At 60.3% G+C, this 57671-nt stretch carries 50 protein-coding genes and 1 tRNA gene (2 of these 51 running past the window's edge); 21 read left to right on the top strand and 30 right to left on the bottom strand.

Annotated elements, in window-relative coordinates; all coding sequences use genetic code 11:
- The 3 genes from HYG82_RS38585 to HYG82_RS38575 all read left to right on the top strand — a co-directional run.
- Positions 1–458: the 3' portion of a redoxin domain-containing protein gene (locus tag HYG82_RS38585; protein ID WP_179263129.1), read on the top strand. 22 nt of this gene lie to the left of the window's left edge; 458 of the gene's 480 nt are visible here — the last part of the coding sequence; its start codon lies off the left edge, out of view; it ends in the stop codon at positions 456–458.
- Positions 459–525: 67 nt separating this feature from the next.
- Positions 526–1341: an HD domain-containing protein gene (locus HYG82_RS38580; RefSeq protein WP_179263127.1), complete on the top strand. Its 816-nt coding sequence runs from the start codon at positions 526–528 to the stop codon at positions 1339–1341.
- A gap of 328 nt (positions 1342–1669) precedes the next feature.
- Positions 1670–4531 (top strand): FIST N-terminal domain-containing protein, encoded by a 2862-nt coding sequence (locus HYG82_RS38575; protein ID WP_235217745.1) that lies wholly within the window; start codon positions 1670–1672, stop codon positions 4529–4531.
- Positions 4532–4575: 44 nt separating this feature from the next.
- On the opposite strand, the gene HYG82_RS38570 is transcribed toward HYG82_RS38575, so the two are convergent.
- Positions 4576–4800, bottom strand: a complete 225-nt coding sequence (locus HYG82_RS38570) for a MarR family transcriptional regulator (protein ID WP_179263123.1) — start codon at positions 4798–4800, stop codon at positions 4576–4578.
- Positions 4801–5058: 258 nt separating this feature from the next.
- On the opposite strand from HYG82_RS38570, the gene HYG82_RS38565 reads away from it, so the two are divergent.
- Positions 5059–5253 (top strand): XapX domain-containing protein, encoded by a 195-nt coding sequence (locus HYG82_RS38565; protein ID WP_179263121.1) that lies wholly within the window; start codon positions 5059–5061, stop codon positions 5251–5253.
- A gap of 293 nt (positions 5254–5546) precedes the next feature.
- On the opposite strand, the gene HYG82_RS38560 is transcribed toward HYG82_RS38565, so the two are convergent.
- The 5 genes from HYG82_RS38560 to HYG82_RS38540 all read right to left on the bottom strand — a co-directional run bounded on the left by HYG82_RS38560 (position 5547) and on the right by HYG82_RS38540 (position 11752).
- Positions 5547–7385, bottom strand: a complete 1839-nt coding sequence (locus tag HYG82_RS38560; protein ID WP_179263119.1) for an FAD-binding protein — start codon at positions 7383–7385, stop codon at positions 5547–5549.
- A gap of 2 nt (positions 7386–7387) precedes the next feature.
- Positions 7388–8257, bottom strand: a complete 870-nt coding sequence (locus HYG82_RS38555) for a succinate dehydrogenase/fumarate reductase iron-sulfur subunit (RefSeq protein ID WP_179263117.1) — start codon at positions 8255–8257, stop codon at positions 7388–7390.
- 1 nt (position 8258) lies between these two features.
- Positions 8259–8624: a succinate dehydrogenase/fumarate reductase transmembrane subunit gene (locus HYG82_RS38550; protein WP_179263115.1), complete on the bottom strand. Its 366-nt coding sequence runs from the start codon at positions 8622–8624 to the stop codon at positions 8259–8261.
- On the bottom strand, positions 8624–9055 hold the full coding sequence (gene sdhC / locus HYG82_RS38545) for a succinate dehydrogenase, cytochrome b556 subunit (RefSeq protein ID WP_179263113.1): 432 nt from the start codon (positions 9053–9055) through the stop codon (positions 8624–8626). Before sdhC ends, HYG82_RS38550 begins: the two co-directional genes overlap by 1 nt.
- Before the next feature lie 1581 nt (positions 9056–10636).
- On the bottom strand, positions 10637–11752 hold the full coding sequence (locus tag HYG82_RS38540) for a succinylglutamate desuccinylase/aspartoacylase family protein (protein ID WP_235217744.1): 1116 nt from the start codon (positions 11750–11752) through the stop codon (positions 10637–10639).
- Positions 11753–11914: 162 nt separating this feature from the next.
- Here HYG82_RS38540 and HYG82_RS38535 point away from each other — a divergent pair, with 162 nt between their 5' ends.
- From HYG82_RS38535 to katG, 4 genes are all read left to right on the top strand, one after another.
- Positions 11915–12667, top strand: coding sequence for a GNAT family N-acetyltransferase (locus HYG82_RS38535; RefSeq protein ID WP_179263111.1), 753 nt, complete (start codon positions 11915–11917; stop codon positions 12665–12667).
- Positions 12668–13186: 519 nt separating this feature from the next.
- The gene (locus HYG82_RS38530; RefSeq protein WP_179263109.1) at positions 13187–14656 is read left to right on the top strand and encodes a flippase; all 1470 of its coding nucleotides are present in this window, start codon (positions 13187–13189) and stop codon (positions 14654–14656) included.
- Between the two features lie 91 nt (positions 14657–14747).
- Positions 14748–16091 carry a RimK family alpha-L-glutamate ligase gene (locus tag HYG82_RS38525; RefSeq protein WP_179263107.1) on the top strand — a complete coding sequence of 448 codons (1344 nt, stop codon included), beginning with the start codon at positions 14748–14750 and terminating at the stop codon, positions 16089–16091.
- Between the two features lie 346 nt (positions 16092–16437).
- Positions 16438–18573: a catalase/peroxidase HPI gene (gene katG, locus HYG82_RS38520; RefSeq protein WP_179263105.1), complete on the top strand. Its 2136-nt coding sequence runs from the start codon at positions 16438–16440 to the stop codon at positions 18571–18573.
- Positions 18574–18838: 265 nt separating this feature from the next.
- Here katG and HYG82_RS38515 read toward each other — a convergent pair whose 3' ends face one another.
- The 5 genes from HYG82_RS38515 to HYG82_RS38495 form a co-directional block, all read right to left on the bottom strand.
- On the bottom strand, positions 18839–20125 hold the full coding sequence (locus HYG82_RS38515) for a hypothetical protein (protein ID WP_179263103.1): 1287 nt from the start codon (positions 20123–20125) through the stop codon (positions 18839–18841).
- A gap of 355 nt (positions 20126–20480) precedes the next feature.
- Positions 20481–21071, bottom strand: a complete 591-nt coding sequence (locus tag HYG82_RS38510) for a DNA-3-methyladenine glycosylase family protein (RefSeq protein ID WP_179263101.1) — start codon at positions 21069–21071, stop codon at positions 20481–20483.
- A gap of 80 nt (positions 21072–21151) precedes the next feature.
- Positions 21152–23032: an L-aspartate oxidase gene (locus tag HYG82_RS38505; protein WP_179263099.1), complete on the bottom strand. Its 1881-nt coding sequence runs from the start codon at positions 23030–23032 to the stop codon at positions 21152–21154.
- A gap of 214 nt (positions 23033–23246) precedes the next feature.
- Positions 23247–25820: a heavy metal translocating P-type ATPase gene (locus HYG82_RS38500; RefSeq protein WP_179263097.1), complete on the bottom strand. Its 2574-nt coding sequence runs from the start codon at positions 25818–25820 to the stop codon at positions 23247–23249.
- Between the two features lie 71 nt (positions 25821–25891).
- Positions 25892–26638 carry a helix-turn-helix domain-containing protein gene (locus tag HYG82_RS38495; protein ID WP_179263095.1) on the bottom strand — a complete coding sequence of 249 codons (747 nt, stop codon included), beginning with the start codon at positions 26636–26638 and terminating at the stop codon, positions 25892–25894.
- 59 nt (positions 26639–26697) lie between these two features.
- Between HYG82_RS38495 and HYG82_RS38490 the strand changes: the two genes are divergently transcribed.
- The 3 genes from HYG82_RS38490 to HYG82_RS38480 all read left to right on the top strand — a co-directional run bounded on the left by HYG82_RS38490 (position 26698) and on the right by HYG82_RS38480 (position 28185).
- On the top strand, positions 26698–27261 hold the full coding sequence (locus HYG82_RS38490; protein ID WP_179263093.1) for a hypothetical protein: 564 nt from the start codon (positions 26698–26700) through the stop codon (positions 27259–27261).
- Between the two features lie 93 nt (positions 27262–27354).
- Entirely contained in the window at positions 27355–27855 is a 501-nt protein-coding gene (locus HYG82_RS38485; RefSeq protein WP_235217743.1) for a hypothetical protein, read from the top strand.
- Positions 27856–27876: 21 nt separating this feature from the next.
- Entirely contained in the window at positions 27877–28185 is a 309-nt protein-coding gene (locus HYG82_RS38480; protein ID WP_235217742.1) for a CPBP family glutamic-type intramembrane protease, read from the top strand.
- A gap of 324 nt (positions 28186–28509) precedes the next feature.
- Here the strand turns inward: HYG82_RS38480 and HYG82_RS38475 are convergent, their stop codons facing one another.
- On the bottom strand, positions 28510–29655 hold the full coding sequence (locus HYG82_RS38475) for an acyl-CoA dehydrogenase family protein (protein WP_179263091.1): 1146 nt from the start codon (positions 29653–29655) through the stop codon (positions 28510–28512).
- A 115-nt stretch (positions 29656–29770) separates the two neighbouring features.
- Here HYG82_RS38475 and HYG82_RS38470 point away from each other — a divergent pair, with 115 nt between their 5' ends.
- Together HYG82_RS38470 and HYG82_RS38465 are read left to right on the top strand one after the other, a co-directional pair.
- Complete coding sequence (locus tag HYG82_RS38470) at positions 29771–31744, top strand: 3-hydroxyacyl-CoA dehydrogenase/enoyl-CoA hydratase family protein (RefSeq protein ID WP_179263089.1); 1974 nt, start codon at positions 29771–29773, stop codon at positions 31742–31744.
- A gap of 309 nt (positions 31745–32053) precedes the next feature.
- Positions 32054–32626: a HalX domain-containing protein gene (locus HYG82_RS38465; protein WP_179263087.1), complete on the top strand. Its 573-nt coding sequence runs from the start codon at positions 32054–32056 to the stop codon at positions 32624–32626.
- Here HYG82_RS38465 and HYG82_RS38460 read toward each other — a convergent pair.
- From HYG82_RS38460 to HYG82_RS38435, 6 genes are all read right to left on the bottom strand, one after another.
- Positions 32611–34593, bottom strand: coding sequence for a hybrid sensor histidine kinase/response regulator (locus HYG82_RS38460; protein WP_179263085.1), 1983 nt, complete (start codon positions 34591–34593; stop codon positions 32611–32613). The two genes, HYG82_RS38465 and HYG82_RS38460, sit on opposite strands and share 16 nt — an antisense overlap.
- Positions 34594–34817: 224 nt before the next feature.
- Positions 34818–35969, bottom strand: a complete 1152-nt coding sequence (locus HYG82_RS38455) for an acyl-CoA dehydrogenase family protein (protein ID WP_179263084.1) — start codon at positions 35967–35969, stop codon at positions 34818–34820.
- A gap of 96 nt (positions 35970–36065) precedes the next feature.
- A complete protein-coding gene (locus HYG82_RS38450) occupies positions 36066–36458 on the bottom strand; it encodes a hypothetical protein (protein WP_425495365.1) in 393 nt (130 codons plus the stop codon).
- Between the two features lie 194 nt (positions 36459–36652).
- Positions 36653–37030 (bottom strand): cupin domain-containing protein, encoded by a 378-nt coding sequence (locus tag HYG82_RS38445; protein ID WP_179263082.1) that lies wholly within the window; start codon positions 37028–37030, stop codon positions 36653–36655.
- A 111-nt stretch (positions 37031–37141) separates the two neighbouring features.
- Positions 37142–37567: a nickel-responsive transcriptional regulator NikR gene (nikR, locus tag HYG82_RS38440; RefSeq protein ID WP_179263080.1), complete on the bottom strand. Its 426-nt coding sequence runs from the start codon at positions 37565–37567 to the stop codon at positions 37142–37144.
- Between the two features lie 37 nt (positions 37568–37604).
- Complete coding sequence (locus tag HYG82_RS38435) at positions 37605–38375, bottom strand: creatininase family protein (protein ID WP_179263078.1); 771 nt, start codon at positions 38373–38375, stop codon at positions 37605–37607.
- A 746-nt stretch (positions 38376–39121) separates the two neighbouring features.
- Between HYG82_RS38435 and HYG82_RS38430 the strand changes: the two genes are divergently transcribed.
- Positions 39122–39910, top strand: coding sequence for a mechanosensitive ion channel family protein (locus tag HYG82_RS38430; RefSeq protein ID WP_179264621.1), 789 nt, complete (start codon positions 39122–39124; stop codon positions 39908–39910).
- 18 nt (positions 39911–39928) lie between these two features.
- On the opposite strand, the gene HYG82_RS38425 is transcribed toward HYG82_RS38430, so the two are convergent.
- A complete protein-coding gene (locus tag HYG82_RS38425) occupies positions 39929–40450 on the bottom strand; it encodes a hypothetical protein (protein WP_179263076.1) in 522 nt (173 codons plus the stop codon).
- A gap of 136 nt (positions 40451–40586) precedes the next feature.
- Here HYG82_RS38425 and HYG82_RS38420 point away from each other — a divergent pair, with 136 nt between their 5' ends.
- On the top strand, positions 40587–41030 hold the full coding sequence (locus HYG82_RS38420) for a hypothetical protein (protein WP_179263074.1): 444 nt from the start codon (positions 40587–40589) through the stop codon (positions 41028–41030).
- 181 nt (positions 41031–41211) lie between these two features.
- The gene (locus tag HYG82_RS38415) at positions 41212–41661 is read left to right on the top strand and encodes a hypothetical protein (RefSeq protein ID WP_179264619.1); all 450 of its coding nucleotides are present in this window, start codon (positions 41212–41214) and stop codon (positions 41659–41661) included.
- Here HYG82_RS38415 and HYG82_RS38410 read toward each other — a convergent pair.
- Positions 41646–42314, bottom strand: coding sequence for an O-methyltransferase (locus tag HYG82_RS38410; RefSeq protein WP_179263072.1), 669 nt, complete (start codon positions 42312–42314; stop codon positions 41646–41648). The two genes, HYG82_RS38415 and HYG82_RS38410, sit on opposite strands and share 16 nt — an antisense overlap.
- 207 nt (positions 42315–42521) lie before the next feature.
- Here HYG82_RS38410 and HYG82_RS38405 point away from each other — a divergent pair, with 207 nt between their 5' ends.
- Both HYG82_RS38405 and HYG82_RS38400 read left to right on the top strand, forming a co-directional pair.
- Positions 42522–42977, top strand: a complete 456-nt coding sequence (locus HYG82_RS38405) for a dCTP deaminase/dUTPase family protein (protein ID WP_179263070.1) — start codon at positions 42522–42524, stop codon at positions 42975–42977.
- A gap of 42 nt (positions 42978–43019) precedes the next feature.
- A complete protein-coding gene (locus tag HYG82_RS38400; protein WP_179263068.1) occupies positions 43020–43880 on the top strand; it encodes a hypothetical protein in 861 nt (286 codons plus the stop codon).
- A 62-nt stretch (positions 43881–43942) separates the two neighbouring features.
- Here the strand turns inward: HYG82_RS38400 and HYG82_RS38395 are convergent, their stop codons facing one another.
- Positions 43943–44743 carry an enoyl-CoA hydratase-related protein gene (locus HYG82_RS38395; protein WP_179263066.1) on the bottom strand — a complete coding sequence of 267 codons (801 nt, stop codon included), beginning with the start codon at positions 44741–44743 and terminating at the stop codon, positions 43943–43945.
- On the bottom strand, positions 44743–46311 hold the full coding sequence (locus HYG82_RS38390; RefSeq protein WP_179263064.1) for a long-chain-fatty-acid--CoA ligase: 1569 nt from the start codon (positions 46309–46311) through the stop codon (positions 44743–44745). Before HYG82_RS38390 ends, HYG82_RS38395 begins: the two co-directional genes overlap by 1 nt.
- 185 nt (positions 46312–46496) lie before the next feature.
- On the opposite strand from HYG82_RS38390, the gene HYG82_RS38385 reads away from it, so the two are divergent.
- Positions 46497–47114, top strand: a complete 618-nt coding sequence (locus HYG82_RS38385) for a universal stress protein (protein ID WP_179263062.1) — start codon at positions 46497–46499, stop codon at positions 47112–47114.
- Between the two features lie 74 nt (positions 47115–47188).
- On the opposite strand, the gene HYG82_RS38380 is transcribed toward HYG82_RS38385, so the two are convergent.
- Together HYG82_RS38380 and HYG82_RS38375 are read right to left on the bottom strand one after the other, a co-directional pair.
- Entirely contained in the window at positions 47189–48751 is a 1563-nt protein-coding gene (locus HYG82_RS38380) for an HTTM domain-containing protein (protein WP_179263060.1), read from the bottom strand.
- 753 nt (positions 48752–49504) lie between these two features.
- The gene (locus HYG82_RS38375) at positions 49505–50674 is read right to left on the bottom strand and encodes an ATP-binding protein (RefSeq protein ID WP_179263058.1); all 1170 of its coding nucleotides are present in this window, start codon (positions 50672–50674) and stop codon (positions 49505–49507) included.
- A gap of 355 nt (positions 50675–51029) precedes the next feature.
- Here HYG82_RS38375 and HYG82_RS38370 point away from each other — a divergent pair, with 355 nt between their 5' ends.
- Both HYG82_RS38370 and HYG82_RS38365 read left to right on the top strand, forming a co-directional pair.
- Positions 51030–52652, top strand: a complete 1623-nt coding sequence (locus HYG82_RS38370) for an alpha/beta hydrolase family protein (protein WP_179263056.1) — start codon at positions 51030–51032, stop codon at positions 52650–52652.
- 387 nt (positions 52653–53039) lie between these two features.
- A complete protein-coding gene (locus tag HYG82_RS38365) occupies positions 53040–53432 on the top strand; it encodes a hypothetical protein (protein WP_179263054.1) in 393 nt (130 codons plus the stop codon).
- A gap of 467 nt (positions 53433–53899) precedes the next feature.
- Here HYG82_RS38365 and HYG82_RS44700 read toward each other — a convergent pair whose 3' ends face one another.
- The 6 genes from HYG82_RS44700 to HYG82_RS38340 all read right to left on the bottom strand — a co-directional run.
- The gene (locus HYG82_RS44700) at positions 53900–54244 is read right to left on the bottom strand and encodes a MaoC/PaaZ C-terminal domain-containing protein (RefSeq protein WP_179263052.1); all 345 of its coding nucleotides are present in this window, start codon (positions 54242–54244) and stop codon (positions 53900–53902) included.
- A gap of 600 nt (positions 54245–54844) precedes the next feature.
- Positions 54845–54918, bottom strand: a tRNA-Thr gene (locus HYG82_RS38360).
- An 11-nt stretch (positions 54919–54929) separates the two neighbouring features.
- A complete protein-coding gene (locus tag HYG82_RS38355) occupies positions 54930–55445 on the bottom strand; it encodes a GNAT family N-acetyltransferase (RefSeq protein ID WP_179263050.1) in 516 nt (171 codons plus the stop codon).
- Complete coding sequence (locus tag HYG82_RS38350) at positions 55414–56637, bottom strand: phosphoglycerate kinase (protein WP_179263048.1); 1224 nt, start codon at positions 56635–56637, stop codon at positions 55414–55416. Before HYG82_RS38350 ends, HYG82_RS38355 begins: the two co-directional genes overlap by 32 nt.
- 102 nt (positions 56638–56739) lie before the next feature.
- The gene (locus HYG82_RS38345) at positions 56740–57348 is read right to left on the bottom strand and encodes a CBS domain-containing protein (RefSeq protein WP_179263046.1); all 609 of its coding nucleotides are present in this window, start codon (positions 57346–57348) and stop codon (positions 56740–56742) included.
- Between the two features lie 84 nt (positions 57349–57432).
- Positions 57433–57671, bottom strand: the end of a protein-coding gene (locus tag HYG82_RS38340; protein WP_179263044.1) for a GTP cyclohydrolase III. 532 nt of this gene lie beyond the right edge of the window; only the last 239 of its 771 coding nucleotides appear in the window; the start codon falls outside the window, past its right edge — the gene reads right to left on this strand; its stop codon occupies positions 57433–57435.

Here is a 57671-nt window from a genome sequence, read left to right as displayed (position 1 = left end):
CACCCGACTTCACTGCACCGCTTGCAAACGGCGACATCGAGGAATTCTCGCTTTCGGATCGACTGGGCGAAGAGTCACCGGTCGTTCTCGCCTTTTTCCCCGGCGCGTTCACCAGCGTCTGTACGACGGAGATGTGCGAGTTCCAGGATCGCCTCGCATCGTTCAACGACCTCGAGGCAACCGTCTACGGCGTCAGCCGTGACTCGCCGTTTACGCTCAACGAATTCCGCGAACAGAACGGCCTGGAATTCGGGCTGATTAGCGACTACAACAAGGAGATTACCGACGACTACGGCATTCCGATGGACTTCGCCGATCTCGGCGTCTACGGCGTCGCCAAGCGCTCGGTGTTCGTCGTCGACGACGACGGCGAAGTCGCGTATTCGTGGGTTAGCGACGATCCCGGCGTCGAGCCCGACTACGACGAAATCGAAGCCGCTGTCGAGGACCTGTCCTAACGGGCGACCGAGCGCCGACCGACACATCTGGCGCAGCGCTTTTTTAGTCCGCACCCGATGTCTTCCTATGGGCGATTCTGCCGCCGAGGAGGACCCCCGCCGTGTCTACTCCCCCGACGACGATCACAACTTTCCCGATGAGAAACTAAACTCGATACTCGAGTTTGTCGACGCCGACGAGGAGATCGCAGCCTACCTCGAGGCTCAGAACGTCAACGCGGTCGACCGGATGCGGTACAACGATCACGGGACGAAACACATAGAGATCGTTCGCAACCGTGCACTGTGCCTGTACAATTTACTCAAGGACGGCAACGTCGATTTCAACGGTGCTCGCCAACAGGGGCTGACTGAAGCCGACGAGTCGGTTATCATCGCACTCGCAGCTACCTTACACGACGTCGGCCACATCGTCCACCGTGACAGCCACGCCTACTACTCGATTCCGCTGGCTGCAGACATCCTCGACCGCGTCCTCCCCGAGTACTACGGCGTCGGCGAAGCCGTCCGAATGAAAGGAGAGGTTCTTCATGCAATTCTCTGTCACCACCGATCCGAGACGCCCCTGACAACCGAAGCGGGCGTGATCCGCGTCGCCGATGCCCTCGACATGGAGCACGGTCGCTCCCGGATCCCCTACGAACACGGTGGTCGGGGCATCAACACCCTCTCGAGCCAAGCTATTAGCCGCGTCTCGCTCCAACGAGGCGACACGACACCTGTTATGGTCGAAATCGAGATGACCAACGCTGCGGGCGTCTATCAGGTCGACAACCTGTTGAAAGCCAAACTCAGGGACTCCGGTCTCGAAGATCAGATACGGATCGTCGCGGTCAACACGAACGAGAACCGTGAGCAACTCGTCGAGCGGATCGAGCTCTAGCCTGCCAATCGGTTCCCGGCTGATGGACGTGAGACACCCGTTTTGGTGATTCTCTGGCCCGAATATCGCGATCGGTGTGAACCGAGTATCAGCGTCCAATGACTGCTCGCCGGCCGAGGTCGAGGACGTTCTAAACCGAACTCTCCGACGATCATTGGTATACGGTCACAGGAATATAGTTATAATACAATCCAGTAAAAATTTTGTTCAAACCACTAGTTTATTATATGGCATTCTCCCACCTAGTATTATGGGCGTTAGTCCGCGAGACGGACGGATGAACTATACGATACGGTTCGGTTCTGTCCTCTTTGGAGCAACAGTTATAATGGCTGTAGCCGGCTATATGGGCGGCATCGCTGGATTGATCGGAGGCATGATACTTGTCAGTGGGACGGGTGTCGTTCTCGGCAACCGCATCGATCGGACGCTCGATCGAACCGCGTCGAACGTCGAAGCGGCAATCGGTGACACCGATCCGGCGCTGACAGATGGCGGCATTCAGAACGTGGACATCGTGGTCAAACGGCGAGTCGACGAGAATCGAAAGCTTCGCGAACGAATCGACGAACTGGAGACGGAACTTCAAAAGGCAAACGAGAAAAACGACCGTATCGAGGACCAGACCGAACGGTTTCAGGAATCGATGCAACTCGTTGCTGCTGGGCAACTCGCGCATCGGCTCGAAACGGACGAGGAATCGTCACTGGAGATCGCGGAGGATTTCAACGAGATGATGGACGAACTCGAGGGGACGATACGACACCTCAAGGACTTTATTTCGCTCGTCGTCTCCTCGAGCGACGAAGTGTTATCAGGAACCGAAGAGGTAAGCGAAGCGAGCAACCAGATCGGAGAGGTGATTCAGGAGATTTCCCACGGAGCAACCGCACAGTCCGAACAACTGCAGTCGGTTACAAACGAGATGGAAACCCTCTCCTCGAGTATCGAAGAGATCGCCAGTCTGTCCGACGGAGTCGCGACGCTCTCCGAACGAACTGCTGCCGCCGGTCGGGAGGGACAGCGGGCCGCTCAGACGGCCATCGATGGGTTAAACGAGATGGAAGACGGGTCGACAGAAGCGGTCGAAGCGATCGAATCACTCCGCGTCGAGATGGAAGCGATCGACGAACTGGTCGAGTTCATCAGCGAAGTCGCTCGCGAAACGAACATGCTGGCGCTGAACGCCAACATCGAGGCGACCCGCAGTACGGATGGCTCCCGGAACGGGGACGGATTCGCGGCGGTTGCAAAAGAGGTCAAGGAACTCGCAGAGAAGAGCAAAGAGGCCGCCGACAACATCGAAAAGCGTATCGAGGACATCCACGAGCAGACCGAGGTCGCGACGAACACCGTTCGAGAAACGGAAGAGAGAATCGCAGAACATACCGACTCGATCGAAAATGCGCTGGACGCGCTCTCCGAAATCGCGGAGTACGCGTCTGAGACCAATCACGGTGTCCAGGAGATTCACACGGCAGCAGATCAGCAGGCAGAATCGACACAGCAAGTGGTCGCGCTCGTCGACGAAACGGCTTCGATAAGCGATCAAACGTCCGATTTGGCCGAAGAAGTCACAGCCTCGGCTGAAGAACAGACCGCGGCGCTTACGGACGTTTCGAGTAGTGCCAGACAGCTTTCCGAAAACGCAAACTGGCTACACGATACGCTCGATATGTACAAAGTACGGCAGGACCCACCGGGGATGGAAGAGCAGACGCCAGCCACACCACGCGATTCCACCGCAGACGCTGGCGCCGATTTGACGACGTGGTCCACCGCGGAGACGGCCAACTGGTCCGAGACGTCGTGGGACTCTTCGATGTCGGCCGGATCAGAGGAGACAGCGTCGGCCGGATCAGAGGAGACAGCGTCGGACGAGACGACGAATACCGAGCCGTCAGCTGAGATTTCGTCGGAAACGACGAACGAATCCGAAATATTTTCGTTCGGTGAATCGGACGACGCCGAATCACTTCCGACGCAGTTCCAGACGGGAATGGCGATCGATGACGATAGTTTCGATGCCGGCTACCGGGCGGCGAGGAAGGCATTCGATGGATTCGGGACCGAGCGGGTAGACTTCTGTCAGGTCTTTTGCTCACCCGAATACGATTACGGAGACGTATTAGCGGGAGTCCGTGACGTCATCGGGAGCGACGCGAAACTGATCGGGGCTTCCTCTGCAGGTGAGTTCACCGAGCAGGCAGTTTTAGATGGGAGCGTCGCAGTTTCGCTCGTCGCCAGTGACACGATCAAATTCTTCACGGGCCTCGGGACGGACCTCTCCGAGGGGGCTGCAGATGCAGTAAACGAAGCGGTGAGCGATCTTCCATCCTCGGTTGAGGGGTATCCACACCTCTCGGCGATCAACCTCCACGACGGACTGGCCGGTGTCAGCGACCAGATCGCACTCGTCACGCAGCGAAACCTCGGTCACGACGTCAGTTTCGTTGGCGGATCGGCGGGTGACGACCTCGCGATGAACGCGACGCACGTTTTCCACGACGAAACGGTCACGACCGATTCAGTCGTTATCGCTCTCATGGCCTCGAAAGAGCCCGTGACCATCACCGTCGACCACGGCCACTCGCCGATTTCGGAGCCGATGACGGTGACGAAATCCGAGGGGGGAAGAGTCATCGAAATCGACGGAAAGCCTGCGTTCGAGGCCTGGCGCGAAGCGGTCGAATCGTATCTCGCCGAGACCGACCGATCGGTCGACTTCGATGCCGTCGAAGAGGAGAGTCAGGAATTACTCGGGCTACTAACGGAGTTCGAATTCGGCATCGAAGAAGGGCACGGTGCCATCAACGACGGATACAAGATCCGCTGGCCCGGACTGACGCTGTCGAAAGCGGGGCCGCTCGATTTCCCCGTTGGCGTCCCGGAGGGGGTCGTACTGCGCGTGATGCACAGTCCGCCGGACGATCAGATCGTTTCCGCACGCGATACGGCGAAAGCCGCGGTTCAAAACGCATCCGGGGAGATCGCGGGCGGATTCGTCTACGACTGCGCGTGTCGATCGATCATCCTCGGAGAGGAGTTCGACGACGCGGTCAGTGCGATCGGTTCGGAACTGGACGTTCCCTTCAGCGGATTCGAGACGTACGGGGAACTCTGTATGGAGCGCGGCCAGATGAGCGGCTACCACAACACTACCTCCGTTATCATGTTGCTTCCGACCTAACGCGTGGCTTCCGGCGTCCAATTCGGTTCGAGTCCGCTCGTCGGTCAGACGAGTTCGTATCGGTCATCGGTCTGTACGAGATACCCTCGCTCTCGAAGCGTGCCGATAATAGAAAGCGCAGTCCCTTTCGTGACGGCGAGATCGGTACAGAGATCGTCGGCGGACGCACCGTCGTTGGCAGCGAGATACAGGTACACGAGTTTCCCTCGCGCCGAATCGAGATCGGTTGGGAGCGATACGTCGAGACCCGTCGTCGCTGTCGAGGTCATACTCGAGAGCATATATTTCGACGATATTAAATACTGTCTACAACAATTGTCGAATTGGCAGGAGTGAGTGATCGTCGATATGCATACCGTTGATCGACGAAAATACGTGGATGGCAGAATTCGAACGAACGAGCGAAATATATCGAGTATAGGCAATCGTCGTATTCGTCACGTGTGGTATCAGGTAACAGAGCCGCTGTAACCCGCAATGTCAGACGTGCCGCTTTTGTAGCCTCGTTCGCGAATATGAGAAAACCAATGTCTACACACATCACTATTCTCGCACTCGTGACCGGATTGGTCACCGGTGCGCTGTTCCGGTTTCTCGCTATTCCGATCCCGGCACCGCCGGAACTTCCCGGAGTTATCGGCATCGTCGGTATCTACGTCGGCTACAGATTGATCGAGTATCTCGGTATCGGCGTGGATCTGCTCGAGATACTCGGCGCCTGACGCGTTATTCGATCGATTCCCTGCCGTCACGATACGGATCGGGCCAACTCGATCGCCGATGAACGTCTCACGGGTGACCATCCGGCCGGAAAGGAAATTTGCCGGATGGGTCGCCGCCGGGAGCGAAACGGCAGTCGGTACGGACACTCGGCTAACGTACGGATCGATTCTCGGCCAAATCGAATCGTGAGTGGGACCATCCACAGACCGTCCAGCAGGCGCGAGAGGTGTACCGGTTTGGATCACAAAACAGAGTACGACCGATTATCCGGACGAAAACCGCGGCCGAGGAGTCAGTAGCTGCGTTCTTTCGGCTCGTAGGTCTTGTTCTCGCCGTCGAGGATGACCGGACGGTAGAAAATCGAGGGTTCGCCGTCGTCCCACGAGATGAGCGTGTGCTTGAGCCAGTTCTCGTCGTCGCGAGTCTGGTTTTCCTGACGCCAGTGGGCACCGCGGAACTCGTTGCGTACGAGTGCACCGAGCGCGATCGTCTCGGCGACGTCGATCAGGTTTCGCGTCTCGATGGTCTGCTGGAGATCAGTGTTGAACGTTCGCGACGGATCGTCGACGTAGACGTTCTGATACTCCTGGCGACACTCACGGATGATCTTCAGCGCCTTCCTGATGCCGTCGCCGGTTCGGAAGACGTTCACGTAGTCGGTCATCGCCCGCTGGAGTTTCGCGCGAATCTCGGCGTGCTGGACGCCGTCTTCCTTTTCTATGAGGGAATCAACGTGCTCGCGAGCCGCTTCGACGGACCGCTCGAGGATGCCGTCGGCTTCAGCCGTGACCCCTCCGTCCGCGGCGACGCTCCCGGTCGTGTCGAGTCCCGCTTTGCCGGGAGCGACCGGCAGTTCGGTGTCGGTTTCGTCCTCGACGTCGTCGCCGTACCCGGTTTTGATTTCAGGTTCGCCGAGATCGTCGCCGGCCGCGTGACGGCCGGCGCGTTTGCCGAAAACGATCAGTTCCGGCAGCGCGTTCCCGCCCAGGCGGTTCCCGCCGTGAACGGAGACGCACGCGCACTCGCCTGCGGCGTAAAGTCCGTCGACGCAGGTCTGGCCGTGCTCGTCGACTTCGATTCCGCCCATCGCGTAGTGTTGGCCGGGTTTGACCGGCATCGGTTCGATGAGGCCGTCGACGCCTTCGAAGTCCTCCGCGAGGTGGAGAATGTTTTCGAGGCGGTCCATGATGCGTTCCTCGCCGAGGTGGCGCATGTCGAGATGGACGTACTCGTCGTTGACGCCGCGGCCCTCGTTGACTTCGGTGAGTTCGGCGCGGGCAACGACGTCTCGAGAGGCGAGTTCGCCGTCGTTGTTCGCGTAGCCGTGCTCGAACATGAACCGCTCGCCCTCGTTGTTGTAGAGGATCCCGCCTTCCCCGCGGACACCCTCGGAGATGAGAACGCCAGTCGATGGAAGCGAGGTCGGGTGGAACTGAATGAATTCCATGTCCTCGAGGGGAGCGCCCGCCCGATACGCCATCGCGTGGCCATCGCCGGTACAGGAGACGGCGTTGGTGGTGTGATCGAAAGCCTGACCGGGACCGCCGGTCGCGAGGATGACCCCGTCGTGGGCCTTGAATCCCTCAATTTTACCGGATTGAACGTCGTACCCGACGACACCGTGGCACTCGCGGTCGTTCGGATCGGGCTCGTCGGTCGTCACGAGGTCCATGACGTACCACTCGTCGTACACCTGGATGCCGCGTTTGACGACTTGCTCGTACATGACGTGGAGCAGGTGATGGCCCGTTTCGGCACCGGCGTAGGTGGTCCGCGGGAACGAGAGCCCGCCGAACGGCCGCTGGGAAACCCGGCCGTCGTCCTCGCGGGAGAACGGCATACCCCAGTGTTCGAGGTTGATGGTCTCTTCGGGCGAGTTTTGGGTGAGGGTCTCGACGGCCGGCGCGTCGGCGAGGTAGTCAGACCCTTTCATCGTGTCGTAGGCGTGGAGTTCCCAGTCGTCACCCTCTCGAAGCGCGGCGTTGATACCGCCCTCCGCTGCGCCAGTGTGACTGCGTACCGGGTGGAGTTTCGAGACCATTGCCACGTCCGCTCCTGCTTCGTGTGCGGCGATCGCAGCCCGGAGGCCGGCGCCGCCGGCACCGACTACGATAACGTCGTGTTCGTACATGGTTACCAGAACTTCAGGTTTTTCTTGACTGCCTCCCGCTTGAGCTCCTGAATGTGCTCGGTCAGCGGGATATCTTTCGGACACACCTCGGTACAGGAGAACTGGGTCTGGCACCGCCAGACGCCGTGTTCCTGCTCGAGAATGCGGAGTCGGTGCTCTTTGATCTCCTCGTCTTCGCGTTCGTCCATCGCGAACCGGTAGGCCTTGTTGATCGCCGCTGGGCCCAGATACTCGTTGTCGCCGGCCGCGATATTACACGAGGACATACACGCGCCACACCAGATACAGCGCGTCGACATCTTCACCTTCTCTCGGTTCTCCCGAGACTGGCGTTGTTCCTCGAGTTCGCCATCGGGAAGGTCCTCCTGCTGGAAGTACGGTTCGACCGTGTGCATCTGGTCGTAGAAGTGATCCATGTCGACGACAAGGTCCTTGACTACTTCCTGATGGGGGAGCGGTTCGATTCGAACCGGTTGCTCGAGGTCCGCTATCTGGGTCTTACAGCCCAGTCGTTGCTTCCCGTTGACGAAGAAGGCGTCGGAGCCACAGACGGCCTGCCGACAGGAGTGACGGAACGTCAGCGACGAATCGTACTCGTCGCGGGCGTACATGACCGCGTCGAGGACCGTCATCCCTTTCTCGAAGGGGACGTGGAAGTCGTCGAAACGAGGTTCTTGCTTCGCTTCGACTTCGGGATCGTATCGAAATACCTTGATGTGAACCGTTTCCCCCTCGAGTTCCGACGCGTCGGTCGACGTCTGGTCGACCATGCCGCCACCTTTTTGCTTCTCGGCGGCCGGCGATTCCGCGCCTTGCATCTCCGGATCTTTCGGTGCTTCCTGACTTTCGGGTTCGGCTTGTTGCGTACTCATATTAGATCATCCCTGCCATCGTGAGAGCGACGTAGGTTCCCTGCCCGACTAGTGCGAGGGCGGCGACGACCAGCACTCCCAGTACGGCTTTCTTCTGGGTCCCTTCGAGTCCCTGATTGACCAGCGCGTTGTAGACGCCGTTGACGCCGTGGAACGTCGCGGTGATCAGGAACAGCACCATCGTGAGGAAATAACCGACGTTCTCCATTCGGGCTTGCGTACCCATGAATGTTACCTCGTACGCGTGGTTGACGAAGTGCAACAGGAAAAAGTGAAAGGCCAGAACGACGACCAGAAACGCCGCCGTGATCCGCTGGAGGAACCAGCCGGTGCCGCCGGGTGTGAACGAAGAGTACCGTTCCGCCATCAGACGCTCACCCCGGTAAGGAACGTCGGCACGCTCGCGACGGTGATCGCACCCGTAAGCACCAGCGAAGCGTAGAAACTCTTGTCCTGTGCGTCGAGTCCGACGCCGAGATCGATCATCAGCAGTCGGAGACCGTTCAGGATGTGAAAGACGGCCACTGCGAGCAGGCCGACCTCGAGGAGACGAACGAGAAAGAGACCCTCGAGTCCCTGTAGCGTCGCCGTGTATATGTTGACCGCTTCGCCGTCGACCATCGTCGTCTCGCCCTGTGCGCCGCCAATGGACGTACTCAACACGGCAATATGGGTAAACAGGTAGCCGATCAGCATCCACCCGGTGAACTTGTGGAAGATCCACGCCCACATGCCGGCCGAGAACTCCTTCCACCGGCCGAAGTCCTCGATGAGACCGCGATTGTAAGACTGACTCATGCGCTCATGTGGACCGTTTGACCGTGGGGCTATAGAAGTTACTTCTTGGATTTCGACGGTTCCAGAGAAACCGGCAAGCCAGGTTCGAAGAAGTTGCTTCTCAGACATTCGTTCGCCGAGTGTCAATCTGACGGACCATCAGAAGTAGAGGGCGTGAGTTCTGTAACCGGCAGACCGATTCACTGCTACGACACGATGAAGTGGGTGAGTCGCGCATCGACGCCGTGATGCTCACTGGTCCAGAAGCCATCGAGTCGATGGTCGCGAACTCCACTGGAACCGGACCCGCTGTTCTCGCTGCTTTCGCTCGAGTTCGAGTTGGACCCACTGCGCCATGAGATGGTGGAACGTCCGCTCGGCGTCGCTGAACTCCCTGTCACGTGAGTCCGTCGGTACGAAGAACGTCCGGTCAGGCGCGTTCTCGAGTTCGATCCGCGTCCCGAGAGACGTCTTCAGCCGAACTCATCGTACCCGAGTGCCTCTCCGAACCCGGATCGTTCGGGATCCGTGACGTCAATTATCGGTAGCCAGGTGCAAAACCCTGCCCTTCGGGCCAGAGATGAGACTGATAATATTAAATTATTTATTACTATTATTATTAAATAGGCATGCATGAGGAAGCTGACGGTTGACTCGGCGTTTGCCGCAACAAAACGGAAGCCAACCGCGGCGATTGTCGTACAACAATCAGGTAGGTTGTGGCGAGGTTATCCGAGAAATTCGCAGTGTACACCGTCCACCAGCGATCCATACATCCCTCCGAGCCGAGTTTCGACGGTCCATTCGACTGTACGACACAGAAATGTACTCTTCATTCCAAATTTTGAGAGGAGTGCTTACCGATAGGAAAATGAACAGTTCCATCAAATCGGTGGGACCACTTCCTCAGGGCTGGGTTGGCGACACACATTCCACATACCAGCAGACCCACAATCTAGTGCTCCGAGCATCTTGTGACTGACGGCCGTGATGTTATTTTCACGTTCTGATCGCAGGACTCGAGCGGTGAATGCAACCGAGTTTTCATATGGTAACCGCGACCACACGAACATGTCCGGTAGGGTACTCACATTCACAGAAGACAATTCGGTTCGCTCTCATTCCCTTTCCCGGACACCCTCCCGACCAATTGTTACGGGTACTTACTACACGTACAGAAAATAATCAATCGGAGCGACGACTAGACATCGTCTCAAATCGTTTCTTCCCTCGGTAGACATCGTCTCAAATCGTTTCTTCCCTCGGTTCTCTTCGAGCGGGCGAGAACGACGGGATGATCGACACGTACGGTCGTGCCCGGACAGCGACGCTTGCAGATATTACATCGAGTCGGTGGTTCCCTCCAAAGCCCGTATCACACGGGCATTCACCCCGTATCAACGCGACACGCATGGCTTTCAGTTCCGGGAGAGACTGGACTCCGGACACTCGCGATAGGAGACAGGAACGACGACACACTGATCGTGGCGCCGGCGGTGGACGGCCCCACCCCCGCCAGCGACCTTACCGCGCCCGTGTTCCTAGTCACCCTGGATGCGCTTCGAATCGATGCTTGCGAGCCCGAGGACGGCAGCCCGACGATCACTCTCGGTCTGGTCCGTTCGCCTTCCGTCGGAGGTCGGACCGCGACGTCTCCGTCGTTCGCTCGCGCTCGAGAGCGGTGAGCGTGTCCGACGAGAGGCCGACGAGGTGACAGAGCGGGTTGCCCGGATAGACGACGGGGTTCTCGAGGACGCCGACGATGAGTCCGGTAAAGGGGGCTTCGACGGTGACGATGTCCTCTTCCTCTTTGAACGGATTCGTAATGGTGCAGATGACTTCACCCGCTTCGACGAGCGCACCGCGGCCGCGTTTCATGTCGACGATGCCGCCCGCGTCCGCACGAAGCCAGGTTTTCTCGTCGTCGGTATCGATGACGGTCCGCCAACCGGGCCAGTGGACCGACGAGTCTCGATGGAGGCCGAACTCGGCGAGGACGCTTGCGACGCCGGTGAGCGCGCGGTCGATCAGCCGCCGCTGGAATCGGTGTGCCTCGCCCATCTCGACCGTAATCGTCGGGATTTCGTTTTCGGTTGCCTCGTGACGAAGCGTCCCCGCCGGTCCCTCCCCAGAGATGATGACGTTAGAACTGAACGCCCTGGCGAGTCTGGCGACGTCGTCGCGCTCCATATTCGCACGGACGTGTAGCATGTTCGTTCGCCCGCGCGTAGACGTATGGAAATCGACGCCCAGATCGCACGGCTCGATGAAGTTCGTGTAGATCTGATTGGCCATCCGCCTCGCACTCGTCGATCCCTCCCGTCCGGGGAACGACCGGTTCAGGTCCCGGTCGTAGATCGGCAAGTACCGTTCCTGTGCGAGGAAACCAGGGACGTTCATCACGGGCAGACAGACTAACGTCCCGTGGAGTACGGAATGATCCCAATCGTGAGCGACCTCACGAACGACCTCGATCCCGTTAAGTTCGTCGCCGTGGGCCGCAGCCGAGAGGAAGACCGTCGGACCGGGCCGTTCTCCGTTGATCACTGTAACGGGGATCCTGACCGGGTCGCCGAGATACGTCTCGCTAATACCGTAGCGAATGTTCGCCGATTCGCCGGGGTCAACTCTACCGCCGTTGTACGTGAACGCGTCGTTCATTTGATCTGTGCCGCGTCGCTGATCGGGAGGTTCAGTCGGTGTAGTGTCGCCGCTCATATGACGTTCTCCGGCGGCACTATGGTTAATCTTCCCCCTTCATGCTCTCCCGGACGGTTCCATGTCATATTTACTGGAGAAAACCGGATTCTCTCGAACAATGCCAGGCAGAATCTGTGACTGTGGGCATACGTTTTGTATTAGGCCGGAGTATGGGCACCCATGGAAATTCGCGAGGCAACCGACGACGACGCCGAGGCGATTCGATCGACCGCACACGAGTCGCTCAACTCCACGTACACCGCATTTCTCGACGAAGAGACCATCGACGACGCGGTCCAACAATGGTACGGCGAGTCGTTTACCGACGACATAACCGACGACCGCGTCCTCTTTCTCGTCGTCGAACGAGACGGAGAAGTCATCGGATTTTCCCAGAGCGAACTCGTCGGTCAGCAAGCAAGCACTGGACATCTCCTCTGGCTACATATTCATCCCGACCACCGTGACGGCGGGACCGGCGTCCGACTGCTCGTTCGGACACGCGAAGCGTTACTCGAGGAAGGTGCATCGGAAATCCAGTGTTTCGTTCTCGCGGACAACGAGGGCGGGAATCAGTTCTACCGGGACCACGGCTTCGAGCAAGCCGGCCAGCGCGACGTCGATATCGGCGACGAGACGTTTACCGAGAACGTCTACGTCGAAAGCGATCACGAGGCCGACGGCAGCTGGGGGGCGATCGACGAGGTGACGGTAGATGACGAAACGATTTACGTGAGCTACGGCGAGGCCGCTCGCGGATCGAAGTCACCGTTTTACACGGCCTACAGGACGAAAGACCAGCGCGAACGCTACGCCTGGTTCTGTGGAAACTGCGATTCGATCGATAATGCGATGGACGCGATGGGACGGATCGAGTGTAACAACTGCGGGAATCGCCGGAAAGCGACCCGCTGGGACGCCTCGTACCTCTAGACGCATCCGGTAATTCCGACGATCGACGCCGGGAGGTCGAATGCGGATTCGGTCATCCGGCCGCGTTTCGAAGGGCCCGTCGACCCGGGGATTCGTTTGCCCCGCGTTCCCTGCTTCGCTCTCTCATTTGTACGGTGACCGTTCGAACGTTTGGTCTCCGTTTCTGCTCTCGATTCAGTCGTTTGGACTCCCTTACAGCATTTCCGTCTACGGTTCGGTCGTTTGCACCATCTTACAGCTGACGTTTCGAGCGGTTCGAGACGCCAAACGAACGCCTCGCGTGGCGGTCCGAGCACGACTCGCCCGTCGCTGTGTACTGGCGGCTGTACCCATTTGTAGAGCCGGCTGAGACCGACCAGCGCATCCAATACGATGGCTTGCAACCGACAGTACCGCACAACGGACCGTCGTTTGTCCCCGCATTACAATTGGACGCACCCTCGATGGGAGGAGTACGTTGATTGCGTTCGGCTTCGGCCTCGGTCGATTACGAGTATCTCACCGCAACAGTCCACTGGAATGAACAGGGAGGATCACATCGTTCACGGCTTCAAGGCAACGCTCGTAGCGCGCGCGATCTATATGATTTCGAGCGCGCTTCTCATGTTCGTACTGGCGCGATACCTGCTCGATCCGGACGGGTACGGCGCGCTATACTGGGCGATCGGGGTGTTGACTATACTCCAGCTATTTGCAGATCTCGGCCTGTCCCGATCTGTCGCCCGATATCTCTCCGAGTACCGAGAGACGGATCCGGGACAGGTACCGTACCTTCTCAAGACGACGATTACCGCCAAGCTCGTCTTGATCACGTTCGTCGCGTACGTCCTGTTGCTCTTTCACGAGTGGATCGCGAACGCGCTCGGCGAGCCCGGAGCGGCCCCCTTTCTCGCGGCAGGCGTGCTCTATCTCGTGGTCTTCTCCTTTAGCACGTTCTCGCAGGTGGCGTTCCAGGGATTCAATCACCTCGGCTACAGCGCCCTCGTCCAGGCGATCAGCGGCGCGGGTCGGCTGCTCTTTTCGGTCGCGTTCGTCCTCGCCGGCCTCGGCGCACTCGGCGCGTTCTTCGGATACATCGTCGGCTACGCTATCGCCGCCGTCGTCGGGATTGGAATCCTCTACTACGGGTTCTACAGGCGATACGATGCGGCTGACGAATACGAGGACGGTCTCTCGCGCCGACTGCTCGAGTACAGCGTGCCGCTGACGGCAACCCAGAGCGCGAACGTCATCGACAAACAGATCGACATCGTGTTGGTGGGTCTATTCCTCAACCCCGCTGCAGTCGCGTTCTACACGCTAGCAAAGCAGATCACGGACTTCGTACTCGCACCCGCGGCGTCGCTCGGGTTTACGATTTCGCCGAACTTCGGCGAACAGAAGGCTGCCGATCAGCTCGCAGAAGCCAGACGAATCTACGAGACCTCGCTAACGAACGTCCTGTTGCTATACATTCCGGCTGCAGTCGGCCTCGCGATCGTCGCAGGCCCGTTCCTGACGATGGTCTTCGGAAACGACTATGCGGCTGCGGTGCCCGTCTTACAGGTCCTCGCCGGCTTCGTCGTCCTGCAGGCGATTACGAACCTCACGAGCGATAGCCTGGATTACCTCGGGCGTGCTCGAGCGCGCGCCGTGGCGAAAGGCGCGACGGCACTGGCCAATCTCGGACTGAACATTCTGTTGATTCCGACGATCGGTGTCGTCGGGGCTGCGATCGCGACGGTGGCGACTCATTCCGTGTACGTGGCAGTGAATCTCTACGTCGTCCACACCGAGCTCTCCCTGAACGTCACGCGCCTCGCTCGAACGACCGGCCTGATCTGTGGAATTACGGGCGTGATGGCCGTCACCGTGTTGCTCGTAACGCCTATGGTTTCGAACCTGCTCATGTTGTTCGGGGCGATCACCGTCGGTGCGGTCACCTGGGGCGTGCTGGCGGTGATGAGCGGCCTGGTCGATCCGCGACAGATTCGGACGGTCATCGGCTGAGCCGTCGTACCCGTAACCGAGGCCCGTCGACGGCCTGGATCGGGCTGAATGAACTATCAATACTTATCCGACGGCTCGGTGTCTACTCTGTATGAGCGCTGGCGATCCCGTGACTGTCGGGGTATTGAGTCTTCATACGAGTAAGGAAACCAAAGCGATTCTCAACGCGGTCGAGGATCTCGGACACGACACCGAGTGGCTTCGAGCCGAGAATACATCGATTAGCGTCACCGATGGCAGTCCCGTCCTCGAGCCATCGGTCGACGTCATCGCGAACCGGATGCTGTTGTCGAACACCGAACAGCCTGCCGAGGAACTCGGGCTGGCGAACGCGTTCTCGCAGTTATTGCCAACGCTCAACGAGCCGAGCGCGGTGATGACGGCGATGCACAAGCTCTCGACCGCGACGGCGCTTGCGTCGAACGACATCCGAACACCCGACGTTACGCTGGCACTCAGCGCGGATCAGTTAACCGCCGCTCGGGAGCGCTACGGGGAAGAGGCAGTGTACAAGACCGCGATCGGGACTCACGGCGGTGGGACCTGGAAAGTCGGGCCAGACGATCCGATCAATGCAAAAGTCGGAAACCGGTATGCCTTCCTGCAAGAACTCGTCGACCAGGAGGGAGTCCGCAATCGTGATTTGCGCGTCTACGTCGTCGGCGATGAGATCGTCGGTGCCATGTACCGTTACGCGCCGGACAACGACTGGCGCACTAACGTCGCTCTCGGCGGTACCGTCGAGGACGCGACTGGCGACCTCCCCGAAGAAGCAAGCGAGATGGCCCGTCGCGCAGCCGACGTCGTCGGCCTCGACTACGCCGGAGTCGATCTCGTCGAGGGCGACGAGGGGTGGTTCGTCCTCGAGGTCAACCCCACGGCGGGATTCAAGGGTCTCTACGAGGCGACTCACGTGAGTCCGGCACCGTACATCGCCAAGATGGCGATCGAGCGCGTCGGTGGCGCCGTCGACGACGAGCGCGTTGCGGATCTCGCGAACGTCCTCGACGATTCCAGGCCGGCGGCTCAGCCATCGGAGATGGTCACCAAGAATACGGAGCCCGCGGTAATCGGCTACACAGAAGAGGTCGTCCTCTCGGGGACGAGCGGATCGAAATCCGTGCTCGCAAAGTCCGATACCGGCGCGACGCGAACGAGTATCGATACCAGCCTCGCCGCCGATATCGGTGCCGGGCCGATCAAATCTATCACCCGGATTCGTTCCGGAAGCAGCAAGCAATCGAAGAGCCGGCCCGTCGTCGACGTCGTCGTTGGGGTCGGCGGCAACCAGCATACGGTCACGGCGAGCGTCGAAGATCGGAGCCACATGGATTATCCCGTCTTGCTCGGCCGGGACATCCTCGAGAACTACCAGGTCGACGTCAGCCGTCGGATCGACAGCGATGCGGCCGATACACCGGAAGAAGAGGAGTGAAACGACCGATCCGGGCCGCGGCGATTTCGGTTGGTTCGATGGTCGAAAACCGACGTCGCGGATTCGTGGGCGGTTCGATTCACACGCTTTGAGAAATGCCGAAAAATACTTTATACGATCAGAAACAATAACCGAGAACTCAAAATCCGATTTTCAGTCGATACGTACTATATCTCGGAAGTGGTGAAACAATCGCTGAAATGCGGGTTTCTGTGGTTTCGCTGACTACACAGCGCGGAATACTCATCGAGAATAGTTGACGAAGTAGGTAGATAGCTTGAGGTCTGGCGAAGACATCATTGCCAAATAGACAATCTTAATATGCGAAAGTGGTATTCAATCGATGATGAATGGAACCGACCAGGACTGGTGGCCGAACCAGCTGAACGTCGCAATTCTCGACCAGAACGCTCGCCAGGCCGATCCGATGGGCGAGGAGTTCGACTACGCTGAGGAGTTCGAAAAACTCGATCTCGAGGCCGTGAAGGCGGACATCGAGGAAGTGATGACGACGTCCCAGGAGTGGTGGCCGGCCGATTACGGCCACTACGGGCCGCTTTTCATTCGGATGGCGTGGCACAGCGCCGGCACCTACCGCACCAGCGACGGCCGCGGCGGCGCATCCGGCGGTAGACAGCGCTTTGCACCCCTCAACAGTTGGCCCGACAACGCGAACCTCGACAAGGCGCGCCGGCTGCTCTGGCCGGTCAAGCAAAAGTACGGTCGCAAACTCTCGTGGGGAGACCTGCTGATCCTGGCCGGTAACTGCGCCCTCGAGTCGATGGGCTTCGAAACGTTCGGTTTCGCAGGCGGGCGCGAGGACGACTTCGAGCCCGACGAGTCCGTCGACTGGGGGCCCGAAGACGAGATGGAAGCATCCGAGCGCTTCGACGACGGGGAACTCGAAGATCCGTTGGGCGCCACCGTAATGGGTCTGATTTACGTAAACCCGGAGGGGCCGGACGGTGAGCCGGATCCGCTCGCGTCGGCGGAGAACATTCGAGAGTCATTCAGCCGGATGGCGATGAACGACGAGGAAACGGTCGCGCTCATCGCCGGTGGGCATACGTTCGGCAAAGTCCACGGTGCCGACTCCGGTGACAACCTCGGCCCCGAGCCCGAAGCGGCACCGATCGAGGAACAGGGCCTCGGCTGGAAGAACGAGTTCGGCTCCGGGAACGGGCCCGACACGATCACGAGCGGCATCGAGGGCCCGTGGAACACAACGCCGACCCAGTGGGATATGGGCTACATCGACAACCTGCTCAACTACAAGTGGTGGCCCGAAAAGGGTCCCGGCGGTGCGTGGCAGTGGACCACGCAGAACGGCGAACTCGACGGTTCCGCACCGGGCGTCGAGGACCCCGCGGAGAAAGAAGACGTGATGATGCTGACGACAGACGTCGCCCTGAAACGGGACCCGGACTACCGGGAAATCCTCGAGCGCTTCCAGGAGGACCCGACGGAGTTCCAGGACGCCTTTGCGAAGGCGTGGTACAAGCTGGTACACCGTGACATGGGTCCGCCGTCTCGGTTCCTCGGCCCGGAGGTTCCCGACGAGGAAATGCTGTGGCAGGATCCCCTCCCCGATGCCGATTACGAACTGATCGGTGACGAAGAGATCGCCGAGCTCAAAGAGAGAATCCTCAGTTCGGGGCTTTCCATCTCCCAACTGGTCAAGACCGCCTGGGCGTCGGCATCGACGTACCGCGATAGCGACAAGCGCGGTGGCGCGAACGGGGCCCGCATTCGTCTCGAACCACAGCGCAACTGGGAAGTGAACGAGCCGGATCAACTGGAGACGATTCTGGAGACCCTGGAAGGGATTCGGCAAGACTTCAACGCCTCGCGATCCGACGACGTCCGGGTCTCGCTCGCCGACCTGATCGTTCTGGGCGGCTGCGCAGCCGTCGAAAAGGCTGCAGCGGACGCTGGATACGACGTGGACGTTCCGTTCGAGCCGGGTCGTACCGACGCTTCGCAGGAGCAAACCGACGTCGAGTCCTTCGAGGTGCTCAAACCGAACGCCGACGGGTTCCGAAACTATCTCGAGGACGGGACCGATCGACCGGCGGAGGAGTTGCTCGTGGATAAGGCGGAACTGCTGAATCTGACGGCCGACGAAATGACGGTTCTGGTCGGCGGTATGCGCGCGCTAAATGCGAACTACCAGCAGTCCGACCTCGGCGTCTTCACCGACCGGCCGGAGACGTTGACCAACGATTTCTTCGTGAACCTGCTCGACATGGACTACGAGTGGGAAGCGTCCTCAGAATCCAAAGACATTTTCGAGTTGCGCGACCGTGAGTCGGGCGAACTCGAGTGGAAGGGAACCCGCGTTGACCTCGTCTTCGGTTCGAACTCCCGACTTCGGGCCATCGCGGAAGTCTACGGGTCAGACGACGCGGAGGAAACATTCGTGCGCGACTTCGTGGCTACGTGGGACAAAGTGATGTCCCTCGATCGCTTCGATCTCGAGTAACCTCGGGCGGAACTCACCGGATCGATCGTTACGGGGGAAATCATCTCCGGCGCTTTCGACCACTCGAACCGAGATGATCACCGTCTGCTGTCTTCCGCCTACCGTCTGCTGTCTTCCGCCTACCGTCTGCTGTCTTCCGCCTACCGTCTGCTGTCTTCCGCCTACCGTCTGCTGTCTTCCGCCTACCGTCTGCTGTCTTCCGCCTACCGTCTGCTGTCTTCCGCCTACCGTCTGCTGTCTTCCGCCTACCGTCGGGTGGCGACGCTCACTCGCTTCGGATGACGACCTGGTCGTCCGTAATTTCCTTTATCTGTGACGAATCGATCGGGTAGTCCTCGTCGCCGTGACCGCCCCAGTTCATCCGTGCCCTGAGTCGATCCGTCAGGCCCGGTTCCGGATCGACGTAGGCCGTCTGCCCCTCGACCTCGGCGATCATGCCGATCTGCTGGGCGTTCTCGTCGACGACGTCTTTACCCTGTTCGTCCTGTGAGAGTTCGATCGACATCGGTTCCGTCGCCTCGTCAGTCGTCTCCGTGCCGACGTCCGCCGTCGCTCCCGTCTCTCCACCTGCGGCAACGTCGGCCTCCATCTCGCCGGTCTCCATCGCACCGTACTCCTCGATGTCGATGATTTCGCCCTCGATCACCTCGCTCGCGATCACTTCGGATTCGAGCAGGTCGGTCTCATCGAGTACGTATCGCATCTCCACTTGCTCGGTCACCTCCTCCTCGACCGTCCGGCGCTCGATCAGTTCGCTCCGGACGGTGTCGCCTTCGGTCCGCTGGCTCTGGATAACCTCCCGCTCGATCACCTCGTCTGCCATCACGTCCGAGCGGACCACGTCGCTCTCGAGGATCGATCGCTGGACGCTATCGAGTTCGATGTCCGTCTCGACCGACTCGATCTCGTCGCGTTCGACCTCCTCGTCTTGCTCGATGTCAACGTCGACGACGCGGCTCTCGACTGTGTACCGTTCGATCTCCTCGATGGTCTCGAGGTAGGTCTCGTCGACGATCAGTTCGATGACGTCGTCGGCAACGAACTCGGTCTCGACGATGTCGCGGCTCAGCAGTTCGGAGTCGACGACCTCCCGTTCGGCGAGATCGGTGTCGACGACTTCGCTCTCGATCGTATCCCGTTCGACGATCTCCTGTTCGATCACCTGCGTCTCGACGATCTCCGTCGTCACCGTCTCGCCGCGTCGCAGCGACTCCTCGAGTTCGTCGCGACCGAGGTCGGCTCGGTCGAACGCTTGCTCACGCTCGACGATCTCGAAAAAGCCCAATCCCTCCCCAGTCGCTTCCTCCTCGTGGTAGGCGAACACGAGGTCCTCGTCGCGGAACGACCGATCGAAGTCGTCCCAGGTTAGTTCTTCGTGACCTTCGCCGATCTCGTTCCGACGGACGAACGAGTGGCCGTGACCTTCGCTATCGGGTACCGACACCGGAACGGCGTCGCGGGCCTCTGCCCACTCCCTGATCCGCTCGGTATCCGTTGTCATTCGACGCTGTTCGGGTGCGTCCGTATCGGTTGAAGATCGATCGTTTGCCATTTCGTTTTCCCTGTGCCGAGGGGGATACTTCAGTCAACAGTGCCGTTCCCGCCGTTCAGTTTCGCGTTTCTCCGGCCCCCTTTTGCGGCCGGCACAAGCCGGGCTGTAACGCATCGTTATAGTTTCCACCAGTTGCTGTTTCACCGGCCGGTCGAAACATAAGAATCTATTACCGGTTATACACAGCCCTCGCCGGACCCGCCGAGCGAGAGCCACGACGTCGCCCGTTCGGTTCACGACTCGACCATCCCTGTCAAGATCGTACGCCGGGCCGTTTCGAATCGATCGTCGGTCGGCGCGGTTCCCGAGGCGGCGGTGGACTGCGAACCGACGCCCTGTGCTCGCCGATGCCTGGTCACTCGGACTCGTACTCGGCCCAGATGTACCGCGTCGCGACGCTGCGATACGGTCGCCACGGGTCGGCTACCTCGCGCATCTCTTCGCGCGTCAGTTCCGTACCGTTTCCGTACAGTTGCTCGATACCGCGACGAAGAGCAAGATCACCGAGGGGAAGCACGTCAGGTCGCTCGAGGACGAACAGCAGGTACATGCGTGCGGTCCACGCGCCGATTCCTTTGATCTCGGTGAGCAAATCGACGACCTCCTCGTTGGAGTACGAGTCGAGCCCCGCCTGCGTGTAATCGTTTTCCTGAAACGCACGTGCGGCGTTTTGCACGTATTCGACCTTGCTTCGGGAGAGTCCCGCGTCTCGAAGCGCCGCCTCGTCCGCGGCCAGTACGGACGCAGGCGTCACGTCTCCCTCGAGGAGGTCGAACACCCGCTCTCGCACAGCCGCCGCGCTCGCGGTGGAGAGTTGCTGGCTGATGATCGAGATGCAGAGCCGCTCGTACTCGTCCCAGTCCGATTCGACGTAGGGATCGTGGCGGTCGACGAGACCCGCCATCACGGGGTCCTGTCGGAGGATGGTGTGTGCCTCTTCTCTCATGAGCTGGTGTGGATACGAGAGTATGGAATCGAAAATGCATATGCGTCCCGGTTGACGTCGACGGGTCGAGCCCGTGGCGCTCACTCGAGGTGGTGATAGTCGAGTTCGTACCCCTCTTCGAGTGCCTCCCGAACGGCTGGACTGGGTTCGGCTACGCCGCGGCGGCTAATCGAAAGTCCGTCGGTGTCGGCAGCGAGTACGAGGTTCACCCGCCAGTCGGGCTCCGTCTCGGGAAAGTCCATCCGGTAGTGTGCCCCGCGAGACTCCGTTCGCTCGAGCGCCGTTCGGAGCAACCCCTCGGCAACGGTGAGGCTCGCCGAAAGGTCCACGGCGTACTCGAACGACTTCGAAGTGAGCCCGCCGTCGACCCGGAGATCGGCCGTCCGAGCGCGAAGTGCCTCGAGTTCTGCGAGCCCATTTGTGAGCGCCGCTTCGTTACGGAGAATACCGGCGTGGTCCCAGAGCAGTTCTCCGAGTTCCTCGAGAAGTTGTGTGGGTGTGACGGTTCCGTCAGAGACAGCGAGCGCGCGGAGCGTCTGGAACTCCCGTTCGGCGAGCGCCCGCTGGCCGTCGGTCACGTTGGGATCCTCGTCGGCCTCGGTTACCGCGCTCGCGACGTGCTCCCCGACGATGGCGCCGATCGCGACGGTTTCGGCCAGCGAGTTGCCCCCGAGGCGATTCGCACCGTGGACGCCGGCGACTGTCTCGCCGATGGCGTAGAGACCCTCGACACCGGTCTGGCCCGTCCGGAAGTCGATATCGACGCCGCCCATCGTGTAGTGGGCCGTCGGCGCGACCGTCATCGGCTCCTCGGTGATGTCGACGCCGAGGGAGTCGAACCGCGCGACCATCGAGGGCAACCGCTCGCGGATGTACTCGGCGTCCCGGTGAGAGATGTCGAGGAAGACGCCCCCGTTCTCGGTGCCCCGGCCCTCGCGGACTTCTCGAGCGATGGCTCGTGCGACGACGTCGCGGGCGTCGAGTTCCATCTGGTCGGGCGAATACCGCTCCATGAACCGCTCGCCCTCCGCGTTGTAGAGCCGCCCGCCTTCACCGCGGACCGCTTCCGTTACCAGCCGGCCGTCCCACTCCTCGCCGTACCGTTTTCCGACCATTCCGGTCGGGTGGAACTGGACGAACTCGAGATCCAGCAGTCGGGCACCCGCCTCGAGCGCCAGCGCCTGGCCATCGCCATTGTTTTCGTCGTCTCGCGACGAGTGTCGATGATAGAGCGCGGAGAACCCGCCCGCCGCGAGCACGACGTGATCCGTCCGAAACAGCAGGCCCTCACCGGTCTCCATGTCGAAGCCGACGGCGCCGTCGACGCGGTCGCCGTCGGAGAGTAGCCGCGTGATCATCACGTTCTCCCGGTATGGGACCGCGAGTTCGCGGGCCCGCTCGATCAACGTCTCGAGCATGGCCTCGCCGGTCCGGTCGCCGACGAAGCAGGTACGTCGATAGGACTGTGCGCCGAAGTAGCGCTGGTTGATGTCACCCTCGTCTGTTCTGTCGAACGACATCCCCCAATCGGCGAGTTCGTGGATGCGGTCGGGCATCTCCTGTGCCGTCAGTTCGACGGCATCCGGATCGTTCAGGTGGTGGCCCTCAGTGAGCGTGTCCGCTGCGTGGACGGTCCAGTCGTCTTCGGGGTCGAGTGAGCCGAGCGCAGCGTTGACGCCGCCGGCCGCCCACGTCGTGTGGGCGTCACCGTGCTCGCGCTTGCCGATTACGAGCGACTCGACGTCCGATTCAGCGAGTTCGATTGCGACGCGAGCGCCCGCCGCACCCGCTCCAATGACGAGCACAGGCGTCGTCACGACCTCGTACTCGAGGCCATCGGTCGACTCCCAATCGTCGTCGGTCTCGATGCGGTTCTCGACGCCGGCGGCTGCCTGCCCGCGACTCGCTGCTCGACGGTCGTCGGCCGTCGTTCCGGGGCTGTCTGTCGGTGGTTCTGTCATTGTACCAATATTAGTGCCGGCCGCGTTTAGCCACCGCCCCAAACAGTGCAGACCGCCGTTCGAGGGATCGAATCGATCATCTGTCGGTGTTGCCTCGCCGGTACACGAAGGGAATCAGTAACTATTGCGTGGATTTCTCCGGGCGCCAGACCGGATGCGACTATCCTCCGACGACGGAGGCTCGTCTCGTCGCTGGATAGCGTCGTGACGTCGATTACTGGTCGACGGGGGGCTCAACGACGGCATCCGAGGACTCGGGTTCGACGTCCGCGAGTCGCATCGCGTTCCCGGTTACGCCGAGGCTCATCCCCATATCACCGATGACCACCGCGTGGATCACCGTAACGAGTCCGAACGGCGCACCGGCAGCGAGAACCGCCTTGACCGCCAGACTCGCCCAGATGTTCTGTCGGATGACGCGGTTTGCAGTCCGCGAGAGACGATAGAGGTACGGCAGGCGAGTAAGATCGTCACCCATCAGCGCGACGTCGGCCGTTTCCAGAGCCGTGTCCGTCCCCGCCGCGCCCATGGCGATGCCGACGTCGGCGGTCGCGAGCGCAGGCGCGTCGTTGATGCCGTCGCCGATCATGGCGACGCCGCCATCGGTTTCACTGCCGTCGGATCGCTCGCCGTCGAGTCGCCCGATCCACTCGAGTTTCTCGTCGGGAAGCAACGCGGCGTGGTACTCGTCGATTCCGACCTGCTCCGCGATCGCACGGGCGGTCCCCTCGTTGTCGCCGGTGAGCATTACGACGCGAACACCCTGTTCCTGGAGTTGCGAAACGGCCACTTTCGCTTCGGGACGGACCCGATCTGCGATGCCAATGACGCCGATCGGGCCGTCTTCGGTGCCGACAACGACGACGGTTTTACCTTCGTCCTCCAGTTGCGGAACGACGTCGCTCAACACGTCCAGACAGCCCTCGCGGTCACAGCCGGGTCGCGAGTCGCCGCCCGCCGACCCGGGCTCGAGTGTCATCCCGCCATCGGTCGTGGCGTGAGCGTGCTCGAGATCCGCCAGTCCCTCGAAGAGGGCGGGTTTGCCCACGAAGTAGGTCGTTCCGTCGATTTCAGCCCGGACACCCTTCCCGGTCAGCGCCTCGAATCCGGACACGACCACATCGCTCGGACCAAGGCCGCGTTCCGTGGCATAGCCGACGATCGCGCGCCCGAGCGGGTGTTCGCTCCGGCGTTCGACGGCGCTCGCCCGGCGAAGAACGTCGGCCTCGTCGGCCCCCTCGAGGGGTATCACGTCGGTCACCGACAGATCGCCGGTCGTGAGGGTCCCGGTCTTGTCGATCGCGAGGACGTCGCTCTCTGCGACCGCCTCCAGGTAGCGACCACCCTTGATGAGGACACCGTTGCGGGCCGCGCTGGTGATTCCCGAGACGACGCTGACGGGCGTCGAGATGACGAAGGCGCAGGGGCACGCGATGACCAGTAGCGTCAGCCCGCGCAGGAACCACGTGTCCCAGGCGGCGCCCACCAGTAGCGGCGGCCCGACGGTGACCGCGATGGCGAGTGCGACGACGATGGGCGTGTAGACGCCGGCGAAGCGGTCGACGAATTGCTCGCGCTCGGTCCGCTCGCGCTCGGCATCCTCGATCAACTGGACGATGCGGGAGATCGTCGAATCGTCCGCCGCGTGCTCGACTTCGATCTCGAGATAGCCCGATTCGGCGATCGTGCCGGCGAAGACCTCGTCGCCGTCCGTCTTGTCCGCTGGAACGCTCTCACCCGTGATCGGCGACTCGTCGACCGCACTCTCACCCTCGACGACGGTGCCGTCGGCCGGGATTTTCTCGCCCGGCCGGACTACGACGACGTCGCCGACCGCGAGTTCCCCGGCCGGAACCGTCTCCTCGGACCCGTCCGGTCGCCTGATGGTGGCCGTATCCGGAGAGAGGTCCATCAACTCCCGCAGGGAATCTCGCGCGCGATCCATCGAGAATCGCTCGAGCAGTTCGGCGACGCTGAACAGGACGGCGAGCATCGCGCCCTCGAACGGGTGGTTGGCCGCGACCGCGGCGATAATGCCGATGCTCATCAGGAAGTCGATGTCGAGGCTCAGATTCCGCGCCGAATAGTAGCCGTTGCGAAAGATCGGCGCACCGGCGACGGCCGCGGTGGCGATGAAAAGCAGCGACGAGAGATCGACGCTCCGACCGACGACCGAGAACAGGGACGGATCGGCCCCGGGGAAAACGAACTCGAGGGCCATTCCGACGACGACGAGAACGGCCCCGAAACCGGTGATGCCGGCACGTCGACTCTTCCAGACAGGGTCGTCGTCTCCCAGCGGATCGCTCCCGGCGCTGACCGGAGTTGCCTCGTACCCTGCAGAACCGATCGCATCGACGACAGCGTCCGAATCGGTCTCCTCGTCGACCGTCACGGTCACGCGCCCCGACGCGGGACGCGTCTCGATTGCGCCGAGACCGTCGACGCCCTCGAGTGCGCGTTCGACCTTGGTCGCACACGAGGAACAATCCATATCGGGGACCGACATCGTTAGTTCGTCGCTCCCGTCGTCGATTTCGTAGCCGGCCGCACGAACCCGCTCGCGGATCGCCTCCTCGCTCGTTCGCGTCGGATCGTATTCCACGACGAGCCGTCCGCTGGTCACCCGGGCATCCTGGTCATCGATCCCGTCGAGTCGGGCGACGCTGGTCGTCACTTTCCCGGCACAGGACGAACAGTCCATATCCGGGACTCGAAGGTCGAGGGCTCGACTCGTGTCCGCGCCGCCGTCTCCGTCAGGCGGCCTCGGCGGCGAAGCATCACTCATTACCCGACCGTACTCACTCGTGACTGATACGCGTTATTCGGCGTGCGCCAAACGACGCCTCGAATCGACGCTCAGCGGCCCGACGGGATCGTCTCGAGCGAATCGTCCTCGGCAACGAACGCGGTCGCGAGAGTCGCTTCGGCCCGCCGGAGCCGGTACGAGAGGGTCGATCGCGGCACATCCAGTTCGTCGGCGAGCTCGGAGAGGTCGATCCGCCGGGGGGTTTCGTAGTAACCGCGCTCGACGGCGGCCTGCAACGCCGCCCGCTGTTCCGCCGGTACCGACTCCGTCGATCCGGGCCGCTCGCGGTCAGGTTCGAGGTCGGTGAGCCGGATCATGTCCATTCCGGCGCATTCGCCGACTTCGTCTCCGAGCGCGTCGAAGAAATCCCCGACCGGCGCGTCACGTCCGAGAACGATCCGCCAGCGGTAGCGCCGCCCCTCTCGATAGGTTTCGAACAGCAATCCCTCGCCGAGGTACTCGAGCGCGAGATGGGGGACCGACGTACAGACGTCCGTCCGATCCCAGTAGGTGTAGACGACGAGTTCGTCCCGTGAGCGGTCGAGCACTTGCGTCTCGCAGTCCGCCCCGCAATCGTCCCGGACCAGACAGTCCGCACAGTAGGCTGGCTCGCGGTACGCCTCCTCGAGCGCCTCGATTCCCGTGTCAGACCCCGTCGCGTGATCGACTCGCCAGAGGCTCTCGGGCGTGACGTGACACGACAGCGATCGAACCGTCGTCTCCGGGTGCGCCTCGAGGACGTCCGCGACCGGGTTCGTGCCGGGATCGTACTCGAGGGCGAAGACGAACTCTCTCATGGTGACAGAAAGATGGTGATGCACCAAAGGGTTTCTCGCTGCTTCGCGTACAGTTCGTCATGGGGAGCCAAGCACTGATCCGATGGCTCAGCGGCCTGTGGGCGTTTTATCTCGAGTATACGCATACGTCTCTCCACGCAGCCGCGACGGCAGCCCTGGCTATCTGTGGTATTCTCGTGTTCGTCGATTCGCTGTTTGCGGTGCTCGCGATCGTCTCGTACGTCGGTCCGCCCGTCGTCCTATACGTCCTCTCGGATGACCACCGATCCGAAACCGACGACAGTCCCGGAAACGTCGCTGGTCGAGACGATGCTTACACGACGCGTGGAACAACGAGTCCGGATCGCAGTCACAACAGAAACTCGCGGGTCCCGCCGGGAAACTCGCGAGTCCCGCCCGCCGACTCGAGAAGCGCAAGCGATAGTTTTGGGAACAACATCGCGACTACCGGCGACGACGGCGACACCGACTCCGACAGCGACGATGGTGACACTGACTCCGACAGCGACAATGGTGACACTGACACCGACAGCGACAATGGTGACACTGACACCGACAGCGACGATGGTGACACTGACTCCGACAGCGACGACGGCGATACTGACTCCGACAGCGACGGATAGTTCACGAGAACGACACCATCTGGAGGAACGGCAGCTGCCTGGATACATCCCGAATTATTTGTTGATTCCCCCGAAATACCATTCACCACCGGAATGGATTCCCACCCGGACGAGGCGCAAGAATCGGCTGCAACGGCCACTCACGGAGTCACCCGTCGTCGGTTCGGTGTCCTGTTCGCGGTGGGTTTCCTCGGCATCGTCGCGCTCGCAGCGACGACGCCCGCCCAACTCGAGACGATCCCCGACGCGTCAACCGCACCCCCGGCGGTCATCGCGGCGGTCGTGATCGTCCAATCGTCAATTCTACTCGCGATCGCGGTACTGGTCGGCCTCTACACCGCGCACCGTCTCGGCCTCCGCTCGTCTCTGCTCGAGCGCGCGTCCGACGATGCACCCCTCGCGGCGGCCCTCCGCGCCGACTTCCCGGTCGCAGCCAGCCTCGGCGCTGCCACGGGGGTAGTGCTCGTCCTCATGGAAGCCATCGTCGCACCGACACCGGCCGGCGGCGCGGTGTCGGGCGGGGCCGAGGCGACCGTCGGCGCGGTTCTCTCGAGCATTCCGGTGAGATTCCTCTACGGGGGCTTGACCGAATAGTTGCTCCTGCGGTGGGGGTTCATGTCACTGATCGCGTTCGGCCTCTGGAAGACGGTCAGCCGGAGCACGGACCGACCCTCATCCCGACTGATGGCTGCTGCAGTCGTCCTCGCAGCCATCGTCTTCGGAATCGGCCATCTTCCCACGGCAGCGAGTCTCTACGGAGGTCTCACACCCGCCGTCGTCGTCTGGATCGTCGCCGGCAATTCGATCGGCGGCTTCGTCTCCGGCTGGCTGTTCTGGCGGCGGAGTCTCGGGGCGGCGATGATCGGGCACGTGTTCACGCACGTGGTATTCGTCGCGCTGTCGCTGGTGGTCGTGATCGCCTGACCACTGCGGAGACGAAATCGCTGACCGAGAGTATGGCTCGATCGATGCGCGAATCGCGCGACTAACGGAAACGCAAGCCCTTCCGAGCAACGCAAGCCCTTCCGAGCATCGCTAAGGCGGAGCGTCCGCTCAACGGGGATGGGAAGCCGTCACCCGATAGTCACGGCGAAACCGATGCGTGGCACAAAGCGCCGGCGAAAGACGAGCGGCGAATTCGATCGAAAAGCGTTACGCATCGCTCGTGATCTCCAAAAGACAGGGAACAGCCAGTTTGAAGATCGTACCGAGGCACGCCAAACCGGCCAGCAGAGTAAGCAGTCGTCGTTACTCGTTCAGCAGTTCGCGCGCGATGACGTTCTTCTGAATTTCGGTCGTCCCTTCGTAGATTTGCGTGATCTTCGAGTCGCGGTAGAACCGTTCGACGGGGAAGTCGTTGACGTAGCCAGCGCCGCCGTGAATCTGGACGGCCTCGTTGGACACGTCGACGGCGACGCGAGAGGCGTACTCTTTCGCCATCGAAGCGAGTTTCGTGATGTCGTTACCCTGATCGACGTTCCAGGCTGCCTTGTACGTCAGATTGCGCGCGGCTTCGGTCTTCGTGGCCATGTCGGCGAGCTTGTGCTGGATGGCCTGGAACTCCGAGATGGACTGGCCGAACTGCTCGCGGTCCTCGGCGTACTCGAGGGCGGCCTCGAGTGCGCCTTTCGCGATGCCGAGCCCCTGCGCGGCGACGCCGGTTCGGGTGGCGTCGAAGAAGTGCATCTGCTGGAGGAAGGCGGCGTCCTGTTCGCCGATGAGGTTCTCCTCGGGGACGCGGACGTTATCCAGAATGAGTTCGGCGGTGTCGGAGGCACGAATGCCGAGTTTGCCGGTGATCTTGTCCGAGCTGAAGCCGTCGCGGTCGGATTCGACGACGATCTGACTGAAGCCGTCGTATCGACCCTCGGCGTCGGGATTGGTCTTACAGAGCGCGACGAAAAAGTCGCCGACGGTCCCGTTCGTGATCCACATCTTGTTTCCGTTGATTACCCACTCGTCACCGTCTTTTTCGGCGCGAGTCGAGACTGACGACACGTCGGACCCGGTGTCGGGTTCGGAAATCGCAGCGCCGGAGATTTTCTCGCCGGTCGCGACGGGTTCGAGGAAGCGTTCCTTCTGGTCTTCCGTCCCGAATTCGCGGATGGCCTCGGTTCCGAACGAACAGGCCATAATCGAGAGGGCGATACCAGGGTCGTGAGAGAACAGTTCCTCGGCGATGATCACGGACTCGAGCGTCGAATATCCGGCACCCCCGTACTCGATGGGGATCGACGAGCCGACGAGACCCATCTCGGCGGCCTTGTCGACGATCTCGTGGGGGAACGTCTCTTCGGTGTCGTATTTCTCGGCGTTCGGGACGATCTCATTCTCGGCGAATCGACGGACTTCTTCGCGGATCTGTTGCTGTTCTTCGGTGAGGCCGAATTCCATGACAGATCATTACTATCGGAGCGATAAAGAACTTTGTAACCGAGAATAAACTAAAGAATCGTTTCCGCTGCGAGATAGGGAAACGTTGAAAGAGGTTCGAGTAGGAATTTCATCCATGGAGCTAGAGGATATCAACACTATCGCAGTTCTTGGAGCAGGTAACATGGGACATGGCATCGCGGAGGTCGCCGCGATGTCTGGTTACGATGTAAACCTGCGCGATATTAAAGATGAGTTCGTCCAGGATGGCTACGACTCTATCGAGTGGTCGCTGCAGAAACTGGCCGAGAACGACCAGCTCACCGACGAGGAAGCCGACGCCGCCCTCGAGCGAGTGAGCCCGCTGGTCGACATGGAAGCGGCCGTCGCCGACGCGGATTTCGTCATCGAAGCCGTCCCCGAGCAGATGGAGATTAAAAAAGACGTCTACGGCGAACTCGAGGAGTACGCGCCTGACCGGGCGATTTTTGCGACGAACACCTCGAGTCTCTCGATAACCGAACTCGCGAACGTGACCGAGCGTCCCGAACGGTTCTGCGGGATGCACTTTTTCAATCCGCCGGTCCGGATGCAACTGGTCGAAGTGATTTCGGGAGCAGAGAGTGCCGAAGAGACGCTCGAGTTGGCCGAATCACTCGCTGAGGACATGGGGAAGTCGCCGGTTCGCGTTCACAAGGATTCCCCTGGCTTCATCGTTAACCGAATTCTTGTGCCGCTGATGAACGAAGCCTGCTGGCTCGTTAGCAACGACGAGTCGACCATCGCCGAGGTCGACTCCACGACGAAATACGATCTGGGTCTCCCGATGGGCAGCTTCGAGCTCGGTGATCAAGTCGGCAACGACGTCAGTTATCACGTCCTCGAGTACATGAACGAAGTGCTGGGCGAGGCCTACGAACCGGCCCCGCTGCTCGAGGAGAAAGTCGAGAACGAGGAACTCGGCAAGAAAACCGGCAAGGGCTTCTACGACTACGAGGACGGCGAGGGAGCGCAGGTTCCGACGGACCAGCAGTCCGAGTTCGTCAAAGAGCGCCTGCTCGCGACGATGGCCAACGAGGCCGCAAAGCTGATCGGCGGCGACGTCGCGCCGCCCGAATCGATCGACGACGCGGTCCAACTGGGTGCAGGATTCCCCGACGGCCCGGTCAAACTCGTCGACGACTACGGCCTCGCGACGCTGCAGGAAACGCTCGAGGAGGCCTACGAGGAAACCGGCCACGAGCGCTACGCGCCCGCCGACTACCTCGCGGAGCGTGCCGAAGAAGGTGGGTTCTACGAATCCGATTCCGACTCGGCGGCGGTAGACTTCGAGTCGATCCGCATCGAACGCCCCGGCAACATGGTCGGCCACATCGTTCTGGATCGACCCCACCGCATGAACACTATCAGCGACGGCCTGCTCGAAGAGCTGGCGGTTGCCATCGAACAATTAGAGGACGACGACCAGGTGCGGGCGATCCTGATCACTGGCGAGGGCGAGAAAGCCTTCTCCGCAGGCGCGGACGTACAGAGCATGGCCGGCAGCGGCACGGACCCCATCGAAGCGCAGGAACTGTCGAAACTGGGCCAGTCCACGTTCGGCAAACTCGAGGACTGCGACGCGCCCGTCGTCGCCGGTATCGACGGCTTCTGTCTCGGTGGTGGGATGGAGCTTGCGACCTGCGCAGATCTGCGCATCGCGAGCGAGCGCTCCGAATTCGGCCAACCCGAACTCGACCTCGGCTTGCTACCCGGCTGGGGCGGAACCCAGCGCCTCAAGCACATCATCGGTGAAGGCCGTGCGAAAGAGATTATCCTCACCGCAGAGCGATACGACACCGAGACGATGGCCGACTACGGCTTCGTCAACGAGGTCGTCGACAAAGACGACCTCATCGACCGCGCACTCGAGACGGCGACCGAACTCGCCGGTGGACCACCGATCGCTCAGAAGTTCGCCAAGCGCGCGATGCTCGCCGGGCGCAACGACACCGAGGCTGGACTCGAGTACGAGTCGTCCGCGTTCGGACATCTGGTAGCGACCGACGACCTGATGGAAGGTATTACGGCATTCATGGGCGACGAAGAACCGGAGTTCGAAGGGGAGTAGGAGCGAAATTCGAAAGACAGGACGCGATCCGGCTCGACCTGCCGGCTCGATGTTCCGAGTTCTCGACGGACGGTCGATTCGGATACGGCGACCGTCCGGCGTTCTTCCGTGATTGGTGACACGTTTGGCACTGGGTCCGTGATCACGGGACTATCACACATCGTGGGATCGACTAAATGATTGGATGAGTTCCAGTATTTGAGAGTGAGAAGTCATTGAAAGCTGATAATTGGTCGCGAGATTTATCACACAGAGGTACCATTGGTGACTCGTGGCTGTAACCGATGAAGAGAATGGAGGGGTTACCCAATGACTGATGGGCTCGAGGTGCTCGTCGTCGACGACGAAGCCCGTCTCGCGGATCTGTTTGCCGCGTGGCTTCAGGGCGAGTGGGATGTCGAGACGGCGTACGACGGGGAAGAAGCGCTCGTAAAGATGGAAAACTCCGTCGAGGTCGTCCTGTTAGACAGGCGGATGCCGGGGCTTTCGGGTGACGAAGTCCTCGAGGAAATCCGCGATCGCGGGCACGATTCACAGGTGGTAATGGTGACTGCCGTCGATCCGGATTTCGACATTATCGAGATGGGGTTCGACGATTATCTCGTCAAGCCAGTTTCGAAGGATCAACTCGTCGAGATGGTAGAGGAGGTCGCCGGTCGTTCGGACTACGAGTCGGATATCCAGGAATACTACGCGCTCGTCTCGAAGAAGGCGCTCCTGGAATCCGAAAAAACGGACCGAGAACTCGCGGACAACGACGAATATCAGGAACTAACCGACCGTGTCGACGAACTCGCACAGCGGGTCGACGAGACGGTTTCCGGAATGTCCTCTAACGACGACTTCGTCGGCGCATTTCAAGACCTTCAGTCAGAACAGTAATTCGCTGTTTCGAACTCAAAGCGGGCCCCCCCGTCTTCGCTTTCCGTTGCGTCGACCACCCACCCGTGTCCGGTAGCGACCTCTCTGACGATCCAGAGTCCGATTCCGAGCCCCTCGGTAGACGATGATACCGAGGGATCGAAGAGGTGATCGCGCAACTCCTCGGGAAGTCCCGTGCCGTCGTCTTCGATGAAGAAGCCCCGGGTGCCTTCATCCGGTTCGGTCGATTCGAGAAGGCCGACACGAACCGTTACCGACGCACCGCCGTGTTCGATGCTGTTTCGGAAGCAGTTCTCGAGTAGTCGAAGCAGTCGTGACCGATCAGCCTCGAGCGGTGCCGTATTTGCGATAGACAACGTCGCCTTCGGCGTCGAAACGTGATCCCAGGCGTCGTGAGCGATAGACTCGAGATCGACCTGATCCGTGTCGGTGACCCACTCTCCTTCGCGGGCGATCGCCAGAACGTCCTCGATGATCGTTTCCATTCGATCGAGGCCTTCGTGAATTCGGTCTGCGTATTCGGAGTCTCCCGTTTCTTCGTACAAATCGAGGTAGCCCTGGGCGACGCCCAGGGGATTGCGAAGATCGTGGCTAACGATCCGAGCGAACGCATCGAGTCGTTCGTTGCGTTCGCGGAGTTTTCGCTCGCGGCGTTTCCGGTCTGTGACGTCGCGAAGGACGCCAACCGAGCCGTGGAACTCTCCATCGGGAGTGAGAACGGCGATCGTTGCCTCACAGGGGATTTTCTCGCCGGTTTTCGTCTCCAGAGAGAGTTCGAGTGTATCCGTATTTCCGCCTTTCCTGAGTAGCGATCGAATAGTGTCAGTGGCAGCATCGACGCCCGCAGAATCGAACAGGATCGAAGCGTGTTCGGCGAGCAAGCCTTCACGGCTGTAGCCGGTCATTTCGACGAGGGCATCGTTGACGGTCATGAAGTGCCCCGAACCGTCGAGAACGCACATTCCGTCACCCGCCGTCTCGACGAGGCGTTCGTATCGATGAAGCGTCCGTCCCTGCTGTTCGAGTTGTCCGCGGACGACGATCGTCTCGAGAACGTGGGACGCAACAGTCGCGATCAGACGGATCGCATCGAGTTCGACCTCGGAAATCGAATCCACGGCGTAGACGGCAAGCACGCCGAACAGTTCGTCGTTCGCAGCGAGTGGTGCGACGGTAATCGACTTGACCCCATAGTCGTACGCCTGATCGCCAAACGGGACAGCGTCGCGGCTGTCTGCGTCGTATCGCATGATCTGAAGCGTTTGACTTCGGACAGCCCGTTCGAGTAACGGATTGTCGCCGCTGCCAATACCGAAAGTGCGTTGTAACGGCCACTCCACTTCATCCGGGTCGGACAGCCACGGGACGATCGTCCGCTCACCGCGGTCGTATTCGCCGACCCAGGCGACGGAGAATCGATCACTCGCCGTTATCTCCTCACGGAGAATCCGTTCGACCGCGAGCGGCGATGTGACGTCGACGAGTCGACACCGAATAACGGAGACCATTCGCTGAAGATCGTCTGGAAGATCCTGAACGGATAGATCTCGACCATCAGCCGCGTCGGTATCGATGTCGTTCGCTTCGCTGTCAGTCCCGAGGTCGTCGTTCGGGTCGGCCCCGATTCGCCGAGTGATCGAATCTGCGAGTCGGTCTACGGAGACAGTTTCGTCGGCTCGCGCGACTACTTCACCGAGGACGGAAACGTCCGCACCGTCTTTCCCCCAATGGACGAACGTCGGCGTCTGTGGGGTTTCGGACTCGACGGTATCGACGAGCGCTGCGACGTTGACGACGGTCCGCGCGTCGATGACCACTGCGTCGATCGTTTCCCGCTTCAGACGGTCGACGGCCTCATTGGCGCGTTGAGCGATGACGACGTCGATGGGTGCATCCGTCAGCGACAGCGTGACGGCCGCTCGAGTGGCCCGGTCGCCGCTCACACAAAGTACGCGTGGCCGGCTCATAGCAGTGAAAATCGTCTTCTAAACATCTCCATCACGATGGCAGTTGATCTGTCAGAATACATGATGGCATCCGGGATTGTTCTTTCGCCCGCTTCAGAAATTGTTCGAGGACGAGGAAAGGGTCATCCAACGGTAGTGACGGCCACCAGTTGAGCGTCGTCACTCGGTGGCCGCCCGTGAAAAACGAGGGCGGCGTGGCTGCATCGTCGATGGAGGATGGGGTGTCAGGGGGCCTGGCCGTAAATCAGGTTTCGTTGAATCTCGTTTGCACCCTCGTAAATGACCGGAATCCGTGCATCTCGGTAGACGCGGGCGATCCGTCGTTCGTCCAGGATCGAACGGCCACCGTGGAACTGCATGCCTCGTTCCGAGACGTCGACGGCGGTCTCGGTTGCTTTCGTTTTCGCCATTGCAGCCCAGTAGCCCGCCTTCTCTTCGTTTGCGACCTTCTCGCGAGCTCGCCAGGTGAGCGTTCTGGCGCTCTCGAACTCGAGTAGCATATCCGCGAGGTCGTGCTGGACGGCCTGGAAATCGCTGATCGTTCGCCCGAACTCCTCGCGGTCGTGAGTGAACTCCCAGGTCTCCTCGATAGCGGCTGCGGCGATGCCGAGTCCGTGGCCAGCAACGGCGACGCGGCCGTGATTGAAGAAATCAGCGAGCAACATGAAGCCAGCACCCTCCTCTCCGATCAGGTTCTCCCCAGGGATCCGACAGTCGTCGAACTCGATGTGCGCTTGTTTGGAAGCGCGCATCGCCATCTTCTCGGGGATGTGTTCGGCTTCGTAGCCGTCCGTATCGGTCGGGACAATGAACATCGAGTGATTGCCGTACGGGTTGTCTTCGTCGTCACCCGTTCGAGCGTAGAGCGTGATCCAGTCGGCCTCGACGCCGTTGCCGATCCAGTACTTCTCGCCATTGATGACCCACTCGTCGTCTTCCTTCTCCGCTCGCGTCTGCATCCCCGAAAGATCGCTACCGGTATCTGGTTCCGACACCGCGAGCCCTGACCGCTGCTCACCCTCCGCGACCGGCCGAATGTACTCCTCGCATTGTTCGTCGGTGCCGTGCTCGTAGGTTATTTCGCAGCCGAAACTCGCCAACTGTAGCGTCAACGCGATACCTGCATCGGCGCGGTAGAATTCCTCCGTTATCGCGAGGAGTTGCGCCAGATCGAGGCCACGCCCGCCCCACTCGTCCGGGATATCCTGGGCGACGAGGTTCGCTGCCTGTCCCGCCTCGAGAATCTCTTCCGGATACTCACCCGACTGGAAGAATTCCTGTGCGTTCGGCTCGATGTGCTCGCGAGCGAACTCTCGAGCTTCGGCCTTGATCTCACGTGCGCGCTCCGGGACGATGCTCTCGTCGAGTAATTCCATACGTTGTGAGACGGTCGCACAGTGGAAATAGATCGGGGCGAATATTGCAAACAGGGTTGCTGGCCGGTCACGGAACGGCCGCTCGTGGGCGTTCGGCTACCGGAGCGTTCGAACGAGGTCGGCCATGGAGGCAGCCGCGTCCGCGTGGTGTTCGAGCAGGTAGATATCCCAGACGAGATCGGCCAGGAGGTGCGCGTAGAGAACGACTCCGGTTAGGATCGCAAGGGGGACGCTGGCGAAAGCGATCAGTGGAACGATGGCGCCGCCGATCACGACGTGGCTCAACAGACGCGAGAGGACGCCTACGTCACCGGGCTCGAAGATCAGAGATTGGTCCCTGACGGCTGCGCCGGGGTTCGTTAGACAGAACCGAACAGCGTCCCAACGTCCTGTTTTGAACCGAGCGATCAGAAAGTGATCGAGGTCAATGAAGACGCCGACGGCAGTTCCGTAGGCGACGACGGCGACAGCAGGGACGGTAGTGTCCACGAGGGTGACCGGGGAGAGTACGGTACTCAGAATGGCTGCGATGACGAATGAGACACCCGCATGATGTTTCGAATAAATCGGGTCTCACCTACGGATGACGACTGGGTCAACCCACAAAATGTACTCGGATTCTCGCTCGAGGAGCGGTCGCGCCAAACAGATGGAGGTTCGCTCCCATTCCTCCGTCTCAGACGTTACCCGGCAAAGCCGGAGAGTAACCACTCGTCGCCGTCACTTTCATCGTCCGCGATGCTCGGTGCGCTTACGAGGACGAACGCGCTCTCGCTGTCGCCGTTGCGGATTTGCCGCGTCGACGTTGGCGGAATCCACAGCGCGTCACCCGTCTCCATCGCGACCGGTTCGTCGTCGATGACGACCGTCGCATCCCCCTCGATGAGGACGTACACCTCCTCGTGGTCGTTTTCCGTATGATCGTGGGGCTTGCTGTTCCAGCCGGGATCACAGCGAGCGACGGTCACCCCGACCTGCTCGGTCTCGAGCGGATCGGAAAGAAAGTGCATCGCGCTCGAGACCTGTTCGACCTCCTCGTAGTTGACCTTCCGGTATGTCATACGTACCCATTGGGGGGGGAGAACAGTAAAACTACGCGTTCCCTTTCGATCCGTGCGATTTCCGGGACGAACGGGGACCGATCGAGGAGGCGTTCTCCCGAAACGGAGACCTTAGGACTGCGCAAGCGGGTCGAAGCTATCGACTGGAATGACGGAGTAGTCGACAGTCAGGGCGTCCTTGGTCGCGCGAATTCTCCCGACGAACGTCGAGATATCCTCGAGTTCGCCCTCGAGGACGAACAGTTCCATGCAGTAGTGATCGCCGACGTGGCTGTGAAAATTGGACGCGACCAGGTCCTCGTGTTCGTGGCGAAGGTGCATCATTCGTTCTTCGACGTTCGTGGTTTCGTAATCGAACAATACCGTGACGATTCCCATCAGGTCGCGGTCCTCGAGTCGCGTATCCTCGAACTCCCCGAGGAGATTTCGGGAAGCCTCCCTGACGACTTCGCTTCGTCCGGTGTACCCGTGTTCCTCGGCGAACTGGTCGAGTCGCTCGAGAAGATCGTCCGGCATCGAGACGCTGACGACTGCCATATAATAACCCGAGCAGCTGCTTTATTAAGGCTTGCCATCAGACGTGGTCTTTCGGCAGCAGGTCCTCGAACGGCTGGGCCGCGAGCCACTCACAAAGCTGGACGAACTGATCGCTCGCAGCCTCGAACAGCTGTCGCCCCTTCTCCGGAGTCGCGTCCGTCTGGTCGCCCAACACCCCGTTTTCGGTGTTATCCGCTGCATCGTAAAACGTCCGCGAGCCGTATTTGATCCCCTCCGCCGCATCGACATCCGGGACACCTGTGTCCCTCGCCTCCTCGAGTCGATCGTCGTGAACCAGTTCCGACTCGAGGTACTGTATCATCGCGGTTTCCTTGGGGCCGCCGTGGGGGCCGTTCTGTTCGAAGAGGTCGTCAACGAGTTCGGGAATGGATTCGTCCCACATCCACTCGATGGCAAAGGCGGTCTCGTCCAACCGGAGTCGGGCCCCGACCTCCCGCAGGTGGGGGACGTTTCCGCCGTGGGCGTTGACGTAGATCACCCGGTCGATTCCGTGGCTCGTGAGATTTCGGGTCAGCGATTCCACGTACTGGCGGAACACCGGCGGCTCGACCCACATCGTCCCGTGGAACTGGCGGTGGTGACCGCTGACGCCGACGGTGATCGTCGGTGTACAGAGGTAGCCGGTGCGGTCGGCAACTTCCCGTGCGAACGCCTCTGCGATCAAGTGGTCCGTCGCCTCTGGTAGATGAGGGCCGTGCTGTTCCGTCGATCCGAGCGGCACGAGCGCGAGCGATTCCGTCTCGAAGTACGTCTCGAGGTCAGGCCATGCTTCGTCGCCGAGATACATGGGGAACAATCGTATGCGAATCATCAATAGCGTGGTGTCCGATTCCCACATGACGAAACGCTCTCATCGAGGGAACGACACTCGTTGCGAAACGGATTTGCGGCAGTAGCGGTACCGTATCCCGAGGGTGAAGCTTTCCGACGGGGCCCGATAGTAATACTGTATTACTGCTCGCGAGAAGAGAAAGCCAAATATGGTATCTATTCTGCCACGTATAATATGCCGGAAGAAGGCCCGGTATATCTCGTTTTGGTATCCAGTCTAGAATACGTTCGTGTCGGAAATGACCGGACAGCGTCGGCCGTCGTTTGCGACCGAAACCGAACGCTCTCGGCAGAAAACGAGTAGTCGGTACTCGGGCCGATCAGATTTCATCGGTAATTCGATACTTCAGCATTCATTTGACAATCCACCGACTGTTTTCTATGAGTGAAACTGGACACGTTTGGGCGGCCGAGAACGAACGCGCTCTATCGTCGTCGATCGGCCGCGCAGAGCCGACTGTCTCGTTCGGTCACAATATTCATTTATCGCCGACGGCTCGAGGGGAGGCGAGCAGCTGTGATCAGAACGGATTGTGATATCGACAGGAACCCGTATCGATTCGTCACGGTATAGTTGATGGGCAATTCGCCGTAACGGACACTTCAATCGAGACACCGACACGCCACGAAAACTGTTAGTTTCACAGATAATTGATAGCCACACAATTACGAAACGTGAGTGGAACCAACGACGAGGCGGATATGTTACCGTATTACCCCGCTCAGGCACAGGTTCCAGAATGGTTGCAAGATCCCATCGCAGAATTGGCCACGTTCGTGCCCCGACTACTCGGTGCGTTGATAATCCTCGCTATCGGCTGGATTATCGGTCGGCTGACGGGGCGCGTCGTTCGACGAATCGCAGATGGGATCGAACTCGATCGAATGGTTCTCGAGACGCCGCTCGGACGAATCCTCGGTGGAACAGAACAGGCCGTCTCGGGTGCGTTCGGGAAACTCGCAAAGTGGTTCGTCTACGGCCTGGCGTTGCTCGCCGCCGCGAACGCACTCGCAATTGCGACGTTATCGGAGTGGGTCTCGACGGCGGTGTCGTACTTGCCGGCTTTCATCGCCGGTCTGCTGGTCATCGTCCTTGGGTTCGTCGTCGCAGATTTCATCGGCGATGCGATCGAGCGAACCCGTGCAGCAACCCAGACCGCCTACACCACCTGGTTCGCTACCGGTGCCCGGATGTTCCTCTACTTTACGGCGATCGTCATCGGCCTCGATACGATGGGGATCGACGTCGGAATCCTCTACGTGTTCGCGCGAGCGCTCGCGTGGGGTCTCGGCGCAGCGATCGCGATCGGCGTCGGCGTCGCATTCGGTTGGGGCGGCAAAGACTACGTCGCAGAGAACATCGGGAGCTGGATGGGGCGAACCAACGAAATCACGCCGAGCGAACGATCCACCAGCGGTCGCTCGAGCGGCAGTCAACGCCAGAGCCCCGACAGAGAACCGGGCTCGGAACCCGGTCCCGGTGACGACTGATCAATATCGGGCTATCGATCAATCAGCCGTTGACGTGACGTGCGTCGGTTCAGCAGTCCCCTCGCGGGGAAAGAGCGGTTTCACCGGAACGACGACATCAGCTCTGACGAGTCTGCCGTTTCGGAACCGAATCTTTTCTATGTGCGCCAGCGAGTGAGTCGCGTCGTACCCCATCTCGATCCGGTTGACGATTGCCTCGACCGCGTCGATGTCGACCTGATCGGCTGGTACGGTGTCGGTGACGACCCTGATACACCGTCGCCGAGCGTAGACGTCGAGTCGGCCCTCGAAGGCAATTTCAAGGTCCTCGATCCAGTCGTGAATCGTGCCGATCGACGGCCCACCGTCACCTGTCGGAAACGTGATCGATACCTGGCAATCGGTCGGACGCTCTCGGACGAATCGTCTCCAGAACCGACGGGCGAACCGAACGGTGTTACTGTCAGAGGCTCGCGAAGCGACGCGCCTCGCACGGTCGAATACGGCCAGTGTGTATCGTCTCAATGCTGTTTCGGATTCAGCCTCGTCGCGTTCCCCCATTCGTTCTCATCGTCTTACCGGCGTCGGTAATACATCCTTTGTTGTTCGCCGGCGCCTCGGTCTACATGTCTTATTGTATTCACTTCGCCGGAAGTCCGCGAGAGTTTTGTACAATCCGTTGCTACCGAATAGCAGAATGCCACGAACAGGCCCCAGCCCATCAGTTCTCTATCACGCTGGCGGCGTCGCAATCGTCGCTTCCGGTGTCGCGGTTAATACCGTATTTGACGCCCCGTTTCGAACGATCATTGCTTTGTGTCTGATCACACTCGGCGTCGCAAGCGTTACGAGGACCGCACGAGATCACAGTACGTCCCGGCTGTTGCGTAACGCGAAGCGATGGTGGTTCATCGCGTTTGCAACGTTCGTTCCCTACGCCCTGGCAACGGCACCCGACAGCGAAGCTGCGGCCGCCGTCGGCGGCGCCTTCGCCGGTCCGGTCGTCGGCTTCGCGCTCGAGGCAGTCGCCGGTGCAACGGTCCTCTGTGCGGTGTCGATGACGGTACTATACGGCTTCGCCTGGTACGGGATCCATCCCGGCCGTCCGACCCCTGAAGAGCGCATCCTGCTCGAGGAGTGAAGCGTCCCGTTCAGTTCGCTCGGCGGTGGCCTGCTCAGTAACACCGGGAATCTGGACCCCCACTGGAACCGTGAATTCGTTCGAACGGCGGGAGAGAAAACGGAGGGTTTCCACAATCTGGGCGGGCGTCGGAGCCAGGCAACAGCTATATATGCAGGCACCTACTCAACCCGGCAAAGCGGTGCACGACGTGATTCCGACAATACGCGGTTCGGACCGGTACTTGCTCGCCATCTCGCTGGCCTGTTTCGCCGTTGCCGGCGTCACCAACGTCGCCGTCGGTTCGGTTGAATTAACCCTCGGAGCGACAGTCCTTGCTATCGCCGGGGTCTACTGTATTGCTCGCTACGCCGGGTCGGTCGACCGGCGGACGCTAGCGCAAACGGCGCTGGGGCTTTGGGTAGGATTCCTTCTAATCGCCAGCAGTCACGCCGTCGGCCTCGAGGCGGTCGGCTCGATGGCACCAGGCCCAACTCGAGTAACGGTCGTCGCACTCACCGCAGTCACGTGGGCGACGCTCCTTTCGGCAATCGGATCGACGATCTTTCTCGGCTTCCGGGAGTACGCCTCCCCGTCTCCGGCCGAAAATCAAGTTATCGACGGCGACGCGTCCGACTACTTTACACGGTAACTCACCGCGATTCCTTCGCCCAGCGGCACTACTATCGTCTCGAACGCCGGATCCGTCCGGACCGTCTCGAGATAGTCGATGACCCCCTGGGTGTGCTCGCTCGTCCCGTTCGGCGACCCGCCCTCGGCCCACTCGAGTAGCGCGTCGAACTCGACCACGCTAGCCGTTACTGCGTTATCGGCTACGACGACGCCTCCGACCGGTAGTTTCGATCTGACGGCGTCAAACGCATCGGCGTACGCGCTCTTCTGGTGGTCGATCAGGACGACGTCGAAGGGGCCGTCGACAGTCTCAATCGTCTCCATTGCGTCGCCACGTTCGTATCTCGCCACCTCGTCGTACCCGCCCGCAGCCATGTACTCTCGGGCTAGCTCGAGTTCGGCGTCGTCGACCTCAGTGAGTACGATCTCGCCATCGTCGGGTAACGCGTCGGCGAACCAGTAGGCGGAGTAGCCGTAGCCCGAACCGAACTCGAATATCCGCTCGGCGTCGCTCAGGCGAGCGATAAACCGGAGGAACGCGCCGACGTCGGGGCCGACGTGCGGGAACCCCTTGGCGGCCGCGTACTCGTCCATCTCGAGCAGCGTTTCGTCCGGTTCCGGGCCGACTGCGCGAACGAAGCGTGCGATATCGTCCGTGAGTACGTCGGTCATACGCGAGGATACAGGCCCCAGCATATAGGGTTCGGGGCTCGCAGCGGATTCGTGACAGCGTCGATTGAGTCACGGGTCGCCCGCTCGGTCCGTCGCTGATGGACCACTGCTCGTCGTCGTAAGAATTTCGACACAGGTCCTGCAGCGAAACCGCCGACGGCGACGACACCATCCTTTTTTGCGTTCGAAACCGTCAGTTCACCCGATATGTCTTCCGACCATTCCCTCGTCGAAAGCGTCGACAATCTGGTATACGAACCGGTACAGGTTCACGAAAGCGGGATCGATCTGACCATCAGCGCAGTCTATGAGGTCGCCGCCCCGGGCCGCCTCGATTTCGGTGGCGACGAACTCGAGGATGCCGACCTCGAGCCTGTGCCGACGGATCTCGAATCACCGGACGATGAATTCGGCTGGTGGGACCTCGAGGGAGGCCAGTACGTCGTCCAGCACAACGAGTTCCTGACGGACCTGGCCGAGCCGGCACAGCTCCAGGCGCGCAACGAACTCCTCGCTCGCGGCGGCTCGCATCCGTCGGTGCTGGTTCGCGATCACCTGCCGCTGATGCCGCTCTCTGTCGCCGGTAGCGGACTCAGGATCAAGGAGAACGCGCGGATTTCGACGCTCATTCCGACCGCCGGTACCGATAATACTTCTCCATAGATATAATAAAATATTTGTCAAAGCAGAGACGAATAAGCGTGTATGGGCTCGCTTCGTACCCGTCTCGCACTCGGCTTCGGGGTGTGGGTCACGAGTACGTTCACCCCGCTGGTTTCGTTCGCCGGTAGCGGAGCCTTCGATGCGTCGGTTCGGGCCGGTACTATCGCCATCGCTGGTGGCTTGTTCATCCTCGGAACCATCATCGCCCGTCTCGGGCTGAGAACGGTCGCTGATCCCGCGAGTCGGTTCCGCGATGGTCTCGAAATGGCCGGTCTGATCGCTATCGCGGGCATCGAACTTACCGCCGCCGTTCCGGCCGCTTTCGCCGTCGGTGTCATCGCCGCGCTCCCCTTCGGTGTCGGCGGTGCTCTCGGGGTCCTCTCGGCGTTTCTGGTCGGCTACGTCGCCGATCGGGCCGTCGTCGCTCGCATCCGATCCGAAACCGAGCGTCGTACGCGCTGGAGCGCAAAGAAGCGTCCCGCACCCAGATGGCGGCGAGTAGGGAGCGCCGTTGCAGTTGTCGGTACGGTCGTCTGGGCCTTCATCGCCGTGACAGCTGGTGAGGTGTTATTTGCAACGATACCGGCGATACTGGGGACCGTCCAACTGGGTACGCTGTTGCAGGGAGTGCGACGACGACGGTACGTGATCACCGACAGCGGCCTGATTACCGCCGTTGGGCTCATCATGTGGAAAAATTTCGATAGCTACAGCGTAACGGACGACGCGTTGATACTCCACGGAAACGTGTGGCTGTTTGGAACCATCGCCTACGACCGTGAGAGCGTCGACGACCTCGAGACGGTTATCGATTCCCTCGATCACTATCTCGCTCGTCAGGATGGGACCCACTCGGACCCATCGATTCTGGATACCTTCCGACAGATGTTGAGACCGTCGTAAGAGACGTCACGGAGCGGCCCCAGTCCGATACTGTAGCAGGAGACAGAAGGGAATAACGCGATCTATCGACCTTCGAACTCCGGATCGCGATCCTCCAAGAAGGCGCGTACCCCTTCCTCGTGATCCTCAGTTTCGAAGACGATCCCCTGTGCGACCGCTTCGTCGGTCAGGGCCTGATCGAGCGATTTCTCGAGACCCTCGCCGAGGAGTCGGTTGGCGTGGCGGAGCGCAATCGGCGGCCCGGAGACGATCTTCTCGACGAATTCGTCGACTCGTTCGTCGACGTCGTCGCTCCCGTAGACGTGATTGACTAAGCCGATTTCATTTGCGTGTTCTGCCCCGATAATGTCGCCCGTCAGGACGAGTTCCTTCGCGACGTTTTCGCCCACGATCCGGGGAAGCAGGTAGGAAGTGCCCGCATCCACGCTCAGACCGACCTGACGGAAGACGAATCCGAAGACGGCGTCCTCGGTCGCGAGTTGGATGTCACAGGCAAGCGCGAGGTTCGCGCCAGCACCGACGGCCGGCCCGTCTACCAGCGCGACCGTCGGAACCGGAAAGTCGATCAGCCGCCGCAGGAATTCGTTCGTCGAGCGCTCGAGTTCGCGCACGCGGTCGTCAGCGGGAACGTCGCTTTCGATCCGCTCGGTCATCCGCTCGATGTCACCGCCGGCGGAGAACGAGCCGCCGGAGCCTTCGAGGAGGACACAGCGGGCGTCGCTCCCTTCGATCTCGTCGAGTGCTTCCGAGAGACCGGTGCTAAGCTCTTCGGAGAGAGCGTTGCGCCGGTCTGGCTGATTCAGCGTGATGGTCGCGAGGCCGTTGTCCTCGATTTCGAGGAGGACTGCGTCGCCGAGAGTCATCAGTTGTCTCCCTCTCGTTCGCGAAGCTTGAATTTTTGGACCTTTCCGGTCGTCGTTCGCGGTAGTTCCTCGACGAACTCGACCTCACGCGGATGCTTGTATTCAGCGAGGTTGGTCAGGCAGTACTCCTTGATCTCCTCTTCCGTGACGTCACCGTCGGGCGTGCGAACGATGTAGGCTTTGACGGTCTCGCCGCGGCGCTCGTCCGGAATCCCTGCGACAGCAGCGTCTGCAACGTCTTCGTGTTCGAAGAGCAGTTCTTCGACCTCGCGCGGGTACACGTTGTAGCCGCCGGTGACGATCATGTGCTTTTCGCGGTCGACGACGTAGAAGAAGCCGTCCTCGTCCTGGTAGCCGATATCACCGGTGTGGAACCAGCGTCTGCCACCCGCTTCGGTGAAGGCTTCCTCGTTAGCCTCCGGCAGGCCGTAGTAGCCTTTCATCACGTTCGGGCCAGCGACGACGATCTCGCCGGTGATTTCGCGAAGGTCAGCGTTCTCTTCGTCGATCGGTCCTTTCTCGACCGGGGGTACCTCCTCGAAATCCTCGTCGACGACTTTCGAATCGACGCCGGGGACAGTCTTGCCCACGCTGCCGACGCGCCGGCCCTCAATCGGGCTGTTGAAGTGAGTGATCGGACTGGTTTCGGTCAGACCGTACCCCTCGTAGATCTTCGGTTCGTACAGCTCTTCGAACTGGCGCAGGACCTCCACTGGGATCCCGGAACCGCCGACGCCGCACAAGCGCAGCGACGACATGTCGAACTCCTCGGCGTTCGGCTGGTTGATGACGTCATTGTACATCGCCGGCACGCCGTGCATGATCGTTAACTGCTCGTCCTCGATGAGCGAGACGGCGTCCTGTACCTCCCACGAGGGCATCGGGTAGTACGCAGCCCCGTGGAACAGTGATGCGTTCATGACGACCGTCATCCCGTAGATATGGAACAGCGGCAGTACGCCCAGCGTTTTGTCGTCCGAACGAATTCCGTCCGGAATGAGCTTCGAGGCGGAATTTGCGTTCGAACCGAGGTTCTCGTGGGTTAGCTGGACGCCCTTCGGCTGACCGGTCGTCCCCGACGTGTACGGCTGGACTGCGACGTCGTCATCGGCGCGGTCCTCGATTCCGGGATCCGCCGGCTCGAGAAACGCTTCGAACGCGGTCGCACCCTCGGCATCGCCACCCACGCTGACGACGTGTTCGACGTTCGTGTCGTCCCGTACCTCGGTGACGAACGGGATGAGGTCGGACAGTGCGACGACCACTTCGGCCTCGCTGTCCGCGAGCAGATGGGAAATCTCCCGGGATTTGTACTGTGGATTCATCGGGACGACGACCCCACCGGCGCGAAGCGTCCCGTGGAAGGCGATCACGAACTGCGGGAGGTTCGGCAAATAAAGTGCAACCCGGTCGCCCTCACCAAGGCCGCGTTCCTCGAGCGCTGCCGCGAACGCTCCCGTCTGCCCCCAGAACTCTTCGTAACTGATCTCGGACCCCTTAAAGCCGATCGCGGTGTTATCGCCGTACTCCTCGACGGCATCCGCGACGTTAGTGACAAGGTTTGCCATTATCCATGTGATGCGTTTCCTTGTATCGTAAAAAAGATTTACACCGTTCAGGTAATATGCCGAAATTCCTTTCCACCGATAAGCCATCGCGTATTTCATATTATTTTGATTGATAGTTCATAATTAGTATGTTTTAGAACGTGAGTCGAGGATATTTACCATCTCGCACCTAACCTCGGCGTGACATGTATCAGGACGTCCTCATTCCGACGGATGGGAGCGACGGCACCCGCCGATCGATCAACCACGGGGTGACGATCGCGGATCGCTTCGATGCAACGATCCACGCACTTTCCGTCGTTCCCGAAGGACCTCTCGGGACGCTCCAAACGGACGAAGCGATCCCGGCCGCCCATCGTGCGGTCGAGCGTATCGAAGCTGAAGGGACGCGAGAGGGCATCGACGTCGTAACGGCGATCGAACAGGGGGTTCCACACGAACAGATCCTCGAGTACGCCGACGATAACGGAATCGACATGATCGTCATGGGAACGCAAGGCCGTACCGGACTCGACCGGGTGCTCGTTGGCAGCGTCACCGAGCGAGTCGTCCGAATGGCTCACGTACCCGTCGTGACCGTCCGACTGACAGACGAGGTCAGGATCGAAGACACCGACGAAGCCGCACGGATCGCTCGCATCACCGCAGAACAGGACGGGTACGACGATATCACTGTCCTGGAGGAACCACACCGGACCAGCGCCTCGTGGATCGTCCCGCTCGACACCGACGCCGGGCCCGTCCACGTCCACGTCGATGCCGTGACGGGTGAGGCCCGGATCGCAAACAGATCAACGGAGTAACGAGACCCAGTGATCGGTGCCCCTGCTGCGAGTTGGTGTCCCGATTCAGTAGACAGCGCCCGCAGGGCACCGAGTTATTGAACTAGATCGCCGCTGCAGTTGTACTGCTTGATCATGATCTCGTTCGTCGGTTCGGTCTCGTTATACGGCTGTGAGGGCTGTGCCACGTAGTATATTTGAATTTCCTCGAGGTTCGTCCCGTGGTTGCGATTCCAACGATCGCAGAGGTAATTCCCGAGGTAGGACCGGTGATTCGTATTGTCTGCTCCCCAGACGTTCGAGAGGTACTTCCTCCAGCGGGCACTGGGGTACACCGCATTCCCGTCCGGCGGTGGCTCCCAGCTCACCTCGGATTCGTACATGGCATCGACCTCCGTCCCGTTTTCGAGTTCGCCCGGGACGACGTACCAGCCGTCCGTCTGGAGCGGTTCCGGTGCGAACATACGCCAGCTCTGGTCCGTCTCGGTCGCATCGAGGACCGATTCGCCCGGGTCAGGAACCTGCGTGTATCCGACCGCCTGAGCGTTCGAGAGGACGATGAGGACGAGAAACAGCGCGGGTAAAGCTGTCGAGAACACCGCGCGTCCGTGTTCGAGGCCGGCCGAGAGGAGGTTTCGTGGACCAGGAAGGGCGATTCCACCACGGCCAGCCGCGGGACGGTCAGGAACGACGGCGTCGAGTCGTCTCAACCAGCGGTGTAGCGGTTGCGCGAGACCGATACGGGACGCGAGTGCCGAAATCCAGTTCCAGACTGTCGGCGGATAAAACGGGATGAATGCGGCCACGACGATCAGCGGGAAGAGCCCGATTCGCATCGTTGCGAGCATCCCGACGTGCATACCGACGAACCCCGACGCGAGCAGCGCTCGCGGGAGCCCAGTCAAAATGAGCAACAATGGCGCACAAATGACCAGTGCGACCCACAGGTACGTCATAAGCCGCAGCAGGTCGTGGTACTCGGCTAGCACGTTACCAAGCAGAATCGTGAACTGATAGTCGAGACTAAAGACGTAGACGACCGCCTCTCCGTTCAGCCACATCTCACCGTCCGTCTTGTGGATGGCGTTTGCGACGTACATGACGACGACTTGGAGCAACAGCGCCATCGTCGCCACGTTCGAGACAGTTGCCCGATCGGAATCCGCTGGAGAAGCGTCGACCGCCCATCGCTCGTCTAGGGGGAGAAACATCGCCCAGAAGACCAGCATCCGTAACAGTACGTCGCCACCGTTGAGGACCATCGGATTGCGAACGTGTAGTGAGAGCAGTAACAGCCACGAGCAAACTATCGCGACCCTCGTTCGATAGCCGACGATCACAGCTACGGCGAACGCGGCTGCGACGACGAAGAGGAGGCTGATCGCCCACGCCTCCCCGGAGACGGCGTGAAGCGAGTAAACGGTCGAATAGTCCGAATACAACGCCGTTCGCGGGAGAACACCCGAATCCGTATAGAACGCCCCGAGGTTCCGTGATCGGGCTGCGAGGTCAGCGATAAGCAAGAGTCCGAGCGCAATTCGAAATGCAGCGAGCGCTCGCGTATCCACTGCAAACCGACGCGTGATCGCCTGCGAGATCCGGTCGATGACATCCGTCGGTGAGCTATCCGTAATGAAGGAGGTGTTTCGCTTACTCATCGTCAGTTCTAGATATATCGCTTCGGTGTCTCGAGCAGAGCGGCATAAGTTTGCTGTTAGCTGAAAGGGGCGGTTCACCCTCAAGCGGCGGAGAATGGAAGTGAACGGTCCACCATCGTGAATCGGCGGGCGCCGCGTCGCGAACAGGCTGGCGAAACTATCAGGCCAATATGTATGGCCAATAGCACTATACGAACATGCTCCCTCGAAGAGATTGCGGGGGGCAGAGTGCTGGTCGTTGCCCGGTTTGGGGTTCCGATCGTACGGCCCCGCCCCTCGTCACCGATCAGGGATCTCATCCAACGTCGGCCTCCGGCCGGCGTTTCGACCGCGTCGATGCGGTGGCACCGATGAAACGACAGAGCGTCTCGCTACGATGGTCGAAAAACGCTTCGTCGACTCTCTGCTGGACGAACCTATCGGCCGCTCTCGATCGCCGAATCTCGAGGAAACCGAACATCTCGGAATAGCGATTCGATCGTCGGGAGATTGGTTCAAGTAGAGACGGACGAGAACCGCCGTCTGACCTCGAATCGCCCGAAGTCAAGACGGCAGTCGTCGCCCGCGGGGCGGTAGGTGGTGGAGTGGTTTCGAGATCAGCCCCACGGGCAGTCACAAACGAGAAGGCAGGATGGATAAACCTACTCAAACTGAACAAGGATTCTATAAAATACACGACCTCTAGACACATGATTTGACCCCTCGTTTGAGGGAACGATAGGACAGTAGCCCACGTCGCCACCAGAGTGGTGGTTATTCTGATACGTTCGGCAGGGTCGTTTTCGAATCGCTTCCGAATGCCGGAGCATCGACCGCCGGAAGCGTAAACGAAAACGTCGTTCCGCCGTTTGGCCCGTCGTCGACCCGAATATCGCCACCGTGGCGTTCGACGATCCGTTTGCACAGCGCCAGCCCGATACCCGTTCCCGGATGTTCCTCTCGGCTGTGAAGCCGCTGAAATACGTCGAAGATACGCTCCTGATCCTCGGGATCGATGCCGATCCCCTCGTCGTGAACCGAGATGTTCCAGTCCATCCCGTTCCGTTTCGCACTGACGTGGATCCGCGGCGGTTCGTCACCGCTATACTCCATCGCGTTCACCAGCAAGTTCTGAAACACCTGCCGAAGTTGGCTTACGTCACCCTGTACGCGGGGCAGCGACTCCGCCGTAATCTCGGCGTCGTACTCGTCGATCCGAACCTGAAGGTCCTCGCGAACATCGGCCAGAACGTCCTCGAGATGAACCGATTCGAACGGATCACCTTGCGTTTCAACGCGGGAATATTCGAGAAGATCGTCGATCATGGTGCGCATACGTTCGGCACCTTCAACCGCATACTCGATGAATTCCCCGGCATCTTTGTCCAGTTTTTCGCCGTATCGCTCTTCGAGCAACTGGAGGTAGCTCGTCACCATTCGCAACGGTTCCTGTAAATCGTGGGATGCCGCGTACGCAAATTGCTCCAAGCGCTCGTTCGACGCGCGAACTTGCTCGAGCGTTTCCTCGAGTTCGCGTTCGCGCGTCCTGGCTTGCGCATCGTAGGTGCCAGCGGCGAAGCCCGCAACGCTGGCAAGGGAGGTCAAAATGAGGATCGCCGTTAGATCGTCGACGGCTTCGCCAGGCTGAAGGCTGTAGAACGCGAGAACACCAGCCATGGCCCCCAGACCGCCGAAACTCCACTTCGTGATAGTAGAGTAGAAAACGGGTCGGATGTCGGTACGCGGCAACCGATGCCCCCCGACGAGGAGGACCACTCCCGGGACGGCGATCAGTACGAACGTGATCGCTTCGTTGAAGGCCGTCGAACCCGCTGTAACCTCGTGGAATGCGAGGCCGAGTGCGAGCGCGATGTACAGCCCACCGAGAGCAAGGAGGGGAAATCTGCCACCGATATCGGGTGTGAAGCGTCGTAAGCGAGCCACTCATTCTATGGTCACGAACGACCGACATTAGCATTGTGCCGTCTCGCGCCACGAAGGTTCACCCTCCCTGCTCTCCCGCTCAGACGTGTCCGAGCGCCAGACCACGTCCTGCCCCAGACCATCCGGCCGAGCACTGATTGAGGAGCGAATGCAACACCGGACGCGGACTCACAATTGGCGTCGAGAGCGGCGTGACAGTGAGATCAATCGCTCGCGACCGTCCTCCCGTTCGACGACAAACTCGTACCCATCGTAACCGATTGATGCGCATCACTGAGTACTTAATCTACCATCCATCAATTGCAAAAATCACTTATTGCTCCCGGTAATTTGTGCGCAGGAGGTAGCATGTACCATGGTTTCATACCACAATAATGAGGTGTCAAAGCATGACAGTGAAAACGAAACGTCGAACGAACGGATTGAAGCGAGGATAGAGAGGGAGGCGACGACTGCGGCCGATGTCAACACCGGACGGGTCCGTTCAAGCAGGGTCGATAGACGCCAGTTCCTGCAGGCAACGGGCGGGACTGCGACGCTGCTCGCCTTCGGATCGGGAACGGCGGCTGGCTGGAGTTCGCACGGTGGTTTTTCGAAGAGTCACCGAACCATCTCCTCGTTCGACGGAACCGACCTCGCGACGACGCTGTACACGCCCGATGCGGACGGGCCGAATCCAGCGATTATGATGACCCACGGCTGGGGACAAAGTCGGAATTCGCCGCTGACGGTAGCGAAAGCCGTTCGGTACGCGAAAAGTGGCTACGTCGTATTGACGTACGATTCGCGCGGCATGTCCGGTTCCGATGGTATTTCGACCATAAACGGCGAGAACGAGGTCAAAGACGCGATCTATCTCATCGATTGGCTCGCAGGGCGTTCGGAAGTCGAACTGGAGGGACCGAACGATCCCAAACTGGGGATGGACGGCATCTCGTACGCCGGGGGACTACAGCCCTTCGTCGCTCTGGCGGACGATCGGGTCAACGCCATCGTGCCCCGGATGGGGTGGTACGACCTCACTTACTCGTTCGTACCGAACGGCGTCGTCAAGAATAGCTGGCTCACCATCTTGCTCGTGGTCGGTGCCGCATCGACGTTCGACTTCGACCCGGATACTCGTCTGTCAGACAGAATGTACGAGTGGTACGGGGATATCATCGGGAGCAACGGACTACCCCCAGACCCCGAGGCGGGGTTCGAGCAACGATCGCTCGCGTACAACCTCGAGGAATTCGACACACCGACGTTCCTGATCCAGGGCTGGGACGATACGCTGTTCAATCCCAACGAAGGCCTCAGGTGGTTCTACGACCTCCAGGCTCGGGGTATCGATTCGGCTATCGCGTTCTACGAAGGTGGCCACGCGATCGAGGAGATCTTCGTCCCGCTTCACGAGCGCAAATACATGAACGACCTCGCCGTCCGCTGGATGGACGAGCATCTCCGGGGGGCGGAAAGCGAGATTCCGACGGTATCGATGTACCTCAAGCAGCGCGACGAGTGGCGAACCGGATCGCAGTTCCTGCCCGACGACGTCTCGATGACCACGTACAACCTGGGAGACGCTTACGAGAGCGACCAACCGCACATCGAACAGCAGAGCTGGTTCCACGACTCTGAGGTGACGTACGTGTGGCGTGTCGACCGGGACATCGAGATCATCGGGACGCCGCAGTTCGACCTCACCTTCGACGTCGCGGGCTCCGAAGCCCGACTGTTCTTCGAAATCAGGCACAACGGTTCCGATCTGGACCACATCGGCAAACCCGTGACCGAGGCCTATCGCATCGACGGTTCTGGTCGCCAACGCGCCCAGTTCGACTTCCCCGCCCTCCAGCGATTCCTCGCTGCCGGCGACACGCTGTCGGTACGCATCAGCGTCGAGAGTATCCTCTTCGAAGAATCCAACCGATCCGACGGCGTGACGGTCGTTCCCTCCCGGTCCGAAATCCGGCTTCCACAGCGCCCGCAGTAATCGCTCGGGGAGACCGTTCGGAGCGGCTATCGAAGCCGGCAAAGCCGCCACGGGATATTTACCGAAATCCTCGAGAGGAAAAGAGAAATCAGCGAACCGCGTATATTGAGAGCCAGGCACCGCTCGAGACGCGACTGGCACCGCTCGAGACGATAGTCGGACCCGAGCGATCACCGCGTGCAGATCGACCCTTTTTGTCGGTAGCGCCACCGCTTCGGACAGTATCGTCTCCCTCGGGCAGTTCCCGGATTCCTATTTTCGTTTGGCCCGCGCCCGTTTTACCACCCTGTTGGTAATTATTTTTTTGAATATCTTCTAGCAATATCTATTAGTAAAACATGTATTAGGACTAATCTCTTATAGCATAATATGAACGGAGTATCTTGCATGTCGGAAGATAGTAGACTACCGGTTGATCGACGATCGATTCTGAAAAAAGGCGCAGCCGCCGCCGCAGTCGTTACTGGCGGCGCCCTCGCAACGTCCAGCGCCGCTGCGATACATGCGCACAAACGATCCGCACGTATCGAGGCCGACGGTGGTCGCGCCAAGTATCGCCTCGTGATCCCCGATGCTCGAGTCATCGGTAAGAACCTGGAAGGGAACGACAGCATCGAACGGAACTATCGGGAGGATACGGCGATCGTGGAAGGGTACGTCAACGATTCGGCAAAACCGATCTACGATGCGTTCGAGTTCCAGTATGGAAAACGTGACGTCAAAATCGAAGAACTCGGCGAGAATGCAAAGCTCAGAATCTGCGAGAGCTACAATGGCTGACGACGCCGGAAACGGTTCGTAACGGCCGCCCCAGATCGGACTGAGAGGCGGTCTCGGATCAGTGCCTGAAAACGGCAGATGAAAGTAGACCTTTTTCCTCAGAATAAGCGGATAGGATAGTTTAATGCCGTAATATATCCTGTTTTACTACTTTGTTTGGTGCTTGCTCGGAGGCGTACCCTGCAACTGGTAGACGCACAGATATCCGGGATGCTCGTAGGAGTCCGTATAATAAATTCTCCCCGCAGCGACGGGTCACAGACGAATTTGCAGAATTCAAACACCGCGATCGGGATTCGAACTTGGAATGTGAAAATATGGGGTTAGGATTCGTCGCAATGTGACTAGCGAACAGCAATCTTCTCACGACTGCTATAAATATACGACTAGTGGGTTACGATCTTGACGTCGGCTCGATTCGATCTGTCGGAGACTACCCGTTCTATCCGGCTATTTACGCGACTCGATTAGCGTTCTCGTCTTGGCAACGCAGACAGTTTCTGACTGTTGGTTACCCCCCTTTTCTTCTCGGACGGGGATCCGCTATCAGCGTCGCGACGACCCAAATTAATGACCTGTATTTCGTTGTGGATTGTGTCGCCAATCAGTACCGGATTTACAACCGGAACCGAATCCATCCCGTACGAGGCTATGACAGAGTCCGCAAGAATTCCGGTTTGAATTTTTAGGCCTTCCATCACGACGTGTACGAGCTGTCCGTACAGTAGCCGGCCGCCAAACTCCGAATCGGCCAAGTGTTCTTTATCCAAGTGTATCGGGTCGTAGATTCCACTGAGGCCGGCGTAGTTCACTACGTGTATACCTCTGCATCGCCATCAGCAGATATTGAATGCATAGCGACCATCGATCCGTCACTTTCTGCCCACCGGTCGCAGGCGTATGCTGCTTGATTGAATGTGTCTGGAACATTCCATTCGAATTGGGTTACAAGTTAATCTCAGAAATCCCACTCCGGTTCATAAAAGTGGTACTCGGGCAGCCGGGTTGTCTCCACCATGGGGAACGGACACATTGTACAACGTATTGAAATCATTCGTAATTATTTTCTTTTCGTGCGATGTGATTTTCGGGAATCGCTCCAGAATCTCTGCAGAAGAAGTGTCGGGCTTGATTCCTTCCGGATACTCGACCATCGTTTCTAACTAGGGCTAAATATTACCGTAATGTTGGATGAATGATCAATGTTCGATTGCGGCACAATTTACTGGGCGCTCTCCGGCAGTGGACAGATTAGCTGCTTCCAACAGTAGGCGGAGCGCTGCAGCCATGTGTCGACGGTGTTCGGTTCGGCGTTTCTAAAACAGTTACCAAACTGGGAGGTGCGTCGTTTTGTCTCGTGGCAGAAACGGTTGGCAGTACGTCGGAGCGCATGCGGCCTCTTTGCGCGACCAAGCCAGGGGTGGGATTTGAACCCACGAAGTCTCGATTACAAGTCGAGTGCATGAACCGCCCATGCTCCCCTGGCGCAAGCCGAGATTAGCCATCCTCCTTTGAGTGTGTATCGTTTTCGTCTCGATCACCGAGCGACCGAGTCATCGTTACCCGAAACTCGTCGTACCCCCGGCTGCGATAAAATCGCCGTGCGTCTTCGTTGCCGGCCATTACCTCGAGCAGCATGACGTCAGCCCCCTGTTCGGCGAGCGTATCCTCGGCAGCCTCGAGCAGCGCGGTCCCGATTCCCTGGTTGCGGACGGCGGGATCGACGTAGACGTTCGAGAGCAATCCGCGGGTGACGTCGAGTTCGAGAGAGCCGTGCTCGATAGATACCGACGCGAAACCGACGATTTCGCCCTGGAGGCGGGCGACGAGCAGGCCGTCGTTGACCCGGTAGGCAGCGAGTGTGTTGCGCATCGTTTCGCGGTTCGCATCGGGCCGAACCGCCGAGTCGTACGCACGTTGATCGCGGGCGAGCCGAAGCCACAGCTCTGTCACCGTCTCGAGGTCCGCCTGCGAGGCGCGTTCAATCGTCGGCTGCGGGTTGTTCTGGGGCATTCTGGAGTGCCGTTACGGCGGGTAACGGTTCGGCGGTGAGCATCCGTAGTGCAGCCCCGCCGCCGGTGCTGACGTGAGAGAACCCCTCGACGCCGAGTTTGCGCAGGGCGGAAGCGGTATCGCCGCCGCCGACGATGCTCGTGGAACTGTCCGTCGCGGTATCGTACAGCCGTCTGGTTCCCTTCTGGAAGCGATCGTCCTCGAAGACGCCGGCGGGACCGTTGAGGATGACCGTTTCCGCGTCGGCGAGAATGCGTTGGTAGTACTCTAACGTCGAATCGCCGATATCCATGGCTGACTCGCCGTCGCCGGGTGGCAAAGCGTTGACGCCGAGTTCGTAGCGGTCGCCGTCTCGATCGACGGCGACGTCTCGCGGGAGCGCGATTCGGTCGCCGTAGGCATCGAGCAGGTCTGCGGCGCGGTCTATTTCGTCCCAGTAGCCCTGGTCGTAGATGAAATCCGAACTGGCGTCGCCAAGATCGACGCCGTCGGCGATCAGAAAGACGTTGCCGACGACGCCTGCAGTGATGACGTGATCGGCCAGCCCCTTTTCGAGGACGCTCCAGGCGACATCGATCGAATCGGAGACTTTCGCGCCGCCGATTACGTAGACCCGGGGGTCGGGAGTTTCCTCGATAGAACCCAGTACGTCCAGTTCCGCCTCCATCACTCGGCCAGCGTAGCCGGGAAGGACCGTCGGGAGACCGACGAGAGACGGTTGCGAGCGGTGGGACGCGGCGAAGGCATCGTTGACGTAGGCGTCCAAGACCGATTCGAGGCCCGTGACGAGGTGTGTCTGGGCGGCTCGCTCGGGGTCGAACTCCATGTACTCCTCGCTGTAAAAACGGGTGTTCTCGAGGACGACGCAGTCACCGTTCGATAGGGTTCTGATAGTCTTGCGAGCGGCACTACTGAACGTCGCATCGACGTACTCGACGGGCTGGTCGAGCAGGGTCGAAAGCCGATTGGCGTGAGATTCGAGGGAAACGAAGTCGTCCCCGCCGGGACGGCCCTGGTGGGCAAGGACGGCGACGCGACCTCCACGCTCGAGCAGTTCCGAGAGGGTGTCGACGTGGGCACGCAGTCGAGCGTCGTCTGCAAGCGTACCATCGTCGTCGATCGGACTATTGACGTCGACGCGAACACCGACGGTAGTCCCTTCGACGTCCAGATCGTCGAGGGTCTCGATCATTGTCGACCCATCCACCGCGCCACCCGAAAGGTCTTTCTATCGGTCTGATAACGGCCGGTTGCGAAGAGTTCGACCAGTGTCGTCGTTTGGACCGGCTCTCGATTAGACCGTCCGGCAGTCCGCACAGACGAGTTGGCCGTTAGAATCCCACAGGGAATCCGCAAGCGAGCCACAGGCTTCGCAGACTCCCTGAGTGGTATACTCGTCGCCCCCGTTGGGAAGCAGGCGGTTGTCGCCCTCAGACGTCGCTCGAGGGGGCGCAGGGTCGGCGAGTTCGCCCTCTCGATCGATCGACGCCCCGCTCGACCGAGTAGGGTTCATCGTCGCCTGAAACGAGCCCGCAGCGGCGATGACGTCCCGCTGGGTCACGACGCCGGTGATGCCATCGTCGTCCTCGACGACGACGTTCCGAATGTTCTCGCGAGCCATCGTCGTGGCGACGTCGGTGAGCGATCGGTCGGGGTCCACCGTGATTACCGGCGTCGTCATCACCGCCTCGACGGTCGTCTCGGCGGGATCGAACTCGTCTGCTACGAGACCGAGGACGTCCCACTCGGTCACGATACCGACCGGTTCCGTGCCGCGAACGACCAGCGTGCAACTCGTCCGCTCCTCGCGCATAAGTCGGACGACACTGAGGACGGTATCCGACTCGCTGACGCCGACGTAGTCGGTCGTCAAGACGTCTCTGACGGACAGTTCCGATTCCATGTGTGAATGAATCGCACGGACGGGCTAAAAGCTACCCCCGCTACACTTAAGAAAAACGGCAGCGAAGTTCAACAACTCCGGGGATCAGGCCGTGTCCCACTCGAGTTCGACTCGGGTTCCATCAGTTCGGCAGGTCTCGAGGGCGTGTTTCGCCGCGTAGCCGGCTTCGTGAGCGCTCTTTCCGCGGCCAACGCCGACCTGCATCTCGACGTCGACGGCCTCTTCGACGTGGGAGAGTGCTTCGTCGTACTCGTCCCTTCCGAGGTCAGGACAAACGACGATTACGTTGTCCCCGCCCACGAAAAACGAGAGGCTGCCGTGGG

The organism is Natrinema halophilum, assembly GCF_013402815.2.
GTDB classification, from domain to species: domain Archaea; phylum Halobacteriota; class Halobacteria; order Halobacteriales; family Natrialbaceae; genus Natrinema; species Natrinema halophilum.
Note: the sequence above shows the minus strand (reverse complement) of the source record. Positions and strands in the feature narration are given on the sequence as shown.

Coding starts and splice junctions, on each gene's coding strand:
- HYG82_RS38580 (WP_179263127.1), top strand. CDS start 526: ATGGGCGATTCTGCCGCCGAGGAGGACCCCCGCCGTGTCTACTCCCCC.
- HYG82_RS38575 (WP_235217745.1), top strand. CDS start 1,670: ATGGCTGTAGCCGGCTATATGGGCGGCATCGCTGGATTGATCGGAGGC.
- HYG82_RS38570 (WP_179263123.1), bottom strand. CDS start 4,800: ATGACCTCGACAGCGACGACGGGTCTCGACGTATCGCTCCCAACCGAT.
- HYG82_RS38565 (WP_179263121.1), top strand. CDS start 5,059: ATGTCTACACACATCACTATTCTCGCACTCGTGACCGGATTGGTCACC.
- HYG82_RS38560 (WP_179263119.1), bottom strand. CDS start 7,385: ATGTACGAACACGACGTTATCGTAGTCGGTGCCGGCGGCGCCGGCCTC.
- HYG82_RS38555 (WP_179263117.1), bottom strand. CDS start 8,257: ATGAGTACGCAACAAGCCGAACCCGAAAGTCAGGAAGCACCGAAAGAT.
- HYG82_RS38550 (WP_179263115.1), bottom strand. CDS start 8,624: ATGGCGGAACGGTACTCTTCGTTCACACCCGGCGGCACCGGCTGGTTC.
- sdhC (WP_179263113.1), bottom strand. CDS start 9,055: ATGAGTCAGTCTTACAATCGCGGTCTCATCGAGGACTTCGGCCGGTGG.
- HYG82_RS38540 (WP_235217744.1), bottom strand. CDS start 11,752: ATGAGCGGCGACACTACACCGACTGAACCTCCCGATCAGCGACGCGGC.
- HYG82_RS38535 (WP_179263111.1), top strand. CDS start 11,915: ATGGAAATTCGCGAGGCAACCGACGACGACGCCGAGGCGATTCGATCG.
- HYG82_RS38530 (WP_179263109.1), top strand. CDS start 13,187: ATGAACAGGGAGGATCACATCGTTCACGGCTTCAAGGCAACGCTCGTA.
- HYG82_RS38525 (WP_179263107.1), top strand. CDS start 14,748: ATGAGCGCTGGCGATCCCGTGACTGTCGGGGTATTGAGTCTTCATACG.
- katG (WP_179263105.1), top strand. CDS start 16,438: ATGAATGGAACCGACCAGGACTGGTGGCCGAACCAGCTGAACGTCGCA.
- HYG82_RS38515 (WP_179263103.1), bottom strand. CDS start 20,125: ATGGCAAACGATCGATCTTCAACCGATACGGACGCACCCGAACAGCGT.
- HYG82_RS38510 (WP_179263101.1), bottom strand. CDS start 21,071: ATGAGAGAAGAGGCACACACCATCCTCCGACAGGACCCCGTGATGGCG.
- HYG82_RS38505 (WP_179263099.1), bottom strand. CDS start 23,032: ATGACAGAACCACCGACAGACAGCCCCGGAACGACGGCCGACGACCGT.
- HYG82_RS38500 (WP_179263097.1), bottom strand. CDS start 25,820: ATGAGTGATGCTTCGCCGCCGAGGCCGCCTGACGGAGACGGCGGCGCG.
- HYG82_RS38495 (WP_179263095.1), bottom strand. CDS start 26,638: ATGAGAGAGTTCGTCTTCGCCCTCGAGTACGATCCCGGCACGAACCCG.
- HYG82_RS38490 (WP_179263093.1), top strand. CDS start 26,698: ATGGGGAGCCAAGCACTGATCCGATGGCTCAGCGGCCTGTGGGCGTTT.
- HYG82_RS38485 (WP_235217743.1), top strand. CDS start 27,355: ATGGATTCCCACCCGGACGAGGCGCAAGAATCGGCTGCAACGGCCACT.
- HYG82_RS38480 (WP_235217742.1), top strand. CDS start 27,877: ATGTCACTGATCGCGTTCGGCCTCTGGAAGACGGTCAGCCGGAGCACG.
- HYG82_RS38475 (WP_179263091.1), bottom strand. CDS start 29,655: ATGGAATTCGGCCTCACCGAAGAACAGCAACAGATCCGCGAAGAAGTC.
- HYG82_RS38470 (WP_179263089.1), top strand. CDS start 29,771: ATGGAGCTAGAGGATATCAACACTATCGCAGTTCTTGGAGCAGGTAAC.
- HYG82_RS38465 (WP_179263087.1), top strand. CDS start 32,054: ATGACTGATGGGCTCGAGGTGCTCGTCGTCGACGACGAAGCCCGTCTC.
- HYG82_RS38460 (WP_179263085.1), bottom strand. CDS start 34,593: ATGAGCCGGCCACGCGTACTTTGTGTGAGCGGCGACCGGGCCACTCGA.
- HYG82_RS38455 (WP_179263084.1), bottom strand. CDS start 35,969: ATGGAATTACTCGACGAGAGCATCGTCCCGGAGCGCGCACGTGAGATC.
- HYG82_RS38445 (WP_179263082.1), bottom strand. CDS start 37,030: ATGACATACCGGAAGGTCAACTACGAGGAGGTCGAACAGGTCTCGAGC.
- nikR (WP_179263080.1), bottom strand. CDS start 37,567: ATGGCAGTCGTCAGCGTCTCGATGCCGGACGATCTTCTCGAGCGACTC.
- HYG82_RS38435 (WP_179263078.1), bottom strand. CDS start 38,375: ATGTATCTCGGCGACGAAGCATGGCCTGACCTCGAGACGTACTTCGAG.
- HYG82_RS38430 (WP_179264621.1), top strand. CDS start 39,122: ATGTTACCGTATTACCCCGCTCAGGCACAGGTTCCAGAATGGTTGCAA.
- HYG82_RS38425 (WP_179263076.1), bottom strand. CDS start 40,450: ATGGGGGAACGCGACGAGGCTGAATCCGAAACAGCATTGAGACGATAC.
- HYG82_RS38420 (WP_179263074.1), top strand. CDS start 40,587: ATGCCACGAACAGGCCCCAGCCCATCAGTTCTCTATCACGCTGGCGGC.
- HYG82_RS38410 (WP_179263072.1), bottom strand. CDS start 42,314: ATGACCGACGTACTCACGGACGATATCGCACGCTTCGTTCGCGCAGTC.
- HYG82_RS38405 (WP_179263070.1), top strand. CDS start 42,522: ATGTCTTCCGACCATTCCCTCGTCGAAAGCGTCGACAATCTGGTATAC.
- HYG82_RS38400 (WP_179263068.1), top strand. CDS start 43,020: ATGGGCTCGCTTCGTACCCGTCTCGCACTCGGCTTCGGGGTGTGGGTC.
- HYG82_RS38395 (WP_179263066.1), bottom strand. CDS start 44,743: ATGACTCTCGGCGACGCAGTCCTCCTCGAAATCGAGGACAACGGCCTC.
- HYG82_RS38390 (WP_179263064.1), bottom strand. CDS start 46,311: ATGGCAAACCTTGTCACTAACGTCGCGGATGCCGTCGAGGAGTACGGC.
- HYG82_RS38385 (WP_179263062.1), top strand. CDS start 46,497: ATGTATCAGGACGTCCTCATTCCGACGGATGGGAGCGACGGCACCCGC.
- HYG82_RS38380 (WP_179263060.1), bottom strand. CDS start 48,751: ATGAGTAAGCGAAACACCTCCTTCATTACGGATAGCTCACCGACGGAT.
- HYG82_RS38370 (WP_179263056.1), top strand. CDS start 51,030: ATGGTTTCATACCACAATAATGAGGTGTCAAAGCATGACAGTGAAAAC.
- HYG82_RS38365 (WP_179263054.1), top strand. CDS start 53,040: ATGTCGGAAGATAGTAGACTACCGGTTGATCGACGATCGATTCTGAAA.
- HYG82_RS38355 (WP_179263050.1), bottom strand. CDS start 55,445: ATGCCCCAGAACAACCCGCAGCCGACGATTGAACGCGCCTCGCAGGCG.
- HYG82_RS38350 (WP_179263048.1), bottom strand. CDS start 56,637: ATGATCGAGACCCTCGACGATCTGGACGTCGAAGGGACTACCGTCGGT.
- HYG82_RS38345 (WP_179263046.1), bottom strand. CDS start 57,348: ATGGAATCGGAACTGTCCGTCAGAGACGTCTTGACGACCGACTACGTC.